The organism is Pseudomonas sp. 10C3, assembly GCF_036346185.1.
Lineage (GTDB): Bacteria > Pseudomonadota > Gammaproteobacteria > Pseudomonadales > Pseudomonadaceae > Aquipseudomonas.
Genome location: NZ_JASJVE010000007.1, coordinates 115,343 through 172,299 on the forward strand (window position 1 = coordinate 115,343; position 56,957 = coordinate 172,299).

Here is a 56,957-nt window from a genome sequence, read left to right on the forward strand (position 1 = left end):
GAACAATGGCACGAAAAAAACGGCCGCCGCCGCGCCGACAAAGGTCCCCAGCGCCCTGTAGAGCGCCTTGGAACTGGTCGGGCCAACAAAGGGACTGGAAACGATATAGACCGTGGCCATGGCCCAATAAGGCCGAGGCATTTCCATGATCAATGCGATATACAACGCGATCATTGAGGCGGCGAAGGTACGCACGCCATAGAACCAGTCACGTGCCGGCGGTACCCCGGTAAAAAAACCGCTCAAGATGCCCATACCGTGCTGTGATGGCCGGCATCTTCAAATGCCTTCAGCACCCGCAGGGTGGCTTCGAGATCCGCGACGTCGACATTTTTGAGCACGTCCCTGCGCAGACGAATCAACTCATTTTCAATCGACAACGCCAGCGCGCGGCCATTCTCGGTCAGGCTCAAGGATTTGGCGCGGCGGTCTGTGGGATCTTCGGTGCGACAGACCACGTCAGCTGCACATAATTGATCAAGCAAACGCACTAGCGATGGACTTTCCATCCCGGCGGCCTGGGCCACTGTCACTTGGCGCACGCCGTCGCCCAAGCGCAGAATCATCAACAAAGGCATCGCGCACGCTTCGGAGATGCCGTAGTCGACGAGCGTCGTGTGACAGATGCGCCGCCAGTGACGGGATGCTGCCACGATGCCGCGGCTGATGCTCATTTGGAGAATATCGAGAGTCATGGCGTTGCCAGTGATAATAGTTTGAAATCACATTATTAGCTTGCTAACTATAAATAGTTTGTAACACTGTTGCAGCGCCGTCAACCGTCATCTTGCTTGTCCAGGCAATCACACATGGCTGAAGTCCGTGAGTGCCCATCTCCATGACTCTGTGACCATTCCCTTCCACACGCAAGATGCCCGATACAGAGCTTTTCACTGGAAAAAAAAGCAGTGGAGTTTGAATAGATGACTACCGTTTGTCGGTAATAAAAAACGGTATTGGGCGCCTTTATCGCGCTTTTATTCAAAAAAATGACGCAAGGTTTCGGACCTGGCGCCTTTGTTAATGCAGTCTGTGGTGAACCTTTTATTCATCCTGATGTCGTCATCAAATGATGCCGTAATAGTGGCCTTACAGCGGATCGCCTGTTTTTTGACGTCATTAGGTCGGCGATTTAATTTCAACAATCATCGATTCAGCCGATAGCAAGGACAACACCGCTGGGTGGTTGCACACCACCTTTAACGATCCGTCCTTGCTGGTGCGCAAGCCGCACCCCTTCGAGTCTTGAATGATCGATCTCGCTACCTGGAACCTCTCCGTCCCTGTCGGTCCTCCCGCCGTCACCATTGATACGCCAACACTGGTGGGTGGTTATCAGGATGGTTACTTCCGCTCGGGGGACACCTTGTTCTTTTGGGTGCCGGTAACCGGCTCCAGAACTGAAAATGCGATATATCCCCGGACCGAACTGCGCGAGACCAAGGCCGATGGCAGCGTCAGCAACTGGAAATTTCCCCAGGCAGACAACGTCCTGCGTGCCGCGCTGTTGGTCAGTCAGGTACCCTCGACGGGCAAAATCGTGATTGGTCAGATTCATTGTTACCAAAGCGCGGAGCCGTTGCTCAAGCTCGAATACCAGTACAAGGAAAAGCTCAAGACCGGCAACATCGTTGTCAAGTTTCGACGCGCACCCGGCGTGGAGCCTGAGGTCATCATCATTGCCGAACAGGTGCCGATGAATCAGCGCTTCACCTACACCATTCACCTGACGCCCAACGGCAACCTGACCGTCAACGCATTCGACCATGTCTGGACCGCAGCTCTGGATTCATCCTGGAGCACCCGGCTTTTGTACTTCAAGGCAGGCGTCTACGTTCAGGACAATACGGGCTACACCACTGAAGGCGGGGCGGCGACGTTCTACAAGCTGACAATTACCCATGACAAGAAGGCTTGAGTGGGGTCAAGCCGGAAAGACCAGGGTAAACCGAATCGGTGCGGCAACCGGTTGCGCGACGGTGACGCGTCCGCCATGCAGATGCATGATCGCGGCGACAATGGCCAACCCCAGACCATTGGAGTCGGAGCGTTGATGGCGTGAAGCGTCGCCGCGGTAGAAACGGTCGAACAACCGGGTCAAGGCCGCAGGCGCCAGCACCGGACCCTGATTCTCCACCTGGATCAGCCATTCGCTATCGCGCCTGTCGACGCGCACCAGAATCTCGCTGTCCGCATCGGCGTAGCGAATGGCATTGGCCACCAGATTGCTCAACGCCCGCCGCAGAAGGATCGGGTCGGCGTTCAAGGTCCCGCCGCCAGAAGTCTGGATGCGCAATTGACGCTCTTCTGCCAACCCTTCGAAATAACCGGCGACGCGCTGCAGTTCGTCTTCCAGATTCAGTGGCTGACGTTCGAGCACGGCTTGTGCGTCATCAGCCCGGGCGAGGAACAGGATGCTCTCGACCAGTCGGGAAATCCGCTCCAACTCCTCAAGATTCGAGGCCAGCAACGCTTGGTATTCATCCACGCTGCGGGTCTGGCGCAACGCAACCTGACAATGCCCCATCAGTGAGCCGACAGGTGTGCGAATCTCATGGGCCAGGTCTGCGGAAAACTGCATCAGCCGCTGATAACCGTCGGCCAGGCGATCAAGCATGGCGTTGAAAGCGTCGCTGAGTTGATGCAGCTCCACGGGTGTGTCGTGGCTGTCCAGGCGGCTACCTCTGTGGCTGTCGAGCGTCGCCGGGGTGATGTCTGCCGCGTGTGCCGCCATTCGCCGCAACGGGCGTAAACCACGGCGTAACAACAGATAACCGAGCAGCGCGGCGATGACGAAAGCCAGGGTCATGGCCACGTAGATGCGCTGTCTGAAACTGGCGAGCATGGCCATTTCCTTGACCATTACATGCGCGGCCAGCAGGTGCACCTCGGTGTTGCCCGACAGCGCCTGCACGGATGCGGCGCGCAAGGGCACGCCTTCCAGGCTCATCCCACTGCGCAGGTCGGTGTCGTTGAGGGCTTGATCCTGGCCGACCACCGGTACCTGTGGCAGCGGCGCGTGCGACGGATTGACCGAAATCACCGGGGGCTTGCCCGGTTCACCGATGATGAAAATGTCTTCTTCGCTGTCGAGCATGTTTTCGAACAGTTGCGGACTGCTCTCAAGTTTGTCGAGGGTCAGGTCGTAGCGCAGCAGTTTGCGAAAATGATCGAGCCGGGCCAGCACGGCATGGTCGCTGCGCTGCATCACGGTCCGTTCTATCGATACGTAAAGATACAGGCCGGCGCCAGCCACGGTGAGCATCGCCACCAGGGCGAATGCGAGTGTGGTGCGCAGGGTCAGGGATGGCGGGCGTCGGGACCGCATGGCCGCACCTCGCAGACGTAACCGATGCCGCGCACGGTATGGATGAGTTTGACCGGGTAGGGCAGGTCGATCTTGCTGCGCAGACGTTTGATCGCGACATCGACCACATTGGTGTCGCTGTCGAAGTTCATGTCCCAGACCTCCGAGGCGATCTGTGCCCTGGACAGCACATCGCCTTCGCGGCGCAGCAGCAGATGCAACAGCGCGAATTCCTTGTTGGTCAGGACGATCACCTGTTGCTGGCGGGTCACCCTGCGTCGCAGCAGGTCCAGCTCCAAGTCGGCGATATGAAAATGATCCGGCTCGCGGACCACGCCCCGACGCAGCACGGTGCGGATGCGCAGCAGCAACTCAGTGAAGGAAAACGGTTTTACCAGATAGTCGTCGGCGCCCAGCTCCAGGCCACGAATGCGATCCTGCAATTGATCGCGCGCAGTGAGGAACAGCACGGGCACATCCTGTTTGGCGCGCAGCACTTCGATAATCTGCCAGCCATCGATGCCTGGCAGCATCACATCGAGCACGATCAAGTCATAGCGCTGTTCGAGGGCCATGTGCAGGCCATCGGTGCCGTGTTGGGTCCAGTCGACTTTATAACCCGACTCGCCAAGGCCCTTTTTCAGGTACTCGCCGGTCTTGGTGTCGTCTTCGATGAGCAGGATGTGCACCGTTGGGTCTCCATGTTCTTCACACAGGCTGGAGCGTTTCCAACGAGGAGCGTTGGGCAGGGTTGGAGTTTAACCAAGTGCCATGAGGGTGTCGGTGACATTTTTGTCATGCGCGATCTACCTGCGCCGAATGACAAAAATGTCATTCGGCGGTCATGCTGCCGTGCGGGTTCCAGGGTGATGATGGCTGCTAACTCACTCAACCAGGTATCGACATGAAGAATGCACTGTCCACAACGTTCGGCTTGCTTCTGCTCAGCGCCGCAGTCATGACCCAGGCCGCCGACATGCCAGTGGTCAAGCCCATGCGCGGCACTGTTGATAGCCTCCAGGCTGATACGTTGAATTTCACCAACCGTGCCGGTCAACATCAGAGCATCGGCTTGACCGACAAGACGACGATTCGCTTGATTTCAAAAACCAGCCTGGATTCGATCAAAACTGACAGCTTTATCGGTTCGGCGGCCACACCGCAGGCTGATGGCACGTTGAAAGCATTGGAAGTTACCGTGTTCGAAGCTAGCCTCAAAGGCAGCGGTGAAGGCCACTACGGTTGGGAAAATGCCGACGGCAGTACCGGCACCATGACCAACGGCACGGTTGGTACGCTGGCAAAAACCAATGGTCGCACCTTGACCGTGCTCTATAAGGGCGGCGAAAAACAGCTGGTCGTGCCAGAAGACGTGCCGATCGCCTACGTTCAACCTGGCGAGCGCAGCGCACTGAAAGCCGGTGCCAAGATCGTTCTGTTCCCGGCCGATGACGGTAAATCCGCGCGCGGTATTGCCGTGGGCAAGGATGGTTTCACGCCACCGATGTAACGCAGAGCGAGGGCGTCGGATTCAGACACCACAGGAGACCGCCATGAGCACTCGACATATCCATCCCTGGCCAGTGCGGCTTACGCATTGGCTCAACGCGCTGGGCATGGTTGGCATGTTCATGAGCGGCTGGGGCATCTACAACGCTTCACCTTTATTCTCTTTCCGCTTCCCCCGCGAGATAACTCTGGGCGGTTGGCTCGGTGGTTCCATCGCTTGGCATCTGGCAGTGATGTGGCTGCTGGTGATCAACGGCCTGGCATACGTGTTGTACGGCGTGTTCAGTCAGCACTTCAAACGCGATTTGTTACCGATTTCAGTGGACGCGGTGAGGCGTGATCTGGGGGATGCCCTGCGCTTGCGTCTGGCTCACCAACAGGGGCGCTACAACGCCGTGCAACGGTTGTCGTATTGGCTGGTGTTGGCGCTGGGCGTGCTGGTGGTCTTGTCCGGGCTGTCGATCTGGAAGCCGGTCCAGTTGCAGGTGCTGTGTAGCTTGCTGGGCGGGTACGACTTCGCTCGTTTCGTGCATTTTGGCGCCATGGCCGGGATCGGTGCATTCGTCGTCGTCCATTTGGTGTTGGTACTGCTGGTGCCACGTACATTTGTGCCGATGATTACCGGTGGTACTCGGGAGAATTCCAATGACTGAACCCAAACAGCGGCCACCTGGTTTGCGCCTGGAACCGGCGCAGCAGACCCAATTGATCAATATTCAACGGCGCTCGTTTCTGCGCGCCGGGCTGACGATCGGTGCAATGTCGATGCTCACGGGCTGCAACCTGGAGAGTGACGATGCTGTGGATAAAACTTTGTGGGCCATGTCGCGCTGGAACGACCGGGTTCAGGCCTGGCTGTTCAGCGGTCAACGTCTGGCGCCGACCTACGATCTGGCAAAGGTCACCAGTCCGTTCCCGTTCAATGCGTTCTACCCTGAATACAATGTGCCCGAGGTCGATCTTTCCACGTACCGTCTGGCGGTGTCCGGGTTGGTGCGTGACACGCAACCCTGGACCCTGGAAAACTTGCGCAAGCTGCCGCAACGCACCGACATCACGCGGCTGATCTGCGTCGAGGGCTGGAGCGCGATTGGCCAATGGGGCGGGGTCCCTTTGCGCACGTTTCTGGAACACATTGGCGCGGACACCACGGCAAAATTCGTCGGGTTCAAATGTGCTGACAAATACTACTCAAGCCTGGACATGCCGACCGCGCTGCATCCACAAACTTTGCTGGCGCTGGATTTCGGCCAAGTAGCACTGCCACCGGATTATGGTTATCCATTGCGTGTGCGGGTGCCGACCAAGTTGGGGTTCAAGAATCCCAAGCACATCGTCGAACTCTTCGTGACCAATGAATACCCGGGCGGGTACTGGGAAGACCAGGGCTATAACTGGTTTAGCGGGAGTTAAAGCAACCGCTGCACAGTTGATCGCAGCCTTCAGGGGAGCAGCTTCAGGATTCCTGGATACTGAAGCTGCTTTTCACTCAGTTCAGACCCAGCTTGCCACGCAAGGTGGACAGGTCTTCAGCCAGGGTGTTGACCGGGCCAATCAGTGCCTTGCGGTCATTTGCACTGACTTTGTCATACGTCTCGTAGCCACCGTCTTTGGTTTTGTATTTGGCCAGGATCTTGTTGACCGTCGCAAAGTTCTTGTCGACTTTGGCGGCAAACACCGTGTCCTGCTTTTCGATCTGCGGGCGGAACAGGTCGACGATTTTTTTGGCGCCGTCGATGTTGCCCTGGAAGTCATACAGGTCAGTGTGGCTGTAACGGTCTTCTTCACCGGAAATCTTGGTGGCAGCGACTTCTTCGAGCAGCACTGCCGCACCGCCAACCACTTTTTCAGGTGGGAAGGTCAGGCCGGCAACGCGTGTTTGCAGGTCTTTGACATCGCCGTTGAGTTTGTCGGCCAGTTCGCCCAGGCCCTGGGTGCTGTTCTCGGAGAACAGGCTGTATTCGATGCGGTGGAAACCGGTGAAGTCTTCAGCGGTCACGCCTTTTTCGTGGTCATCAACGCGTGAATCGATGGAGGCATCCAGGTCGCTGAACAACTCGGCGATGGGCTCAACGGACTCGTAATAAACGCGAGTCGGCGCATACAGTTTTTTGGCGGTGGCCAGGTCGCCTTTTTTCACGGCATCGGTGAACTGTTGGGTGTGGCTACCCAGCTCATCAAGCTGTTCGGTGACGTAGATTTTGTAGTCCGAGATCGGTCCCACCAGGTCCAGCGGCGCTGTCGCGGCGAAGGCGGCCAAGGGAGTCTGGAGCAAGCCAAAGGTAAGCATCACAACGAGAGGCGACTTTTTCATGGGACTTTTCCGGGTGAAATTAGTGTGGGTCAAAGCGTTTTCGTCGGTGTGGAGGCGGCAAGCAGCGACCGACCGAGGTAATCCTGATCGCCGACGACACCGGGCAACGTGAAGAAGTAGCCACCGCCAATGGGCTTCAGGTACTCCTCCAGAGGTTCGCCATTGAGGCGGGTTTGCACGGTGATAAAGCCTTTTTCCAGATCGGACTGGTAGCAGATGAACAACAGGCCCATGTCGAGCTGACCGTTCTTGCTCACGCCATTGGAGTAGTTGAACGGGCGGCGCAAAATCCGGTTGCGTTCAGTGTCGGCGGTGCGTGGGTTGGCCATCCTGATATGTGAGTCCAGGCGAGTCTGCTTGCCGTGGGGATCGGCAGCGTAGTTCGGCACGTCGGTCTCCTGCTTGCCATCCATCGGCGCGCCGCTGGTCTTGACCCGGCCAAAGATCGCTTGCTGTTCCTGCAGTGGCGTCCGGTCCCAGCGCTCGACGAAGTTACGGATGATCCGCACTGCCTGATAGCTACCGCTGACAGCCCATGCGGGCTCATCGCTGCGGGGTTGAACCCAGACCAGGTAGTCCATGGCTTTTTGATCGTTGGAATCGGGGTTGGCTGAACCGTCGCGGAAACCGAGGAAGTTACGTGCACTCTCTGCGGGCTGCCCGGGTTTGACGGGGGCCTGAGCCGGCACGGTGCCTTCCTGCTTCCAGCGCACCAACAACAAGTCGGGCAGATTTTTGACGATGTCACGCAGGGCGTGAATATTGCTGTCGGGGGTGTTGGAGCAGAACTGAATGCTCAAGTCACCGTGGCAGCGGTCAGGCTCCAGCGCGTCATTAGGGAAGCCAATCATCCGGATCAGGCGCGTGGGCTTGACCGACGCCAGGCCGAAACGCTCGTCGAACAGCGACTCACCGACCGACACGGTGATGGTCAGGTTGTCCGGCGTCACCACCGGACCGAGGATGCCCGAATCCACCGGTGGCAATTTCGGATCGACCTGCGGCACGACGCCTCCTGTCATCAGGAACGCAATACGCTCGTTCAGCGTGCGGAACAGACGCTCCAGATCTTCGCGGTCGGCAGCCAGTACGTCGAACGATACGAGCATGCCCGCAGCCGGGCGAGGCGTGACAATGCCCGTCTGGTGACGGCCATGGAACAGGTTACGGTCCTGGGTCTTTTCGCTGTGCGGCGCTTCGGTGACTTGCGCCTGGGACGCCGCCAAAACGTTGCTGCTCAGGCTGCTACCCGCCAATGCTGCACCCGCCGCGCCGAGTCCCAGAAGCACGCGGCGACGTTGGGCTGAAAGCGGGGCGTTGGACATATCTGAATCTTTCATAGTGATGAGGTCTTCGTTCTATTACGGGTCTGAAAGGACACTGCTTAGAGGCCCTTGAGGCCTAAGGCTGGATCGATTCCATCGAGTGCGTCGGCCAATGCTTTGGCGCTGTCTGCTATCTGTTGGCGCTGCCCATTCGCGACTTGATCGTAGGGGCGGTAGCCGCTCTCGGTTTTCAAGCTGTCGAGTTCAGCGCCAAAGGCCGTTGAAGCCGCATCGATCCTTTGCAGCAGCTCGCCAGCTGTCTTGGCCAGCAGCGGACGCAACAGGTCGATGACTTTGCGTGTACCTTCCAGATTGGCGGCAAAACCGCTCAGGTCAGCACGGCTGTAGCGCTCTTCTTCGCCGTTGCTGCGGACTTCGGCCAGGGAGCGCATGTTGTGGGTAATGATGCCAACCAGTTGCTCGGGGGCCATGGTTTGCGCCATCAATTGTTGCTTGAGGCCAGTGACGTCGGTTTGCAGACGCTGCACCGTCAGCGCCAGGCCATCGACTTTGTGCTGATCGAACAAGGCGTACTCAATGCGATGGAAGCCATTGAAGCCCGGGTCTTGTTCGCGTTTTTCGTAGTAATCAGCACGAGCGTTGATGGCGTTATCCAGATCGGCAAAGCGCTGTGCGGCAGGTGCAATCCGCTGATAGACGACTCGGGCCTGCAGGTAAGCCGCTTGTGCCTGATCCAGGTCAGCTACGTCGATGGCCTGTTGCAAGGCGGTAACGGCCTTGATCAGCGCTGAACTCTGGCTGCTCAAATAAACGCGGTATTCGGACAGTGGTCCGATAAACGCGACCATCGATGGCCGGGCCTTTGCGCTGGCGTCGGATTCAGCGGTGGGGGTCACATGCAGGGTGCCGCGTGGGTTGCTCAGCAGGCCGCAGGTGATGGTGTAGTCGCCCGGCATCAGGTTGGCATTGATCACCTGGCTCAGCCCCGGCGCGATATTTTCGCGCTCCTCGACCACCAGTACACCGTCGAGGATTTCCCACTCAACGGCACGTTCGGAGCGGTTGACGATACGAAAGGCGGTGCGTCCAGCAGGTACCGTCAACGCATTCGGCTCACAGCTGTGGGCATGAATGCTGACGAGGGTCTCGGCACTGTTATTAGCCTGGCGCTTTTGCATCGCAGCGCGGGAGGCATAGTAGAACAGCCCGCCGGCCGCGATCATGATGATCACGGAGCCGACTACGGCCAATCGCAAGACGTTATGAGACCTGGCTTTTTCAGGAAGCCCAGAGGGAAGATTCGACATGGGTACCCTTATTCGTTCGTAGCGGAAGATGATTGGCGAAGCACGGGTTTAGCCGATTGAGTCCCCGGCGCTGGCAGGAAGAACAACACCAATGCGCCGATCAGGTAGATCAGGTAGACGCTCAGGGTGCTGACGGTCGGAGAATCTTGATAACCAAACATGCCGGCCAATACCGAGCCTAATGGGCCGTCCATTGGCAGCGCTGCGCTGATGTCGAACACGACTGTTTGCAGGTGATTCCACAGTCCGGCCTCATGCAGCGCTTGCACCGACGTAGAGAGAATCCCGGCGGCGACCACCAGAATGAACAGGCCGGTCCAGCGGAAGAACATGCCCAGATTCAGGCGCATGCTGCCGCTGTAAATGGCAAACCCCACGCCGATGGCCAGGATCAGGCCGAGCAGGGCCCCCATCGGGGCTGCCGTCCCCTCACTCTGCTGGAACACCGCCAGCAGGAAAAAAACAGTCTCCAGCCCTTCACGGGCGACGGCGAAAAACACCATGGCGATCAGCGCGTAAACCTGATTTTTCGAGGTGGCAAGTGCGGCATCGAGAGAGGCGTGCAATGAGTGCTTGATGGAGCGTGCGACCTTGCGCATCCAGAACACCATCGAACTGAGAATGCCCACGGCCACCAGGCCGATCACGCCTTCGAACAACTCCTGATGTTTTTGCGGGAATTCGGCGCTGACCAATTCCAGGCCGCCCCCGACCAGGAGCGCCAAGGCTGCCGCGAGAAAAACACCGATCCACACGGCGGGCATCCATTCTCCGCGGCCGGTCTGTTTCAGGTAGCTGGCAATGATGCCAACGATGAGCGCGGCTTCAATCCCTTCGCGCAGCATGATCAAAAAAGGAACGAGCATGTGTCACCAAAATAAGAGCTGCTGGGCGTGTAACCAGATGCGCAACGGAGGCTGTTGCGCGTTTGAGAATCTGCAACATAATGATACTCATTACCGAATGAGAATATCATTTTTTTCAAGTTTCGGATTTTTTGCAGGCTCGTACAGGTTAGGTTCAGGTCGTGGGCAGTGGGTCTGATTGATCCAGCACCGACCTCATCAGCTCTACAAACCGCTGTGGCGCCGGGCTCAGGCTTTGACCTGCGCGGGTGATAAGGCCGATTTCTCGGCTGACACCAGGGTGATCGACTGGCACACGCGCCAGATCGCCACGGCCATCGTCGGCGGACTCCGGCAGCAGGGTCATCCCCAGTCCTTGGCGGACCAAGGCCAGCACTGTCGACATATAGTTGGCTTCCAGGCCTGGTATCAGGTGCAGACCCTCTTCGGCGAACAGCTGCTCCACCCGTTCGCGCACGCTGCTGTCGCGTCCGGTGAGGATCATCGGCTGACCTGTCAGCGCCGAGAGACTTACTGATTGGCGTGATGCCAGCGGATGATCGCTTGGGATAAACAGGCACAACCGATCCACCATCACCACCTCAAAGTCCAGGCCGTGTCCCAGCCGGGCTCGCACCCCAAGACCGAAATCGACTTCGCCATCACGCACAAGTGCGTCGATACGTTGCGCTACCACATCGCGCAGGCGTATCTCGACCCCGGGAAACTGTTCGCGAAACAGCTTCAGTACTGGAGGCAGTGCGCCTGAGCAGATCGAGGGCAGGGCCGCGATGGTCACCACACCTCGGCGTAGCGCCGCCAAATCCCGCGAGCCGGCAACAATGTTGTCCAGGTCCAATAGTAGTTTTTCCATCGGCCCCAAGGTCTTCTGCCCGGCCGCCGTGAGGCTGACCTGACGCGGACTGCGCTCGAGCAGTGTCACCCCCAGCCAGTCTTCGAGTTGTTGAATCTGCACGGTTAGCGCCGAAGGCGACAGATGCAAGGCGACTGCCGCCTTGGCAAAGCTGCCGCTATGGGCCACGGCGAGAAAGGCACGGATATGCTGAATTGAGTTCTTCATTCTGTTTTTCCGAACGAGATGCGGTGAACATTTCAATTTACAAAGATTACCCCGATTTTCAATACTCGTTGAAAACAACAACGGTTCATTCCACTGCCCCAGGCGGTCAGGAATGACACACAGGACCCTGCCCATGCTCGCCACGCTCGGTGTTATCACCATCCTCTGTTTGCTCACCGCTGTAATGAGCAAACGCCTCTCGCCACTGGTTGCACTTATTGCGTTGCCGATCATTGCTGCATTGATCGGCGGCTTCGGCCTGGAAACCAGTGCCTTCATCATTACCGGCATCAAGAACGTGGCCCCGGTGGTGGGCATGTTCGTGTTCGCCATCTTGTTCTTTGGGGTGATGACGGACGCCGGGATGCTTGATCCCATCATTGATCGGATCCTGCACACGGTAGGGACGCGACCGACACGGATCGTGACCGGCACCGCGTTACTGGCGTTGTTGGTGCACCTGGATGGTTCGGGGGCGGTCACTTTTCTGGTGACTATCCCGGCCATGCTCCCTCTCTATAACCGTCTCGGCATGGACCGGCGCATCCTTGCGTGCGTCACGGCGATGGCGGCCGGGGTTAACTTCCTGCCCTGGACCGGCCCGGTGCTGCGCTCCTCGGCGGCGTTGCATGTGCCGGTATCGGACCTGTTTCAACCTCTGATTCCGGTGCAGATCGTGGGTTTGGTGTTTGTCTTCACCTGCGCCTGGCTGCTTGGTCGCCGCGAAGAGCGTCGGCTTGGCCTTGGCCTTGGCGCTGGCGTCACGGTTGATGTGGTTCCCCAGCGTACCCTCAGCGCGGAAGAAGAAGGGCTGCGTCGGCCACGGTTGTTCTGGCTCAATCTGCTGCTGACCGTGTTGGTGATGGGCGTGATGATTGCTGGCTGGGTCGACCCAGTGGTGATGTTCATGCTCGGTACCGTATTGGCGCTGTGCATCAACTACCCAAACGTCGACGCCCAGCGGGAGCGCGTCGATGCGCACGCCAAAACGGCCTTGACCATGGCCAGCATCCTCCTGGCAGCCGGGGTGTTCACCGGGATCATGCAGGGCAGTGGCATGCTCAAAGCGATGGCTGAAGTGGCGGTGGCACAGATCCCGGCTGGCCACGGTCATTTGATCCCGGCGGTAGTGGGCTTTCTGTCCATGCCATTGAGCCTGCTGTTCGATCCAGACTCGTTCTATTTCGGTGTGATGCCGGTGATCGCTGAAGTCGGCAAGGCGCTGGGCGTCAACCCGCTGCAGGTGGCTCAGGCCTCGTTGCTCGGCGTACATACCACCGGGTTCCCAGTCAGCCCGCTGACGCCGGCGACCTTTCTGTTGGTCGGCCTGTGCAAGATCGAGTTGGCCGATCACCAGCGTTTCACCATCCCCTTTATGTTCGCCGCGTCGGTGTTAATGACCCTGACTGCGTTGCTCCTGGGAGTCTTCTGACATGAAAACCTTACGCATTGGCTCTGGCGCCGGTTACTCGGGTGACCGCATTGAGCCGGCTGTGGAACTGGCCGAGCAGGGCGATCTGGATTATCTGGTCTTTGAATGCCTGGCCGAACGCACTATTGCTCTGGCACAGCAGGCCCGTCTGGCTGATCCAGAGGCGGGTTACGACCCTTTGCTGAGCGAGCGTATGCGCCGGGTGCTGCCTTTTGTCGGTCGTGGCATTGATGGCAATCGCCGGCGCTTGCGCGTGATCACTAACATGGGCGCCGCCAACCCAATGGCGGCCGCTCGTGAGGTCCGGCGGATCGCTGCGGAGCTGGGGTTGAACAGCCTGAAAGTCGCCGCTCTGACCGGCGATGATGTGCTTGATGCGTTGCAGGCCGATCCTTCCTTGTTACTCGACAACGGTGCAAGCCTGGGCTCGCTGGGTGAACGACTGATCTCGGCCAATGCTTATCTGGGCGCTTCAGGCATCGTCGACGCGCTACGGGCCGACGCCGATGTGGTGATTACTGGCAGGGTTGCCGATCCATCGTTGTTCCTCGCACCGCAGTTGTTCGAGTTTGGCTGGGCTGAAGATGATTGGGCCTTGTTGGGTCGCGGCACATTGGTCGGGCATCTGCTCGAATGCGCCGGACAGATCAGCGGCGGGTACTTTGCCGATCCCGGTTACAAGGATGTTCCTGATCTGGCGCGGCTCGGCTTCCCGCTGGCCGAGGTGGATGCTTTGGGGCAGGCAGTGATCAGCAAAGTGTCGGGCACGGGCGGCCGCATTGACACCGCCACCTGCACCGAACAACTGATCTATGAAGTGCACGACCCTGCGGCGTACCTGACGCCGGATGTCAGTGCTGATTTTTCTGCGGTCAGCTTCAGCACCGAGGGCGTTGACCGGGTGCGTATTGCAGGGGCAGACGGGCACCCAAGGCCTGAAACCTTGAAGGTGTCGGTGGGCTATCTCGATGGCTGGATCGGCGAAGGGCAGATCGCGTATGGCGGGCCGGGGGCTGTGGCCCGGGCACAGTTGGCCCGTGAGGTTGTGCTCGAACGGTTGAAACTGACCGGCGTGATCTACGACGAAGTGCGCGCCGAACTGATTGGCGTCGATGCACTGCACGGGGCCGGGCTAGGTTCACGTACGAGCAGCGAACCGTGGGAAGTGCGTTTGCGGGTGGCCGCGCGCTGTACTGATCGGGCCGAAGCGGTGCGAGTCGGCAATGAAGTAGAAACGTTGTACACCAACGGTCCTTGCGGCGGTGGCGGGGCAAGCAAAAGCGTTCGTCAGGTGGTGGCAGTTGCGTCGCTGTACCTGCCCCGTGATGCAGTCACCCCACGAATCCATTTGGAGGATGCCTTATGAGTACCGTCAAGCTGCGAGAGTTGGCGCATTCCCGTACCGGCGACAAAGGCGACACCTCAAATATTTCGGTAATCGCCTACCGTGCCGAAGACTATCCACACCTGTGTCAGGCGCTAAGCGTCGAGCGCGTCACGGCCTGGTTTGCCGAGTTGCTCGACCCGGCGGCAGGCCCCGTTCGGCGCTATGAGTTGCCCAATGTCCATGCCCTGAACTTCGTCCTGCCCGGCATCCTGCGCGGGGGCGTGACCCGGTCCCTGGCACTGGATGCCCATGGAAAGGCGCTAGGGGCAGCGTTGCTGGACATGGAGGTTTAGAGCGGCGGGTTTATCTGAGTCACAGCTCCTGCAGGGGGGGATGACTTGCATTGATGTGATCATCAGAAAATATTTTGGAATTCAGTGGGATAAAACGTTTCAGTAAATCAGTAATGAGAATAAGATTCGTTACCATGTAACGAAAGCACTATTCGAGAGTTCTGGTTTATTCATGACAAAGCATCAAGCCGGTTGTTATGTGCCCGTGTCGACAGCGGTTGCGCCTCTGTCGTATCGACTGCGCAATCTGTACACGGCGACAGTCACGCTGTGCGCCTTGAGTGCGCCGATGGCCTTTGCCGAGGAGATGCAGCTTGAGGCGGTCAACATCGATGCCAAGGCTCAATCGCTCGAAGCCGAGGAGCTTGAGCGCAGCCGCACAAGCTATCAGGCACGGCGCGCCACGGTCGCTACCCGCACCGATGAGCGCCTGGTGGAGGTCCCGCAATCGGTAAATGTGGTCACCAACCGGGTCATCGAAGACCGCCAGCCGGCGAGTCTGGACGAAGCGATCAATGCCGTCAGCGGGGTCAAACAGGGCAACACCCTGGGCGGCACTCAGGACGCGATCCAGAAACGCGGTTTCGGCACCAACCGGGACAACTCGATCATGCGCGACGGCATGCAATCAGTGCAGGCGCGTAATTTCACGCCCACCGCCGAGCGTATCGAGGTACTAAAAGGCCCCGCGTCGATGTTGTATGGCGTGCAGGACCCCGGTGGGATCATCAACGTGGTGACCAAAAAGCCACAGCTGGAAGCCGCTCACTCGATCTCTGCATTCGGCTCCAGCTTTGGTGGCGGAGGCGAGCAGATAGATCTCACCGGGCCATTGGGCGATAGCGGTCTGGCCTACCGGTTGATCGCCGACAAACAGAACGTCGATTACTGGCGCAATTTCGGCAGCATCGATCAGACAGTGATTGCGCCGTCGCTGGCCTGGTATGGCGAGGACACCAAGGTCTCTATCGCCTACGAACACATGGAATATTCGGTGCCATTCGACCGAGGCACGCAGATCAATCCGAAAACCGGCAAGGTGCTCAACATCCCGCGCAATCGACGCCTGGACGAACCCTTCAACGTCACCGCCGGGCGTTCGGATTCGGTGGACCTGCGTATGGAGCATCGCCTGAACGACAGCTGGACGCTCAATACCGGTTACGGCTACAGCCGCAACTATTACAACGACAATCAATCGCGGTTCATGTCGGCCAATAACGACACCGGTCTGGTGACCCGGCGCGCCGATGCGACCCGCGATGCGGTGCAGGCGGCCCATACCGCCACCGTCAATACCTTGGGCAAGTTGTACTGGGGCGATACGCTGCACGAAGTATTGATTGGCGCCGACTACATGAATAACCAGCGGGATCTGGGTGATCTGCTGCGTAACACCGCCAGTGCCGACTTCAACTACAACGCCCCGGTGTATGGTATGGCGCCGCTGCCTAGCAAGGTCAGCGCAGCAAACAGTGACCAGAGTGACCATCTGCAAACCCATGCGTTCTTCGTGCAGGACTCGATGCACCTGGGCGAGCACTGGATTGTCCAAGGTGGCCTGCGCTACGACGCATTCGATGAAATCACCGGCAAGGGCCGACCGTTTGTGGTCGGTGCCGACGTCAAGGACAGCAACGTCGTGCCGCGTGTAGGGCTGGTGTACCTGATTCAGCCTGACTGGTCGGTGTACGGCAGCTACACCGAATCGTTTCGCCCCAACACCTCGATCGCCACGCCGATTGGTGACTTGCCACCTGAAGAAGGCAAGGCTTACGAGTTTGGCACCAAGTTTGAAAATGACGCGATCACCACTACGGTAGCGCTGTTCACGATCAACAAGAAGAACGTGCAGACCAGCGAAGCCTGCGGCACTGAAATCTGCACCCGGGTCTCCGGCGAGGTGCGGTCCCGTGGCCTTGAAGCAGACATCACCGGCCAGCTCGACGAGTTCTGGAGCATCACTGGCAGCTACGCGTACACCGACACCGAGGTGCTCAAAGACCCGATCCTGGAAGGTGCTCCCCTGGACGGTGTGTCGAAGCACACCGCGGCGGCGTACCTGACCCGAGACTTTGGCCATGTCGGTGTGGGCGACTTGCGTGCTGGAGCGGGCGCCCGTTACGCCAGCCGCTGGGGGGTGAACGATGGTGCTGGCATCGAGTATTACTTGCCGTCTTCGACCGTGGCCGATGCGTTTGTCAGCTACAAAATGAAGATTAAAGACCGTGACCTGACGCTGCAGCTCAACCTGAAAAACGTGTTCGACGAACGCTATTACGTGTCCAGCAGTGGTCTCGGTTCGCCAGCCATCGTCATTGGCGAACCTCGCCAGCTGATTGCTCGCGCCACGCTGGATTTCTGACCGAAGCAGCAGGCCGGCTATTCATGCAGACGGCCGTGGATCATGTCGTATATGAATTATTTTGAACGTTAAGACCGTATACGGGGATATAAATCATAAGCGAACGAGTGTTTTACGATAGCCATGCTATTCATATGGGTAATTGGAAGTTTTCCGCGCCAAGTTAAATGCTTTATATATCAGTGGCTTAATCAAATTAATTGAATAATGGGAATTAAAATATATTTTTAATTCATATTCGTGCTTAAAGAGCCACTAAAACACCTTTGACAGGTTTTAATATTGGATCCAATCTGTGTTTCTAAACGGTTACATTGGCTGACGGTCAACGGGGATGGACATGCACACTTCCGGTCATGCTCAAGACATCACTCCAACCCCTTGCATTATTGACGCCTTACCTATTGAAAACCTGCCTGACCTGATCATCTTTGATTGCGACGGCGTGTTGGTCCAGAGCGAAGAAATTACCCTCAGCGTATTGGCAAAGTTATTCAATGCCCACCTGCTCGATAGACGTCCCGAGTGGCCTCCGCTGGAGATCAACGACTGCATCCGACGTTTTAGAGGACGCAAGATCAATACGTGTCTTGATGAACTTCAGGATGAGTATTCGACCGTGCTGCCACTCTATTTTGAAACCGTGCTCAGGGAGCAGGCCTTAAGTCTCTATACAACCGATTTGCAGGCCACAGAAGGCATTATTGATCTGGTGTCGAGCCTCAATACTCGCCTGTGTGTGGCCTCTAGCGCACCGCGTTCGAAGATCGAACAGTGTTTGAAATTGACCCGCTTGTGGCCCTGGTTTGAAGGCAAGGTCTTCAGCTGTTACGACGTGGGTACCTGGAAGCCTGATCCGCTGGTTTTTCAGACAGCGTGTCTGAGCAACAGCGTCAATCCTGATCGGGCATTGGTCATAGAAGACAGCATTCCCGGTGTTCAGGCCGCGGTGGCTGCCGGGATACGGGTGTTGGGGTTCGGTCCTCCTGATCGACATCCCGAACTGAAAAAGGCGGGTGCCGTGACCTTTTCCAGAATGAATCAACTGCATGGCTTGATGGCGTGAATCTATTTCGATAACGAAGGAGATCATTAGCATGGACGACCGGGATTTTGTTCGCCTTCTAAAAAGTTTTAATGCCAACTCCGAAGTGTGGTGGGACTCTTCTCCAACAGGCTACTCGGCGTTCAAACAACAGTTATTGCACCGCTATCCGACTGTTAGCGATTACATCAATGAATTGTTACCTGAGCTGTTTTCCTGCAGTCCGTCTGGGGTCAGTGGCGTGACCACTAACCCCCGGCTGGTCACCGCCGCTATTATCGACGAATCGTCAATGTGGGTGCCGCGCATTCAGGCACTGAGTCAGACACTCAGCGCCGCGCACGTTCAGGACAGGCTCTATACCGAGTTGATTGCCCAAGGTGCATCTTTGTTGAACCCGTTGTGGCAACAAACCTGGCACCGCCAGGGTTGGTTCTCGGCTCAGGTCGACGTCAATGACATTCATTGCGCCGAACGTATGGTCCAGCATGGGCTGGCGCTGACGAAAATCGCCCCCAATGTAATGATTAAGGTTCCGGGTAGTCAGGCCGGTTATGGCGCCATCGAACAACTGGTCGCGCAAGGGTGCTCAATCAACAACACGTTTTGTTTCACCGTTTCGCAGTTTGCTGCCTGCCTGAGGGCCATTCGTCTGGGTCAGGCAGCTGCTTTGCACAACGGTACGGACGTGAGCGGCGCACGCTACGTGATTACATTCATGATCGGCCGGTTTGGCGCCGAGTCACTCTTGGACACGCAAGCCCGTGAGCGCGGGATTGAGCTGACGCCTGTGGATAAGCGCTGGGCAGAAATAGCGATTTATCACGCTATTCAGGCCCTTTTGTTGCGGTCCAATAGCCCGGCCCGACTGTTGATCTCCAGCATCAAGGTTGACCGTATGCCCGGCGAAATCAGTCGTTGCTGGCACCTGGAAAAAACCGGGGAGCGTGAAACCTGCTACACGCTGACGCCGGAAATTATTGAGTTTCTGGTGCAGCGCGAAAACATCGGTTGTTCGGTACAACCTTCGGCTTCGCGCGTCCCTCGCGCGGTTCTCCATAAGTTGATGAAGATCCCTTATTTCCGCGATGCTCGTTTTGAAGAGTCTATCGCTGCCCGCGATTTTGCCCGTCACCCGGCATTTATCTGCGCTCATAGTGAAGCCGTTTTTGCACATCAGCGGCTGTCGGACTTCATCCAGGGGGCAAGCCAGGCGCTGCCGATGAGCGTGCCTTTCACCGGAGCCGTGTCTCGGTCCGGACAGACCGCCGATCAGGCTGTTTTGTTGCGAGCTTCAGCATGAACAAAATGATCGCGCTCTGGGCTCACCCTCGATCACGCTCAACTGTGCTGGAGCGTGTGTTTATCGAACGCAGGGATTTTGAAGTGTTTCACGAACCCTTTGCGCATATGGCTTTCGATGACCACTCCGCGATCCCTTCGGACAACCTCGATTGCGGGCTGCCCACAACCTATGTCGCGATCAAAGCGCTATTGCGTTCGGCACGCGAGCGCAGCCACGTCTTCCATAAAGACATGTGCTACCACTGCCTCCGTGAGCTAAAGACAGACCGGGAGTTTTTGATCGAGCAAGAGAACATATTCATTATTCGCGAGCCGGGTCGTTCAATCCTTTCGCATTTCGCTATTTTTCCGGAGATGCCCCTCAGTGCCATTGGGCATAAAGCACTTTATGAAGTGTTCTGTGAGGTGACCAGACTCACCGGAAAAATCCCCTACGTCATCAATGCCGATGACCTGGCCCGCAACCCCGAGGCGACAGTACGCAGGTTGTGCGAGCACCTGAAAATTGAGTATTTGCCCCAGGCCCTCAACTGGAATAAGGCCTGCCCACCGCAATGGCTACCGTGGAGGCGCTGGCATGAGGACGCTGAAAACAGCACGGGGATAACCGCGACCCCGGCCTCGGACTTTGATGCTGACGCGCTAAAACGTATCCCTCGATTAATGGCGTATTACGACTATCACCGGCCGTTTTATGAACGCATGAATCAGTTCACCCACTGAGGTAATCCTGATGAAAAAGGTAGTGATCACCGGTGCCGCTAATGGCATTGGCAAAGCGACGGTCAAGGCATGCATTACCGAAGGTTTCTACGTGATTGCCGCAGACAAGGACCGGGGCGGGCTTGAATGCCTGGCTGCGGAAGTCGGGTGTGAGCAGCTGGAGATTCAGTTCGCGGATTTTTCCAAATTCTCCACGATCAAATCGTTCATTCCTGGTTTGTATAAGAAGCACACGTCGCTGTACGCGCTGATCAATAACGCGGGGCTGTATCACGGCAAAAGTGTTTATCACTATACCGATAGCGAAATCGACGAAATCTGGACTGTCAATCTTAAAGCTCTGGTGTACCTGTCCAAAGACTTTGCAGAAGGGGAAATGGAATCCAAAGCATTTCGCAGTATCGTCAACATCACTTCGGTGGCGGGAGAGGTCGGCAGTTGTGATGCGTTATACGGTGCTACCAAAGCAGGGGTGATCGGCTTGACCAAAGCCAACGCCTGGAACTTCGCTCCTTACATCCGGGTGAATGCCGTCTCGCCGGCCCTTGTTCGCGAAACGGCAATTCACGCCATGATTCCCGATTACCGACGAGAAGAATACGAGCGCCAAGAGGTGATCAAAGACCCGATCACTCCCGCTGGCGTGGCCGATGTGATCGTTTTTTTGCTGTCAGAAAAAAGCCGGCACCTGACCGGGAAAATCGTTGCTGTGGATAACGGCGCCTACCCTCGATAGCGAATAAAAAACAACAGGAGACGGCCATGCACAGGAAAAAATTACTCATCGTCGGGGGTGGCAATTTGTGTCTGCAGATCCTGCAGATTCTGGCCCCGCGTGACACGTTTCACGTTTACGTTGCTAGCCGGAATCTGGAGAAAACCACGGGGTTGTGCAACCTGATACGTCTCGGTGCATTGCAACTGGGCGTGGTCAGTTCAATCACTCCCATCGAGATGGATCTGTGCGATATCTCCAGGACGGCCGCATCCATCGCTCAGATCAGGCCCGATATCATCGTCAACTGCGCGACCTTGCAGTCATGGCGAATAATCACCGAGCTGCCCACGCCTTTTTTCGTTGCCTTGGATCAAGCGCAGTTTGGCCCCTGGCTACCGATGCACCTCGTGCCCGCATACGACTTGATGCGTGCGGTGAAACAGTCCTGTGTCAGGTCAGTGACCATCAATGCTGCGTTTCCCGATGCGGTCAACGTCGTGCTGGACAAGGTCGGCATGGCACCCGATGTCGGCATAGGCAATGTAGCCAATCTTGTCCCGGCGATACGTTCAGCGATCGCCAAACTCGACGAGTGCACCGCGGATCAGGTCCAGGTCAAACTCATCGCACAGCATTACTTTAGTCATTACGTGCCCCGCGGTGGTTTGCCGAGTGAGGCCAACTACACGTTGTCCTACCGCATCAAGGGTGTCGACCAGACGGGGAAATTCCAGGATGCCGAGATTTTCCGGTGTGTCCGTACGGACTTTCGGCGCTTGGGAGGGGTAGCGGGACAGTTTCTGACAGCAGCCTCGGCGGTCACGGTAATCAGCAATATTCTCTCCACTGACGAAGTGGAAGCACACGCGCCCGGCCCAAACGGCCTGCCGGGTGGTTATCCAGTGAGAATTGGCCTGGGTCGGGTGCAGCTTTCACTGCCCCGCGGTGTTTCCCGGGCTGACGCCATTGAGATCAACCGAAGCTGTCAACGCCAAGACGGTATCGAATCGATAAAAGCCGACGCCAGTGTGACGTTCGAGTCGGAACAGATGGCCGTTATGGAGACGCTGCTGGGCTTCTCCATGCCCAAAATGGAACTTCACGATGCACGCCAGTGGTCCGTCGAGCTGGCACACAAATACAAAGCCTACGCTGATAGAGCCTGGTAACCGCCCCCCTTGAAAGGAATCAAGCCATGTCCACGTTTACCGTGACAGATGATGATGCTGCCAGCACTAACGCTCCCGACGCCAAAGCCAAAGCAGGTTCCGGCGCCTATCCCGACGCCGATTATGCTCATCAATACGACGATGACTTTGTCAGTCGCTGGGACGAGTTGATCGATTGGCAAAAGCGATCCGAAGGTGAGGGCACTTTTTTCATCGATCTGCTGCGCAAGGCGGGTGCTTTCAAGGTGTTGGATGTCTCCACGGGCAGCGGTTTTCACGCGGTGCAGTTGCGCAAGGCGGGGTTTCATGTGGTGGCCTGTGACGGCAGCCCGACGATGGTCAAGCGCGCTGAAGTCAATTTTCGTCGGCATGGTTTGAGTATTCCTATTCGCCAATCCGATTGGCTGGAGCTGGACAGCGAGGTCCTGGGTAAATTCGATGCCGTGGTCTGTCTGGGTAGCTCGCTGTGTCACGTGTTCGATGACACGGCGCGACATCAGGTGCTTCAGCGTTTCAGAAGTCTATTGAACCCGGGTGGTTTGCTGATCATTGATCAGCGCAACTTTCAGGCTATACGGGCTGGTAAGTTCAAGACGTCTGGTCGGTATTACTACTGCGGTAAAACCGCTCATGTGAGCGTCGGCGAGGTGAACGACCATGTTTGCGAGTTCGTGTACACCTTCAGTGATAGCGCCACTTTCCGGTTGCGGGTTTACCCCATTCTTCCCCAGCAACTGAGCGATGAAATAGCGCAGGCAGCGTTCAGTCAGCCCCGATCCTACGGTGATTTCAAACCGATTTACGATGCCATGAACAGCGATTTCATTGTTCATACGGCCATCGCGCTGTAACAGGCATTCAATCGTCGGCAGAACATCAACTTCGAGAGGAAAGATCAATGACAACCTACGCGATAGATGCACGGGCTCCGGGCGTCAATGGGGTCGTTCTGGCAATCGTGCTGACAGGTTTTGTCGCCAGCACTTATGGTTTTGGCGTGTACCTGTTCGCCAGTCTGGTGGTCGATATGCGCCGTGACCTGGGGTTCGGCTATACCGCCGTGGGCCTGATAACCGGGGGCGCGCAGGTAGGGTTTTTGAGCTTTTCGGTTCTGACCAGCTACCTCGGGAGATTTTTCCAGGGGTGGAAAATAAGCCTCTATTCGACCCTCGTCACAGCCCTGTCGCTATTGGGTCTGGCCATGAGCAACAACATCTGGTTGTCGGGTGCGTTGTTGATACTGCTCGGCGGCTGTTCAGCATCGGCCTATATCCCGCTGGCAGAGATCGTGACCAAAAGCTTCTCGGCCAACAAGCGCGCGCGCGTCATGGGGCTGATTTCCAGTGGCACCAGTTACGGGGTGTTCATTAACGGTTTGCTGGTCAGCTCACTCACCTTGCAGGGTGGTTGGCGAAATATCTGGCTGACCGCTGGCCTGGTGTCCTTGGGGTTATGCGTCCTGGCTTACTTCTTACTGCGCAACACGCCATCACCGGCCATTCCGTCGAGTAAGGAATCGGTTGTCGAGCCGAGCGATCAGGAATGGCTGAGCGGCCCCCTCTATTTGATGTGGCTGGTTGCTTTTCTCAATGGCCTGACTCTGCTGCCCTTTCAAACCTACCTGGCCCCGTTCATGCGCGAGGAACTCGGCATCTCCGCCTCCACCGCAGGCCTGGTCTGGTCGACTATTGGAGCGGTGGGTATGGCGGCCGGCTTTCTGGTGGGCTGGATCGCTGATCGAATCGGCGCTCGTCTGGCGTTGATCCTGTGTTTCACCAGCGCCTGTGTGGCGAGCCTCTGCGTCTATCACTTCAACAGTGAGGGCTATTTTTATGTTGCCGGCTTTCTTTTTGCCCTGGCGTTCTATCCGGTTTTCGGCCTGGTGCCTACGTATATCGGCCAGATCGTGGGTGTCAGTCGTCTGACCCAAGCGTTCGGGATCGCCAATGTGCTGATTGGACTAGGCGGGGTGTGCGGCAACTTTCTGGGTGGGGTTTGCAAAGATGTACTGGGCTCGTTCGCCCCCCTTTACATGTTCATTTCAATATTTCTGTTGGTGCAACTGGTGGTGGTCGCCATGCTGCCTAACGTGCGCCAAAGCGACTGATCCATTACCAATGATTGGCCTCTAAACCAGGGACGGTGCTTCATGAAAACTCAGTGCGTGGGCTCGACTTCGACGTTTAACTTTTTTTCTTCCACCGTTAGCGAGCCTGACATTACCGACTTCAAACAGGCCTCCGTTGTCGTGTGGTTAACCGGCTTGTCGGCTTCAGGAAAGTCGACTATTGCCGGTGCGTTGTACAGCGTGCTGCAGTCCGCCGGTTGCCCCTCTTGCGTTCTCGACGGTGATTCGCTCAGGACCGGTCTGTGCAAAGATTTGGGATTTACCCTGGATGACCGCGCTGAGAATATTCGTCGTGTTGCCGAAGTTGCTGCACTCATGGTCAATGCGGGATTAATGGTGATTGTGGCGCTGATCTCACCGACCTCGGTCTCACGTCATCACGCTCGCTCGATCATTGGCAATGATCGATTCGTCGAAGTGTTTGTCGATGCGCCCTTGAGCGTGGTCGAGGCGCGGGACCCTAAAGGGCTGTATCGCAAAGCCAGGAACGGGCAACTCCGTGACTTCACAGGGATCGACTCCCCTTATGAGGCGCCGGTATGCCCTGAACTGTATATACCGTCTGATTGTGTGACCGTCGAGGAGGCAGTGGATATCATCGTGTCATGGATGTGCACGCGTCTGCGGGGCTGACCGAACCGTTCGGCATCACATTGGAACGCCCCGTCTAAAATAATTGGCAAGCCGTTTTTCTCTGTCATTATTGTTTTTTAAACAGTGACAGGAGTTCGCCATGCCTCTTCGTCTTATGAGCATACATTCGCTTCGCTTGGTGGGGGGTATGGCGGTGCTGGATTTTTTAAACAGTTGCAATGGCCGCCGACCAGGAACGTCATTGGGCGAAGTTGCCGAAAGCTTGTTGACCCTGGAGGACGTCATTTATTGGTTTCAGCATGCGAACTTGATCAGTACGGCTGAACGCGACCATCTTCTGGCATTGATCCCGGCTTCGTCTTATCAGCAGAACAATGCTTATCAGCAGATGATCGCGTTTCGCGAACAGCTATATGGGTTATTTTTCCCTATTGCCGAGGGGCACCGGATAACTCCCGCAGCCCTTGATTCCCTTAATAAAGCCTTGGTGGATGCAGCGCCTTACCGTCAATTGGCGTTGGTGGAGGGCGCTACGACATGGGTGTGGTGTCGTAGCCACACGCTGGAAGAAGTGATAGCAAGCCTGATCGGTCGCTTGGCGGTGCAGGCAGCCTCATTATTAACATCTCCAGAGTTGGCCCGGCTCAAGCTCTGTTCAACCCTTGCCTGCGACTGGCTGTTTCTCGATACCTCGAAAAATGGTCGTCGACGCTGGTGCCAGATGAGTATCTGCGGCAGTCGAGAGAAGGCGAAAAGGGCTTCGACCACGTATGAGCCTGTTGAGTAGGGCCATGTGGAGTGCTTGGTTTGCCTGTGAGGCGCGTGCAGCGGGTTGAGTTCACTCGTTGTATTTAGCCTGGAGCTGTTTCGCCATTTTCAGGTGCTCCTGCAACGTGATTAATGTCTCTTTGGCGAAGGCAGTGAGTGCTGGCGTCTGCGATGTTCTTACTTCATCTTCAAACAACTGGATGATGGCCTCATGCGCCTTCACCTGGTTGCTGACGTAGGCGTTGTCGAACGACGCACCGCGGTACTGAAGAATCATGTTCTTGGTGCGATCCATCAGCTCGGTTTCGCGCGCCAACGGTACCTTCAATGCTTTAGCGACGGTGGCCAGTTTCTGGTTGGCGTCGGTGTGGTCCTTAATCATCAGTTGAGCAAAGTTTTTCACATCCTCGGATTGGCTTTTTTCCAGCGCCAGTTGGCTGGTCTGGATTACTGCCATGCTTTTGGCCGAGGCATGGTCAACAAAGACCGCCGGGTAAGCCGCATAGGCAGGCGCGCAGGCCATACCGAACAACAGAGCAAAACCGGTCACTCGAAGGATAGAAGAATAGCGCTTCATGCTTGAGTACCTCAGACGGATAAACAACAAGGCTCGGTAAGGCTAACCGATCACGCGCTATGAATGCGTGCTGCGGCGAGGTCTTGGCACCTCACAAAGGGTTTGAAGTCATGGACCCTAAAAGGTTTAACGAATGAGATAAGCAACCGATGAGCGGAGCTGTTCAGTGGTGCTGAAGCGCTTGTTTTCAGCGCGCCACATCCTGATGAGCAAACATCCTCACCGCATCCACGGCATGGCTTGTACCGTCGCTGATTTGCACAATGACCGAGCCGGCCTGATCCGCCAGTTCCACACCTTTGGCTGCGGTGGCCCGTGTATTGTTCATGCTGTCTATGGCCAACTGGGTTTCGCTCTGGATCACCTGAATCATGTCTGATATTTCTGCGGTGGAGCGACTGGTACGCCCTGCCAGTTGCCGGACTTCGTCGGCAACCACTGCGAATCCTCGACCCTGATCTCCAGCCCGAGCGGCTTCAATGGCTGCATTGAGGGCCAGCAAATTGGTTTGGTCGGCGATGCTGCGGATGGTGTTGACGATGGCGCTGATCTGGTCCGAGCGTTCACCCAACTGGGTGATGATCCGGGAGGAATTTTCGATATTCAGGGATATCTGGCGCATCTCACTGGCGGCCTGCTGAATCACTTGTGAGCCTTGCTCGGTGACTTTTTGTGTCTCGACCGAAATGTGAAATGCCTGCGCGGCGCTACGCGCATCCTGTTCATGTTGTTCGACGCGTGCGGTGATATCGGTGGCGAATTTGACCACCTTCCACAGTTTGCCGCTGGCGTCGTATACCGGGTTGTAACTGGCCTCCATCCAGAGGGTCTGGCCGCGCCTGCCAACCCGCTTGAACTGGCCACTGAAAAACTCACCCGTGTTCAAGCATCGCCAGAAATTCGCGTACTCATCACTGTTGATCAGTTCGGGCGGGCACAGCATTCGGTGATGCTGGCCTAGCAGTTCAGTCAGGGTGTAGCCCACCAGTTTCAGAAAGTTTCCATTGGCGGCGAGAATGCGTCCATCCAGATCGAACTCGATCACTGCCATGGAGCGGTCGATGGCCTGAAGCTTGTTTCGCGCCTCAGCTTCCAATTGGACTTTCTGAGTGACGTCCAGGGCATATTTAACGACTTTCACCACCTTGCCCGTGGCGTCCTTGACCGGGTTATAACTGGCTTCGAGCCAGACAGGTTGCCCATCGCCTGCGACGCGGCGAAAAGTCGAGGACACGAAATCCCCCGCCCGCAGACGTGACCACAGCTGCGTGTATTCGTCGCTGTGACCGTACTCGTAAGTGCAGAACAATCGGTGTTCTTTACCGATCACACTCTCTCGTCGATAACGCAGGGTATTGAGAAAGTTGTCGTTGGCGCTGAGCACGGTGCCGTTCAAGTCGAACTCGATGACCGCCATGGAGCGGTCGATGGCCTGCAGCAGACTGGCTTGCTGGGCAATGATTTGCTGCAAGTCATGTATAGCTTTTTTACGTGAGGAAAATAGCATGCTGCACCTGGCTCAGGAAAAAGGCATGGGTAAAAGCGCCTGGTCCGTAGCCAATGTGGCGAACAGAAGCCCTCTTACATGGGGTTATGCTAGAAGGCCATCATACGTATTTTGGTCTAAAAAGCTGTAATTAGTTGTACGAAATTTTATTTTTGTACAGCTTGTGGTCATTTGAATTGCATGCTGTTGTTTTGGAGGGGTCGTGAATAAAGTGCGCCCTGAACCTGTCGGCCGTTGCTCGAGCCTAATCCTCAAACCCTACCTGCTCATGTATCTGATCGACTTTCAACTCCAGCCGATAAGCCACGGCGATGAACAACGCCTGGCACAAGCACAGCGTTGCGCTCAGGGAGCGAAAGGCGAAGGAGCTGCCTTCGTTGACCAGCAGTATTGCGTTGGCGCGTTTGGCCAGAGGGGAGAGGTTGCTGTCGGTGATGATCAGGGTCTTGGCTTGATTGTGCTGGGCAATACGCAGGCAGTGTTGGGTTTCTTTGCCATAGGGGGTGAAGCTGATGGCGATGACCAGGTCGTTGGCGCGCACGCTGCGCATTTGCTCGCGATAGCTGCCGCCCAGGCCTGAGATCAGGTGGATGCGCTTGTTGGTGTGCTGCAGGTTGTACACCAAGTAATCGGCGACCGCGAAGGACCGACGCACACCAACCACATAGATATTGTCGGCGTTGACCACCAGATCAACCGCTTTATCGAAGGCTTCATCATCCAGTTCTGCGCCCAGACGCTCCAGCCCGGACAGCGTGGCATTCACACAGTCACGTGCCAGGTCGCCGCCGCTGGCTTTCTGTGACTTGTTGGCGATCATGCTGCGGATGCGCTGCTGGTAGTTCTGAACCGGAGTGGTCTTGTGGGTATAGGCCTCGCGAAACAGCGCCTGCATTTCGCTGAAGCCACTGAAACCGAACCGCTGGGAAAACCGCACGATGGCCGACGGATGCACTTCGCATTCGCGGGCGATATCGCTGATGCGGTCGACCATGATTCGGTCGCTTTGCTGGCTCATGTAGGTCGCAATGCGCTTGAGCTGACGCGGCAAGTTTTCGTATTCAGTGGTGATCAGCTTGAGCAGACCTTCGGCGTTCGCTGGAGGCGTGTCGGCGCTGTTTTCGGGCAAGGCGTGCTGATCAGTGCTGGGCATACGATTCAATCCTTCTGGCTTGCTCTTATAAGGCATTGCGCGCCGAAAGAACCGGCTCTGTGCCCCTGACAATAGACTGTGCAGTTTACAGGGGTTGTGAGTTATATCCTCGTCTGTTTAGCACGAAGTGCCATTACACTAACGCATATTGGAAAAAACATTCTAAATATAAAATTTATAGAATAAATATTGATCGGCGTCGACAGACGTTCTAGTCTGCACCCACCAAGAGCGTTTCGCGCAACCTCGGCGCGCAACGCAGGCTGATAAAAATAACAGGAGCCAGCATGGGCCAGACTCGTTTTGCCAGTGGGCGTCAACTGGATCTGATTTGCCTCGGACGCCTCGGCGTCGATCTTTACGCGCAGCAGGTCGGTGCACGGTTGGAAGATGTCAGCAGTTTTGCCAAATACCTCGGTGGCTCGTCGGCGAACATCGCATTCGGTACGGCTCGTTTGGGGCTCAAATCCGCCATGCTCAGCCGGGTCGGCGACGACCATATGGGCCGCTTCCTTCTCGAGTCACTGGTCCGGGAAGGGTGTGACGTCAGCGGGGTCAAGGTCGATCCGGAACGCTTGACCGCCCTGGTTCTGCTGGGTCTCAAGGACCGCGAAACCTTTCCTTTGGTGTTCTATCGCGAAAACTGCGCAGACATGGCGCTGCGCAGCGAGGACATCAGTGAAACGCTGATTGCTTCCAGTAAAGCGCTGTTGATCACCGGCACCCATTTCTCCACCGATCAGGTATTCAAGGCCAGCAGCGAGGCACTTGATTACGCCGAAAAACACAACGTCAAACGCATCCTCGATATCGACTACCGCCCGGTGTTGTGGGGTTTGGCAAGCAAAGCCGATGGCGAAACCCGGTTCGTCGCTGATCAAAAGGTCAGCCGGCATGTGCGGCGAATTCTGCCGCGCTTCGACCTGATCGTCGGTACCGAAGAAGAGTTTTTGATGGCTGGCGGTTGCAGCGACCTGCTCAGTGCGTTGCGCACGGTGCGTGGACTGACTGCCGCGACACTGGTGGTCAAGCTCGGCCCGCAAGGCTGTACGGTGATTCACGGGGTCATTCCGGCCTGCCTCGAAGATGGCGCGATCTACCCCGGCGTGCGGGTTGAAGTACTGAACGTTCTGGGGGCTGGCGACGCTTTCATGTCGGGTTATCTGAGTGGTTGGCTGAACGATGCCAGCGACGAGCGTTGCTGCCAGTTGGCCAATGCCTGCGGTGGTCTGGTGGTGTCCCGGCATGCCTGCGCACCCGCCATGCCGACCCCGGCGGAACTTGATTATCTGTTCAACAGCCCGGTGCCGATTACTCGCCCGGACCAGGACCCGATGCTGCAGCGCCTGCATCAAGTCAGCGTGCCGCGTAAACAATGGAAGCAGCTGTTTATCTTTGCCTTCGATCATCGTGGGCAACTGGTGGAACTGGCCCAGAAGGCGGGTCGTGACCTGAGCAGCATCAGTCAGCTCAAACAGCTATTTATTCAGGCAGTGGAGCGGGTCGAAATTGATTTGAAACAGCGGGGCATCGACGCCGATGTCGGGGTGTTGGCTGATCAGCGTTTTGGGCAGGATTCACTAAACGCCGCTACCGGTCGAGGCTGGTGGGTCGCCCGCCCAGTGGAGGTGCAGGGCTCACGGCCGCTGATGTTCGAACATGGTCGCTCCATCGGCAGCAATCTGCTGAGCTGGCCTCAGGAACACATCATCAAGTGCCTGGTGCAATTTCATCCCGATGACGAGCCGCTGTTGCGTCTGGAGCAAGAGGCACAGCTCATGGGGCTGTACCAGGCCGCACACGTCAGCGGGCATGAGCTGCTACTGGAAATAATTCCGCCCAAAGATCACCCGTCCCGCCATCCCGATGTGCTCTATCGCGCGCTGAAACGCCTGTACAACCTAGGCATTTTCCCCGCCTGGTGGAAGATCGAAGCGCAGACCGCCGAGGTCTGGCAGCAACTCGATGAGTTGATCCGTGAGCGTGATCCTTATTGCCGAGGAGTGGTGTTGCTGGGCTTGAACGCGCCTGTCGAAGCATTGGCAAATGGCTTCAAGCAAGCTCGCCACAGCAGTAGTTGCCGGGGTTTTGCCGTGGGGCGGACGATCTTTCAGGCGCCGAGTCGGGCCTGGATGGCTGGCGAAATCGATGACGCGACCTTGATCAGCCGCGTGCAAAGCACCTTCGTGTTCTTAATCGAGTCCTGGCGTGAGGCTCGTACCTGACGTCGCCGCTGTGATTTGAAACCTGTCCGTTGAAAACAAAAAAGGTGCAGCCATGCCCGTTTCCGCGCTCTCTCCCACCGGCCCTTCAGCGATCCGGATTGGCATCAACCCGATCTCCTGGAGCAACGATGACCTGCCAGCCCTCGGTGGCGAAACACCTTTAAGCACGGCCCTCAGCGAAGGCAAGGAGATCGGCTACGAAGGCTTCGAACTCAACGGCAAGTTCCCCAAGGACGCCAAGGGTGTCGGCGATGTACTGCGTCCTTACGATCTGGCACTGGTGTCCGGTTGGTATTCCAGCCGTCTGGCCCGACGTTCTGTTGCGGAGGAAATCGAGGCCATTGCCGGTCATGTTCAGTTGCTCGCCGAAAACGGCGCCAACGTTTTAGTGTACGGCGAGGTCGCCGACTCGATTCAAGGCCAGCGCATCCCGCTGGTTGAACGGCCGCGCTTTCACAGCGATCAGGCCTGGCAGGAATACGCCGACAAACTCACCGAGTTGGCACGTTTCACCCTGTCCCAAGGTGTACGCCTGGCCTATCACCACCACATGGGTGCCTACGTCGAATCGCCGCAGGACATCGATAAATTGATGGCCTTGACCGGCAATGAAGTCGGGCTGTTGTTCGATTCGGGTCATTGCTATATGGGCGGAGGCGAGCCGTTGCAGGTGCTGACAACACACCTCCAGCGCATCTGCCATGTGCACTTCAAGGACGTGCGCAAGCCGGTCGTGCAACTGGCGCGCAACAACCTGTGGAGCTTCCCCGACTGCATCATCAACGGCACATTCACCGTGCCGGGGGATGGCGATATCGACTTCGCAGCGTTGCTCGACGTGCTGTTGGCTGCGGACTACAGCGGCTGGCTGGTGGTCGAGGCGGAGCAGGATCCGGCTGTCGCGCCGAGTTACGCCTACGCAAAAAAAGGCTACGAAACGTTGCGCGGTCTGCTGACCCATGCTCAGAAAAGGAGCGCCGGACAATGAGCCTGTTGGTCAAAAGCAAGCCTGAAGGCCGCACCCTGGTCGAACTCGGTGCTGGAGTTTTGGAGTACGTGGGCTTCGCCGCCTATCGTCTGACGGTCGGCGAAAGTCTGCCAGTCAGTGCCGGGGACAAAGAACTGTGTCTGGTCCTGCTCAGCGGGCGGGTTAGCATCAAGGGTGAGGCGCCGGGGCAGGGTGGTTTTCAGTGGGAAAACATCGGAGATCGCAAGTCGGTCTTCGAAGATAAATCGCCGTTCGCGGTGTACCTGCCGCCCCATAGCCAAGCCCAAATAACCGCGCTCAGCGCTGTGCAGGTCGCGGTCTGCGCAGCCCCTGGCGATGTCACGAAAAATCTGTCTGCGCGCTTGATCACTCCCGGCAGCATGAAACGCAGCACGCGGGGCAAGGCGGCCAATACCCGTTATGTCTGCGACATCCTTCCCGATACTGAGCCAGCGCATTCATTGCTGGTGGTGGAAGTGCGCACACCGTCCGGGCATTCGTCGAGTTATCCACCGCACAAACACGATCAGGACGACCTGCCGCACGAAAGTTTTCTGGAAGAAACCTATTACCACCAGATCAACCCACCTCAGGGTTTCGTGTTCCAGCGCGTGTACACCGATGATCGCAGCCTTGATCAGTCGATGGCCGTGGAAAACAACGATCTGGTGACCGTGCCCAAGGGCTATCACCCGGTCAGTGTGCCGTATGGCTACGAGTCCTATTACCTGAACGTAATGGCCGGGCCGAAGCGCGCCTGGCAATTTCATAACGATCCCCAGCACAGCTGGCTGCTGGATCTTTGATTCTGTTTTTTTAGTGTTTGAATTGAGTGCGAGGAGCAGCGGCATGAGCGAGTCCCCGGTTATCGGCCATTACATCAATGGCAAGGTGCAAGAAGGCGCCAGCGAGCGCTACAGCAACGTGTTCAATCCGGCGACCGGCAGCGTGCAGGCACGGGTCGCGCTGGCAACCTTGAAAACCGTAGACGAGGCCGTCGCTGCTGCGCTGGCGGCGTTCCCGGCCTGGGCCGATCAGTCGTCCCTGCGCCGTGCGCGGGTGATGTTCAAGTTCAAGGAGCTGCTCGATCAGCACCACGACGAGCTGGCGGAAATCATTAGCCGCGAACATGGCAAGGTGTTCTCCGACGCCAAGGGCGAAGTGACGCGCGGGATCGAAATCGTCGAGTTCGCCTGCGGTGCGCCGAGCCTGTTGAAAACCGACTTCAGTGACAACATCGGTGGCGGCATCGACAACTGGAACCTGCGTCAGCCACTCGGCGTTTGTGCCGGGGTCACACCGTTCAACTTTCCGGTGATGGTGCCGCTGTGGATGATTCCCATGGCGCTGGTTACCGGCAACGCTTTCATTCTAAAACCTTCCGAACGCGATCCGTCGGCCAGCCTGTTGATGGCGCGATTGCTCACCGAAGCGGGTCTGCCTGATGGTGTGTTCAACGTGGTGCAGGGCGACAAGGTGGCGGTTGACGGCTTGCTGCAACACCCGGACATCGAGGCGATTTCTTTCGTCGGCTCGACGCCGATTGCCGAGTACATCTACCAACAAGGGACTTCCCGGGGCAAGCGTGTACAAGCCTTGGGCGGGGCCAAGAACCACATGATCGTTATGCCTGACGCCGACCTGGACCAAGCGGCCGACGCACTGATCGGCGCGGCTTACGGTTCGGCGGGCGAGCGCTGCATGGCGATTTCCATTGCGGTGGCGGTGGGTGATGTGGGTGATCGTCTGATTGAAAAGCTGCTGCCACGTATTGATCAGCTCAAGGTCGGCAACGGCATGCAGAGCGACATCGACATGGGCCCGCTGGTGACCGACGTGCACAAGGCCAAGGTCGAGGACTTCATTGATCAGGGTGTGGCGCAGGGCGCGCAACTGCTCGTCGATGGACGCCACTTCACGGTGCCGGGCGCCGAACAGGGCTTTTTTGTCGGCGCCACACTGTTCGATAACGTCACGCCTGAAATGAGCATCTATAAAGAAGAAATTTTCGGTCCGGTGCTCGGCATCGTCCGCGTAGCAGATTTCGCCAGCGCGGTGGCGCTGATCAATGCCCATGAATTTGGCAACGGCGTGTCGTGCTTCACCCGTGACGGCGGCATTGCTCGCGCATTCGCCCGCACGATCAAGGTTGGCATGGTCGGTATCAATGTGCCTATCCCCGTGCCCATGGCCTGGCATTCGTTTGGCGGCTGGAAGCGCTCGCTGTTCGGCGATCACCACGCCTATGGCGAAGAAGGCATGCGTTTCTATAGCCGCTACAAAAGCGTAATGCAGCGCTGGCCCGACAGCATCGCCAACGGCCCCGAATTCAGTATGCCGACCGCTAAATAAATCGTGTGCGCGTGGACATTTTGGAGAACAAGAACAATGAACCATCCCCTGCGTTTTGCCTTGAACCGTATGGTTGCCCCACGCTTGTCACTGGCGGATTTCGTTGCGCTGGCAGTGACCTTGAAAGCCGATGCCATTGAAATTCGCAATGACCTTAAAGGCATCGAGATCGAGGACGGAACTGCTCCACAGACCGTCCGCGATCTGTGCGCCGCACAGGGTATTCGCGTGTTGTCGATCAATGCCCTTTACCCCTTCGATGTGTGGAATGACCAACGCCGTGCCCAGGCACTGAAGCTGGCGGCCTATGCCCGTGAGTGTGGGGCCGAAGCAGTGGTGCTCTGCCCGTCGAACGACCGCGCCGATCAGCGCAACGCTGCTGAGCGCGCTGCGGGTTTGCGCACGGCGTTGAGCGCACTGGCGCCGATCCTGCGCGAGTACGGCATTCTTGGGTTCGTCGAACCGCTGGGTTTTGAAGAGTGTTCGTTGCGCCGCAAGCGTCAAGCGGTGGATGCGATCAAGGCGGTCGGCGGGCTGGATGTGTTTCGTCTGGTACACGACACCTTTCACCACCATCTGGCGGGTGAACAAGAATTTTTTGCCGACTTGACCGGACTGGTGCACATCTCAGGGGTCGAAGATGACGCAGTGCCGCTGGCGAGCATTCGTGACGGGCATCGGGTGCTGGTCGGCGAGGCGGACATTCTCGGCAACGCCGCCCAGATCGAGCGTTTGCTCGGAGACGGTTATGCCGGGCATTTGTCCTTCGAACCGTTCGCCAACAGCGTGCATGAACTGACCGACATCCAGCAGGCGGTCTCGGCGAGCATGGCTTACTTGCAGCGGTGATTGTGCTGACCTCATCGCAGGCAAGCCTGCTCCCACAGTAGATCGCGAGGGAATCAAGCATGAAGACCACACGTTTAACCATGGCCCAGGCGCTGGTGAAGTTTCTTGATAACCAGTACGTCGAAGTCGACGGGGTTCAGAGTAAATTCGTCGCCGGGATTTTCACCATCTTTGGGCACGGCAATGTGCTGGGCATCGGCCAGGCGTTAGAGCAGGATAGCGGCCAGTTGATCGTCCATCAGGGCCGCAATGAACAGGGCATGTGCCACGCAGCCATTGGTTTCGCCAAACAGAACCTGCGGCGCAAGATCTACGCGTGTTCGTCATCGGTGGGGCCGGGGGCAGCGAACATGCTGACTGCGGCCGCCACGGCTACCGCCAATCGCATCCCGCTGCTGCTGTTGCCGGGCGATGTCTACGCCAGCCGTCAGCCAGACCCGGTGCTGCAACAGATTGAGCAGTTTCACGATCTGAGCATCAGCACCAATGATGCGTTCAAGGCAGTGAGCAAATATTGGGACCGGATCAACCGTCCCGAGCAATTGATGAGCGCGGCGCTCAATGCTATGCGCGTGCTGACTGATCCTGCTGAAACCGGCGCCGTCACCCTCGCGCTGCCTCAGGATGTACAGGCCGAAGCCTATGACTACCCTGACAGCTTCCTGCAAAAGCGTGTGCACCGCATCGACCGTCGCCCGGCCAGCGATGCCATGCTCGGCGATGCATTGGCGTTGCTCAAAGGCAAACGTAAACCGTTGCTGGTGTGCGGCGGCGGGGTGCGTTACTCCGGTGCGGCCGAGGCGTTGCAGGCGTTTGCCGAACGCTTTGATATTCCGTTCGCCGAAACCCAGGCCGGCAAAAGCGCCATCGTCTCGGCGCATAGGCTGAACCTCGGTGGCTTGGGCGAGACCGGTTCGTTGGCCGCCAACCTGTTGGCCAAGGAGGCTGACGTGATCATCGGCGTGGGCACCCGTTACAGCGATTTCACCACCGCATCCAAATGGTTGTTCCAGAATCCCGAGGTGCAGTTCCTCAACCTCAACGTCAGTGCGTTTGATGCGCAGAAACTGGATGGGGTGCAGGTGCTGGCCGACGCCAAAGTGGCACTGGAGGCGCTGACCGAAGCGCTGGAACAAAGCGGCTATCGCTCGGCCTGGGGTGACCAGCCACAACAGGCGCGGGCGCAGTTGGAGGCCGAAGTGAACCGTCTCTACGCGGTCGAATACCAGACTCAAGATTTCGTCCCGGAAATCAACGACCATCTCGACCCTGCGGTGTTGCGCGAATTTATCGAGCTGACCGGGTCTTGCCTGACCCAAAGTCGGGTGCTGGGCGTGCTGAATCAGAACCTGCCCAGCGACGCGGTGATCGTTGCTGCGGCGGGCAGTTTGCCAGGGGATCTGCAACGGGCGTGGCGCAGCACCGGGGTTAACACCTACCACGTCGAATACGGCTATTCGTGCATGGGCTACGAGGTCAATGCCGCGTTGGGGGTCAAGCTGGCCGAGCCCCAGCGAGAGGTCTATGCACTGGTCGGCGACGGCTCTTACATGATGCTGCACTCCGAGCTGGCCACGTCGATTCAGGAGCGACGCAAGGTCAACGTCATCCTGCTCGACAATATGACCTTCGGCTGCATCAACAACCTGCAAATGGAACACGGGATGGACAGCTTTGGCACCGAATTCCGTTTCCGTAACCCGGAAACCGGCAAGCTCGATGGCGAATTCGTGCCTGTGGATTTCGCCATGAGCGCTGCGGCCTACGGCTGCAAGACCTACAAGGTGAATACCCTTTCTGAGCTGGAAGCGGCACTGATCGATGCGCAGAAACAAACCGTGTCGACGCTGATTGATATCAAGGTCCTGCCCAAGACCATGATCCACAAATACCTGTCCTGGTGGCGGGTGGGGGTGGCCGAAGTGTCGACCAAAGGCTCGACGGCCCAGGTCTTCGAAAAGCTGAATAAAGAGTTGGCGAAAGCCCGCAAATACTGAGAACCCCTCCAGCGACCTGAAACACATCCAAGAGAGTACTGACATGGCATTGAAATTAGGCGTAATCGGCACCGGGGCAATCGGCCAGGACCATATCCGGCGCTGCAGCCAGACCCTGCTGGGCAGTCAGGTCGTGGCCCTGACCGATATCAATCTGGAACAGGCCGCCAAGGTCGCCCGCGACCTGAACCTGACTGCCGAGGTATATGCCGACGGGCACACACTGATCCAGTCGCCGGAAGTCGAAGCGGTGCTGGTCACCTCCTGGGGGCCGAGCCATGAAGCGTTTGTGCTGGCAGCGATTGCCGCTGGCAAGCCGGTATTCTGCGAGAAGCCACTGGCGGTGACCGCTGAGGGCTGTCGGCGGATCGTCGAGGCCGAAATCGCCCACGGCAAACGACTGGTTCAGGTTGGCTTCATGCGCCCTTACGATGAAGGCTATCGCGCCCTCAAAGCAGTGATCGACAGTGGCCAGATCGGCGAACCCTTGATGCTGCACTGTGCTCACCGCAACCCGACTGTCGGCGAGAATTACAAGACGGACATGGCAATCACCGACACCTTGATCCATGAGATCGACGTGCTGCGCTGGTTGCTCAATGATGACTATGTGTCAGTGCAGGTGGTGTTCCCACGCAAGTCTGGCAAGGCCTTCGCTCACCTTAAGGACCCGCAGATCGTTCTGCTGGAAACCGCCAAAGGCACACGCATTGATGTCGAAGTGTTCGTTAATTGCCAATACGGTTATGACATCCAGTGCGAAGTCGTGGGTGAAACCGGGATCGCCCGATTGCCGGAGCCTTCGCAAGTGCAACTGCGTAGCGGGGCGAAGCTCTCCACCTCGATCTTGATGGACTGGAAGGACCGCTTCATCGCCGCCTATGACGTCGAATTGCAGGCGTTTATCGATGGCGTACAGGCAGGCCAGGTCGGGGGGCCGTCAGCTTGGGATGGCTATGCGGCGGCGGTCACCGCTGATGCGTGCATCGAAGCGCAGAGCAGCGGTGCTATCGTCCCGGTGAGCTTGCCGGAGCGCCCTGCTTTTTATGCCTGATAGAAGGCTTTCGCGAATGAATCGGCACGCACGGAAGGAAATTCAATCTTCTGTAGGAGCAATCGGGACGCGCAGTCTTATCCGCGAAGACGTTGGTACAAACCCCCAGAAATTTGAATTTGAAACACCAGACAACAGGAGTGCCCGATGCGCATTGGATTAGTGGGATATGGCAAGGGTGGGCGCTATTTTCACGCGCCTTTGATCGCCAGTTTGCCCGGTGCGACGTTTGTCGGCGTGGTTACCCGTTCGCCAGGGCGTCGTCGGGAACTGACGCAGGATCACCCAAAAGTGGTGGCGTTCGACAGCCTCGCCGATCTGGTCTCCGCGGGGGTCGATGCCGTGGTGATTTCCACGCCATTGGCATCGCGCAAGGCGCTGATCCTTGAGGCTATTGAACTGGGCGTGGCGGTGGTCAGCGACAAACCCTTTGTCAGCGATGCCACGCAGGCTTGCGAATTGGTCCTGGCCGCCGAGGAGAAAGGCGTGTTGCTTAGCGTTTATCAGAACCGACGTTGGGATTCCGACTTCCTTACGGTGCGCAAACTGATCGACAACGGCGTGTTGGGCGAAATCAGCCGATTCGAATCCAGGGTCGAACGTTACTCGCCTAAATCGGTGGGCAAGGTGAGTGGTGGTGGGATGCTGCGTGATCTGGGTAGCCATCTGGTGGACCAGGCGCTGTTGTTGTTTGGGCCGGTATCACGGGTCTATGCCGAGCTGGATTTCGCCACCCGGGACACACCGCTCGATCATGCTTTTTTTGTTTCTCTAACCCATGCCAGTGGTGTGGTTTCGCACCTGTGGGGCAGCTGTTTGCAGAACTGCCCTGGGCCGCGCTTCCGGGTCAGTGGATCAGCAGGCTGTTACAGCGTCGAAGGTCTGGACGGGCAGGAAGCGGCCTTGCTGGCCGGTCTGTCACCCAAAAGTGAAGGCGACAGCTGGGGCGTCGAGGAGCATCGACGCTGGGGGTGGTTCGAGCAAGGCGAGCAGCGCGAGCGCATCCCCTCCGAGCGCGGTTGCTGGGACGCGTTTTATCGCCAGCTACAGGACGCAGTTGGGGGCAGGGGGGCAAACCCGGTCGATCCGCGTGATGCGGTGGCGTCGGCAGTAGTGCTGGATGCAGCCCGTTTAAGTGCTGAACAGGGGAGGGTGGTGGATCTATCGGTTTGATAGTCCGGTTACTTCTGCAGTTAAAATAAAAATAGAAAAATATTCTAAAATTAATTGATATAGAAATTATTTTCCAATAGAGTCGTTTCCAGGTTATCCATAAAACAAAAGCAACAGTTGGAGACAGACCGATCATGAAGACCAGGATTCGCTTCACCTCTCTTGCCTTGGCGCTGATGCTCAGTAGCGGGGCCGCTTTGGCCGATCTGAAAATTGGCGTGAGCATGTCGCAGTTCGACGATACCTGGCTAACCTACTTGCGCGAGTCAATGGACAAGAAAGCCAGGTCCATGCCAGGCGGCGTCAACTTGCAATTCGAAGACGCCCGCAGCGATGTGGTCAAGCAGTTGAGTCAGGTCGAGAACTTCATCAGCCAAAAAGTCGACGCGATTGTGGTCAACCCGGTGGACACCGCCGCCACCCAAAAAATTACCGCCGCCGCGGTCAAGGCCGGTATCCCGCTGGTTTATGTCAACCGCAGACCCGATGATCTGAACCTGCCCAAGGGCGTGGTCACGGTTGCCTCCAATGACCAAGAGGCCGGTCAGATGCAGATGCAGTACCTGGCCGACAAGATGGGGGGCAAAGGCAATATTGTGATCCTGCTGGGGGATCTGGCGAACAACTCTACTCAGAACCGCACCAAAGGCGTTAAAGAAGTGCTCGCCAACTACCCGGACATCAAAATTACCCAAGAGCAGACCGGCACGTGGCTGCGCCAGAAGGGCATGGACCTGACCAACGACTGGATTACTCAGGGCAAAAAGTTCGATGCGGTTGTCGCCAACAATGACGAAATGGCGATTGGCGCTTCCATGGCACTCAAACAGGCTGGCGTTGAACAGGGTTCGGTCTTGATCGCAGGTATCGACGGCGCGCCTGATGGCTTGCACGCGGTGAAGAAAGGGACGCTGACCATGTCGGTGTTCCAGGATGCCAAGGGCCAGGCCGATGGCTCGATCGACACCGCGGTGAAAATGGCCAGGCACGAACCCGTGGAACACGCTGTCTGGGTACCCTATCGCTTGATCACCCCGGAAAATGTCGATTCGTTCAAATAGCAGCTCTTTTTCTTCTTCCCAAAAATAATAATGTCGCTTGAGGAGCCTGTCACATGTTCGCTTCAGCTACTGCTTCGAGTACCGCCAGGACCGATCGATCGGCTGGCGCTGCTGCGACCGATACTGCCGATGTGCCCTATCTGTTGGAAATCATCAACGTCAGCAAAAGCTTCCCCGGCGTGTTGGCCCTGTCCAATGTGCAACTGCGTGTGCGCCCCGGTTCGGTGTTGGCGTTGATGGGCGAGAACGGAGCCGGTAAATCCACCTTGATGAAGATCATCGCCGGGATCTACCAGCCCGACGACGGCGAGCTGCGCCTGCGTGGCAACCCCGTCAGTTTCGACACACCGCTGGCCGCGTTGCAGGCCGGGATCGCGATGATCCATCAGGAACTCAACTTGATGCCGCACATGAGCATCGCCGAAAACATCTGGATCGGCCGTGAGCAGCTCAATGGCCTGCGCATGATCGATCACCGGGAGATGTTCCGCTGTACCGCCGTATTGCTAGAGCGTTTGCGCATCAACCTCGATCCGGAGGAGTTGGTGGGCAATCTGTGCATCGCCGAGAGGCAGATGGTGGAGATCGCCAAGGCGGTGTCCTACGACTCCGACATTCTGATAATGGACGAGCCGACGTCGGCTATTACCGACAAGGAAGTCGCCCACCTGTTCTCGATCATTGCCGACCTCAAGGCGCAGGGTAAGGGCATCATCTATATCACCCATAAAATGAACGAGGTCTTCAGCATTGCCGATGAAGTGGCGGTGTTTCGCGATGGCGCCTATATCGGCCTGCAGCGTGCTGACAGCATGGATGGTGACAGCCTGATTTCCATGATGGTCGGTCGTGAACTGACCCAGTTGTTTCCGGTACGTGAAAAACCGATTGGCGACCTGCTGATGTCAGTGCGCGATCTGCGTCTGGATGGGGTATTCCAGGGTGTTTCGTTTGATCTGCACGCGGGCGAAATTATGGGAATCGCCGGGCTGATGGGGTCCGGGCGGACCAATATCGCAGAAACCATTTTTGGTATTACCCCCAGTGACGGTGGTGATATTCAGCTTGACGGGGTCAGCGTACGTATCAGTGATCCGCACCTGGCCATCGAAAAAGGCTTCGGCCTGTTGACCGAGGATCGCAAGCTCAGCGGCCTGTTCCCCTGTCTGTCAGTGCTGGAAAACATGGAAATGGCGGTGTTGCCGCACTATGCCGGCGGGGGGTTTATCCAGCAAAAAGCCCTGCGCACCTTGTGCGAAGACATGTGCAAGAAACTGCGGGTGAAAACTCCGTCGCTGGAGCAGTGCATCGACACCTTATCGGGTGGCAACCAGCAAAAGGCCCTGCTTGCACGCTGGCTGATGACCAATCCACGGGTGCTGATCCTTGATGAGCCGACCCGTGGCATCGATGTCGGCGCCAAGGTGGAGATCTATCGATTGATTTCCTATCTGGCCAGCGAAGGCATGGCGGTGATCATGATTTCCTCGGAGTTGCCCGAAGTTCTGGGTATGAGTGACCGGGTCATGGTCATGCATGAGGGCGAGATGATGGGCGTACTCGACCGCAGCGAGGCGACCCAGGAGCGAGTGATGCACCTCGCCTCTGGCCATTCTGTTCACTAGCGGGCCGGTCAGCACACAGCAGAACATGAGGATTAACCGCAATGAACGCGATTCTGGACAATAAACCCACCGTAGCGGCGGTCAAATCGAAGCGGCGCTTGCCCACCGAATTGAGCATTTTTCTGGTGCTGATCGGTATCGGCCTGGTCTTTGAGGTGTTTGGCTGGATCGTTCGCGATCAGAGTTTTCTCTTTAACTCTCAGCGTCTGGTGTTGATGATCCTGCAAGTGTCGATCATTGGCTTGCTGGCCATCGGCGTGACTCAGGTCATCATTACCACTGGTATCGATTTGTCCTCGGGTTCGGTTCTGGCGCTGTCGGCAATGATCGCCGCCAGTCTGGCGCAAACCTCGGACTTTGCCCGAGCCGTGTTTCCATCGCTCACCGATTTGCCGGTGTGGATCCCGGTGATAGCGGGTCTGGGGGTGGGGCTGCTGGCTGGGGCGATCAACGGCAGTATCATTGCCCTCAGCGGGATTCCGCCGTTCATTGCGACCCTGGGCATGATGGTGTCGGCTCGCGGTGTGGCGCGCTTCTACACGTCAGGCCAGCCGGTGAGCATGCTGTCAGATCCGTACACCTCCATCGGTCAGGGGGCGATGCCGGTCATCATTTTCCTGGTAGTCGCGGTGATTTTCCACATCGCCCTGCGCTATACCAAATACGGCAAATATACCTACGCTATCGGCGGCAACATGCAGGCGGCGCGAACGTCGGGGATCAACGTCAAACGGCACTTGATCATCGTCTACAGCATCGCGGGCTTGTTGGCTGGGCTGGCGGGGGTGGTGGCTTCGGCGCGTGCGGCAACGGGGCAGGCCGGTATGGGCATGTCTTACGAGCTGGACGCAATCGCTGCTGCGGTGATCGGCGGCACCAGCCTGGCCGGTGGCGTGGGGCGCATCACCGGGACCGTGATCGGTGCCTTGATCCTGGGGGTCATGGCCAGCGGATTCACGTTCGTCGGCGTCGACGCTTACATCCAAGACATCATCAAGGGAATGATCATCGTGGTCGCCGTGGTGATCGACCAATACCGCAACAAACGCAAAATAAAGCGCTGAGTCAGTACTGGCGAACGGGGCGCAGTGGTGTGTCAGGTACAGTGCTTTCGCCGACGAACGGGCCCTTCTGGGCCCTTTTCTGTTGCCTTACGCGACTAGTTGAGCAAATCCGCGTCAATTATGTTGCTGAGTCAACACGCCGGCCTTAGACTGCCGCCCCTCATAAATTGAGTGTCAGGTGGCCCTTGGAGACGATGGCGCTTTTTCGGCAACGCTGAACCGCTCCTTAATTCGCCTTAATGCACGTATTTTTTATAGAGAAATCAATGACAAAGGACAAGTTGCTGGCGATGCCGGCCGATGACTACATGAATGCCGAGCAGCATGCTTTCTTCGTCGAGCTGCTGCAAGGCATGAAAGTCGAGATCCACGCGCGAATCGAGCAGAGTCGTATTGCTATCGAAAGCCTGGACACGCCTTCCGATCCTGCTGATGCGGCGTCGGTCGAAGAAGAGCGTCACTGGTTGGTCAACGTGATCGATCGTGATCAGCGCATGCTTCCGCAGCTGGAAATGGCCCTTGAACGAATTGGCAACGACAGCTTTGGCTGGTGCGAAGACAGCGGCGAGGCGATTGGCCTCAAGCGCCTGCTGATTAGCCCTACCACTAAGTACTGCATCGAAGCTCAAGAACGTCACGAGCAAATCGACAAGCACCAACGTCAGGCCTGATCGATTCTGGCGTTTGCTTTATAGGGGCATTCAAATGCCCCGGTAGAGTTGCGCCTGTTGTTCTATCCGTCTGAGCACGTCTTCATCCGTTCAATATTACCTGTCGATCTAGCACTAACGACTCATGGCTAATGGTTGTTGTCTGGCGTTTAATGCAGACAAATAACGATAAGTACAGGTGGGTGATAAGCATGGCTGGAGACGGATTTCTCGTAGGGACGCTTGCGTCGCAGGCTCAGTCCCCTGAACTGACCCCCCTCAAAAAAACACGCTGGCTCGCACCGTTATTGCAGAGTCTGGCGCTGTGCCTGTTGTTGCTGGCGATGGCCTTCAGCGGTTTGTCGGTCTACGTGTGCTTGCCAGTGGCAGTATTACTGATCTGGCTGCCGCGCTTGCTGACCCGTGAGCCTACTTCGGTCGTGGCTCAGAACAGCGGCACTGATATCGCCCAATTGACCCGCGACTTGTCCCGCACCACCAGCCATAACGCGCTCTCTGCGGCAGGCGTGGCCTTTTCCGTACGCCAGTTGGCGGCCAGGATTCAGTCGCAGCTCGATGCCGCTGAGCAGATCGTCAGCAGCGCCGATGTGATGATCACTACCGAGCAGGCGACCTCCCAGCTCAGCCAGCAAGCGCTCACGGCGGCCAGCGAGGCCAGACAGAGCAGTGATGCCGGGCGCACCGTACTGGCGGAATCCATCACCCGCATGCACCAACTGAGCAAACGTGCCATTGGCAGCCGTGAACTGATTGAAGCCCTCAGCCAGCGCAGCGAAGAAATTCAGCGTGTCACTCTGGTTATTCAGTCGATTGCCAGTCAGACCAACCTGCTGGCGCTCAATGCTGCCATCGAAGCTGCCCGTGCCGGCGAGCACGGGCGTGGCTTTGCCGTGGTCGCTGACGAGGTGCGCGGTCTGGCCGGTCGCACCGCCAGTGCCACCGAGGAAGTCGGGCAGATGGTGGCTGATATTCAGCAGCGCACCGGACAAGTGGTGGAGCAAATCCGACAGCTGTCCACTGATCTGGACAGCGGCGTGGAGCAGGTCGAACACACCGGCAAGCATTTGGAAAACATCGCTCGCCTGGCGGCCGGGGTAGAAGCGCAAGTCAACGGGATTGCTGCGGGTGCACAGAACAATCAGGAGCAGCTGAGCGGTTTGTTTACCGCGGTCGAGCAAATGCGCAGTGATTTGGCGATCAGTGATGAGCAGACTCGACAACTGGCCAGCGCCGCGGTGCAGATGGAGGGGCAGGCAGAGAGCATCAGTGAGCGCCTGGCCCAGGTAGGGCTGGACGATTATCACCAGCGTATCTATGACCTTGCCCGCGAAGGTGCCCGCCAGATTTCTGCGCAATTCGAAGCGGATATCGAGCAGAACCGCATCAGCCTCGAGGACCTGTTCGATCGCAGTTATCAATTGATTCCCAAGACGTCGCCGAGCAAGTTCCAGACGCGATTTGATCGTTACACCGATCAGGTGCTGCCGTCGATCCTGGAGCCGATCTTGCCGAGCCATGAGGGCCTGGTCTTCGCCATTGCCTGTACGCAGCAAGGCTACGTGCCGACGCATAACAAGGTCTTCAGTCAGCCGTTGACCGGCGACATCAAGCTCGACACGGTGCAGAACCGCACCAAGCGCAAGTTCGATGACCGCACGGGTATTCGTTGTGGCAGCCATCAACAGCCGGTACTGCTGCAAACTTACACCCGCGATACCGGCGAACTGATGCACGACCTGTCAGTGCCGATCATGGTCAAGGGGCGCCATTGGGGTGGCCTGCGCCTGGGCTACAAACCCGAAGGTCTACCGCAACCCAAACGCGGGTAAAACCTTTCCGAGTACTCCGGCGATTCCACCTCCCAAAGGCCAGGAATCGCCTTCGAAATACGTCTGCCGTTGATGACGGGTCTTTGATGGTTTCATTCAAGTGAATGCAGTCGTTTATGTCGCTTAATGGGCTCTATTAGTCTTCGTTGTAAGACTTATTAGTTAATAGACTCTCTAACTTCTCTGTGGTGTGTGGGACGATTCTGAAATCGTCCTGAGTGCCTTGACGTCTGTGTATGGCTGAGCAAGCTGTTTTAAATCAGAAGTATTTATTGATTTAAGCAGGCTGGCTTCCAGTTGTGCCATACAGGGCGAAAATACCATGAGCGGGATAGAGACAACCCAGCAGGCTGCGGCCAGCGCTGCCCCGGAAATGCACCGTGTTACGCTGCGTATCGGTCTATTTTTCGACGGGACAGGCAACAATCGGGTCAATAGCTACATCGCGGCTCGTTGCCGTGCGCAGGTCGTGATAAATAACTCACACATTAGAGAGTGCGCGGGGCGCCATACCCAGCCTGCCAGTAGTTACAGCAATGATTTAAGTAATGTGGCCAGGTTGTATGAACTGTATTGTCAGCAGTTCAAGGTAAGCGCGACGAAGAATGGAGGGGCTGCGTGCTGGCCGATTTATATAAGCGGTATCGGCACAACGTCCGGTAAGTGCGATTCAGTATGGGCGGGCCAAAGTTTCGGGCGTGGCAGCACGGGTGTCATCGCCAAGGTTGCCAAGGGCGTTAAAAAGCTTGGTGCCGTCCTTGACGCTTTCAAGGCCGAGAACCCAGGGTGCGTTATCGATGGGCTGGAACTCGATCTTTTCGGCTTCAGTCGCGGTGCCGCAGCCGCCCGGCACTTTGCCAATGAAGTATTGAAGCAGGCAAAAGGCGCCCTTGGCCCCTTACTCGATCAGAGGCAAATCCCATGGAGTGAAGATTTCGCCTGGCATAACGCAAGCGTGAAATTGAAAGTGATCGGCTTGTTCGACACCGTCGCGGCCATAGGTAGTATCGAAGATTGGGGTAATGTGCGGGACGCCGCGAACCGTGGGGTCAATCTCTACCTGCCTCCCGGGTCGGCACAGCAGGTGTTGCACCTGGTCGCCGGCGACGAGTTGCGGCGTAACTTCGCCTTGAACAGCGTTGCCCCGGATTGGTCGAAGGAGGTCGTGGTGCCTGGGGCGCACTCGGACGTTGGCGGTGGCTATCATCCGCAGGTGCGGGAAAAGCTATTTCTGACCCGGCCGCGCCGAAGCATCGTAAGCCTCGATACGCACTGCCACGCCAGCGGTGCCTGGCTGGAAAGCGATTTGGATCTGCAGGCGATTGATGCCAGTCAATGGCTCGATCCTCTGGATGTAGGCGCTTCGTTGCGCGTCGAGTGTTGTGAAAGCTATCCCGGCGCAGGCAGTAACAAGGTCGGCGTTAAAACGATCCTGGCCGCTGTGAGTCTGGAACGTCGCGTATTCGGTCATCTTTCCAGGGTCTATTTACGCGTGATGCACGCGCTGGCCTGTGCCGAAGGGGTGCCTCTGGGGCCGATACCTGACACCCCCGAGTTGAGGCTTGTACCCGAGTTGCAAGTGGTTGCGCAAAAGCTGATTGCCTACGCCAAGGGCGGCCCCGACACGCTCGATGAAAGTGAACGGCGCATGTTGCGTCAGCGCTATATCCATCGCTCCGCTCACTGGAACGCCGCAGTCGGTAGTGGTGGCAGTCTGAGTGGCGCTGTTTTCGTCCATGCACCACAGCCTGGCGGGCGTGTTCATCACCCCCACGTCAGTCAGCCCGGTTATCCCCGATGAGGTATCAGCGAGGGCGCTGGGCGAAGGGTCCGTGCTGGGATTTTGTTACCGGTTATGTAACGAAGCTATGCGGGCGATAGCTTTTTCCCGGCGGGGCAAGTCTCTATGATGGCGACATCGTTAGGTTGCTTGTTAAATCCGGGGAGAATGCTCATGCACAGCAAAGTCGATGTCGCCGTGATGATAGGTACAGGGGTTCCGCCTTCAATGCGTGCTCAGGGGCGTCGCGTTTGTTGGGTGGTGCTGCTCAATGGGGAGCGGCGCGGAACCGCTTTTTCCTCCCGCAGCGAAGCAGAAGAGTGCCGCGCGGCATGGGCCGCTCAATTGTCGATAGCGGCCTGATCATGGTGTGGATGCGGTATGGGTGCTACTTGGTCAAATGCAGCCGCTCATTGAGTTCATCTACAACGAGCGACCATTCGGCGTCTTCGCGCAATTCTTCTTTCAGGAATCGCGCCTGTTGCGGTGTCCAGAATTCGGCCTCGGAGAGCTTGATGTTTTCTGGCAGAAAGTGGCTGGAGACGAATGCATCGATACTGGCCGGGTCGGACTCAAGGCCCAGTTGTTCGAAGAGGGTGGCCAGCGTAGGCGTAGTCAATTCCATGTGATCTCCTTGACGGGAAAAACCCGTGCAGTGGTGGAAGCCGTTAATAAAGCGGTGGCAACGTATCTGAGGCCCGCGCTCGGCAAGAGTTCGACGGGATAAGCGGGCAGTGACAGATTCTTTTTACACTCGATCCTGAGCGCCGATGGCCAGCAAAGGTAACCGGCGAGTACTGGCCCTCCCGACTGCAGTGAGCTAGAGGCTCAAAGCACCCGCATCGACCGCTTCTTTCAAGGCTTTGGCAGCGTCTTTTGCGGCAGTCGCAGCAACATCTGCTGTTTTAAACCACCGGTCTTTTTCGACTTGGTGGTAGCTGATTGCGTTTTTTGCTTCTTTGGCGCGCATCACGATTACAGCCTGGAACTCGCCGTCGACTTCTTTGGCTTCGCCCCAGATGAAGAACTCGCCAATATCAAATTCAATCACTATTACCTTCCCATGGATGACGAGTGACTACGCTACGGCACGCAGGCGTATCGTCTGTTTTTTTGATGTTGGCGAGTATGGCAGTTGTTGAGGTGGACAGGCGGGGTTTAGTTCTCACGATGACGAATGACAGGTTATCGGGAGTCGGACGTTAACGAGTGGATTTCTGCTCTCCGCGTCGTCGCCGGACGAAAGGTATATACCCTGTAGGGGGGGCTAACCGGTAGAATCGTATTTTTATTCCTGAATACGTTGCCTGCTATTCTCTGGCAACCGAAAGCGCGATTTCCTGCAAGGCTGGACGCCCAGGTGGCGAGACGCCGAGTCGGTTATCCATTAATATTCTGTGCCGGGTTGTTGGCAGACGCCTGGGCTCCAAGTTGACAATCTTTCTCGAAACGTCAGGGAGACTGGATCAAGGTCAGTCAATATTTTTTGTGCGACGAACAGGGGCGGAAAATAGCTATATCCAACCCGTTTTGTGTGGTGCTCGAACGTTGTCGGGCAAGATAATTTTCAAGTTAGAGGACTCGTCATTGGCAGTAAGTAATCTGGATATGCACGCATTATTCGTGCTTGGCGATCTTCGTGCCAAGCTAGTCAAGCAATTCCAATCCCGTTTTGTCTATGTCACCGAGCAAACCGCCGAAGGCATCTACATCGCTGAAATTGATACCGAAACCGCGTTGGTGGTAGACGACAAGCAGCGTCTGGAACTCAAAGTAGGCGATCACTTTCGTGCGGCAGTATTGCCCAGCCGTGAAGGCGGTAAGTTAGAACTGAAGTTTCGAGATATCAAGTTGACCGTCTATGGTCTGGGTGATTACGCCTACGTTAATACGCCTGATGGCCACGGTATTGTGTTCAAGGAAGGCCGTGCCGTGGTTACGGTCTTTGCCGCCAACGAGCAGTTGCAAGGTACGTTGAGCAAGACCCTGAAAGCCGTTACCGGCAAAGCCGCGAAATGGCGCAAGGGTGAGCTGACATTCAAGGCCAGTGAATAATACGAGAACAAGACGCTGCGTTTTGCTCGCGAATGAACGAGTGTGCACCGTATAAGGCAACCCCTCGAAGCCGGGCTCCGTCGAAAAGGAACCTCTGCGCCGATCTGCTGACAGAGTATTTTGAAACCATGGGAACCGAATACGTCATCACGGGCGACGCTGAGCGCGGTATCAAGCCGATGGCGCCCTAGCTGCGTAGTGTGTCGGATTTGCCTCGGTACAAAGATGTGTTCAAAGCCCCCGAGTTACCGGGCAAAGGGCGAATTTTGAACAGCCCAATGGGTTGGACTTCTGGCGTGGTCAACGGCTAGAAGCTCAAGGCGTATGGGCTCGAGAAAAGCTATGTGAATTTTCAAAGCGGGTCGGGCGCAGCACGGGATGCCGAAATCTCCTCGTCCATGAAACGAGTCCGGCCGGTATTGTTCTATTACTGGTCGCCGACGCCGCTGTTGGGCCGCTACAAATTGATTCAACTTCAGGAGCCGGCCTTTGATGCATCCGCTTGGGAAACCCTGACCGATGCGAAAAATCTCAATCCGCAGCCGACGTTCTTCGGTCTACGCTGAGCATCGGGGTTTCCAGACCGTTTAAGCGGCACTATCCGCAACCGGTAGCGTTCTTCGAGAAGGTTGATCTGCCAATGGGTCCGCTGAACAAGGCGTTGGCGGACATGAGCGAAAAACACCTGGCCCCACGGGATGTTACCCAAGTGTTCCTCAAGGAACACCCGGATGTCTGGAAGGCCTGGCTGCCCGAAGACATTGCGACCAAGGTCAGCGCCAGCTTGAAATGAGGCGGCATAGCTGAAATGCCGCCCATCAGTTACCGCCCGGATCACCTTCGTTGCGATCGCCACTGACCTCTGGCGGTACGTCATCCCCCGCCATGCGTTTGCGGAACAGTCCGGTGCGGGCCAGCAACAGGGTCGTGACCGGCACAGTGATAGACAGCAGTACCGGGATCAACCAGGCGTGAATCACCGGTTCGGATTTCAGCGCCGAAAAATAGATGATCGACGCCAGCGCTACACACCATGCGCCCAAGGTGGACGCTAGTGCGGGTGGGTGCATTCGCTGAAAGAAATCTTTCATGCGCAGCAGACCGAGAGCGCCGGTCAGGGCGAACAGGCTGCTGGCGACTAATAGCGCCGCAGTGATGATCTCGACCCAGAATGGCAGCACGCTGAGCGAATTCACTCGATCACCTCGCCGCGCAGCAGGAACTTCGCCAGCGCGAAGGAGGCGACGAAGCCGAACAGCGCAATCAACAGCGCGGCCTCGAAGTACATGTCGCTGGCGTAGCGGATGCCCAGCACCAGCATCATCAACATGGCAATGATGTACAGGTAGTCCAGAGCGAGGACCCGATCCTGCGCAGACGGGCCCTTGAACAGCCTAATAAAGGTCAGCACCATCGCCATCACAAAGATGAACAGGCTGAGCAAAATGGCGTTGGAGAGCAGGGCACTCATTGGAAAATCTCCATCAGCGGGCGTTCGTAACAGTGCTTGAAGTGTTCGATGAACTGCGCCTCATCGTTCAGATCGAACACATGCATCAGCAACACGCTACGGTCCAGGGCCAGTTCGGACCACACCGTGCCCGGAATGACCGTGGTGATCATCGACAGGGCCGCCAGGCCATTGGCATCACGCAGGTCAAGCGGCACTTTGACGAACGCTGAGCGGGGTGGTCGTCGTTTAGCGTTCCACACCGTCCAGCTCACGGCAATGTTCGATGACACCACGTCGCATCCCACCCGCAGGAACAATTTCAGCATCACGCCAGGCCTGCGAATCCGTACCGGCAGAGGGCGCAACGGCTTCATCAGCAAGGGGGCGACAACCCCAAGCAATGCGCCGAGCAACAGATTGCCGGGGCTGAGAGACAGGTTCAGTACCAGCCAGAGCAACCAGAGCGCCAGCGATAGCAACGGGGCAGGGAACAGGCGCTTCATGGCTGCACCTGCTGGGCAGCAGCCGTGGTCGGGCCGGGCAGTGGGCGGGTGGCCATGACTGACAGCACGTATTGCTGCGGATCATGCAGGGCCGCCGCAGTGTCCTGGGTGTAGCGCAGCAGCGGCTCGGCTTTGAACGTGAGCGCAATGCACAAACCCAACAGGATCAGGATGGGCAGGCACTCATTGCGGCGCAGCTTAGGCGAAGGTCGCTCCCTCGGAGCCCAGAAACGCTGAATGCCGACGCGAGAAAAGGCGATCAGCGAGGCCAGTCCGGAGAAGATCAACAGGCTGATCAGGACCCAACTGGCACCTGAAATCGATTCGTCCTTGGCCACATCCAGCCCGAGTGGATTGAGCAAAGCGCTGAGCAACGTCAGCTTGCCAATAAAGCCGGACAGAGGCGGCATGCCAATGATCAATAAGGCGCAAGCGATGAAGCTCAGCCCAAGGAAGGCCATGGTCCTCGGGATCACCTGACCCACCACGGCTTTCTGTTCCTCGTCGAGGTTTATACCCGGCAGTGGCTGCAACGATTCCAGCGGACGAGGCCGCTCCGCGTCTTCAAAGAGGGGGATTTCGTTCTCTGAGCGCGAGCGCTCTATCAGTTCGGCCAGCAGAAACAGGGCGCTGAGAGTCAGGGTCGAGCTGACCAGATAGAACAGTGCGCCAGCGGTCAGGCTGGGTTGGGCAAAGCCGATGGCCGACAGCAGGATACCTGCCGACACCAGAATGCTCAGACTGCCCAGGCGTTCTAGGCGTTGCGCGGCCAGAATCGTTACGGCTGCCGTGAAAATCGTCGCCATGCCGCCGTAGATCAGCCAGTCGCCGCCAAAAAAAGCTGAGGCGCCTGCTTGCCCCGAGAATAGCAGGGTCCAGAGCCGCAACAGGGTATAGACACCGACTTTGGTCATGATCGCGAACATCGCTGCCACAGGGGCGCTGGCTGCCGAGTAGGCCGGCACCAGCCAGAAATTCAGCGGCCACATGCCTGCCTTGGCGAGGAACGCCGTGGCAAGAATCGCGGCGCCAGCATGCAACAGGCCGCGATCGGATTCGGGCACTAACGGGATCTTTATTGCCAGATCGGCCATATTCAAGGTGCCGGTCACGCCATAAATCAGTGCCGCTCCAATCAGGAACAACGACGAGGCCACCAGGTTGATGGTGATGTAATGCAGGCCCGCTGAGACCCGTGCGCGTCCCGAACCGTGGAGCATCAGGCCATAAGACGCGGCCAACAGCACTTCGAAGAATACGAACAGGTTGAACAGGTCAGCGGTCAGGAAGGCCCCGTAAAGGCCCAACAGCTGGATCTGGAACAAGGCGTGAAAGCTGGCGCCGGCCCGGTCCCAGCGGGCCAGGGCGAAGAGCAGCGCACAGACACCGATGATCCCGGTCAGCACCAGCATCAGCGCGGAAAGATGATCGACCACCAGCACGATGCCAAAGGGCGCTTCCCAGTTACCCGGCAGGTATACGCCGATAGAGCCCGTGGTACCTGCCTGCTGGACCCATATCAATAAACTGATCGAGATCGCCAGCCCAAGTAAGGTGGAGAGCAGGTTGATTCGGGCTTTCAACGGACGATGCTTTTCGCCGAGCATCAACATCAGGGCGGCGGTCAGCAGGGGGAGCAGAATGGGGGCGACGATCAGTTGATTCATCAACGTCATTCTTTAGGCTCCCGACCATCCACATGGTCGGTGCCGGTCAGGCCCCGCGAGGCCAGTAGCAGTACCAGAAACAGAGCGGTCATGGCGAAGCTGATGACAATCGCCGTCAAGACCAGGGCTTGCGGCAGGGGGTCGGTGTAATTGAGCAAGTCTTGCGGCACTCCGTCCTTGATGATCGGTTCCTTGCCAATAAACAGGCTGCCCATGCTGAAGATGAACAGGTTGACCCCGTAGGACAGCAAGCACAGCCCCATCACCACTTGAAAGGTTCGAGGTCGCAGGATCAGCCAGACGCCCGAGGCAACCAGTACACCGATGGCGATTGCGATGACTTCTTCCATCAGACGGCTCCTTGCGTTGCTATGGGCTTGGGCAGCGAGGTCGGACGATGGCTTCGCACCGATTGGTGAGCCAAAGCAGTGAGGATCAGCAGCGTCGAGCCGACCACCACGGCGTACACGCCGATATCGAAGAACAGCGCACTGGCGAAGTGGATATCGCCCAGCAGCGGCAACTGCAGGTGCGCGGTATGGGTGGTCATGAACGGGTAGCCGAGTGCCATCGAACCCAGCCCGGTGAACATCGCAAACAACATTCCGATGCCCATCCAGCGCAGTGGACGCAGGCTCATTTGCGCTTCGACCCACTGCGTTCCCGCCACCATGTATTGAAGAATGAAGGCCACGGACATCACCAGCCCAGCGACGAATCCGCCGCCTGGCAGATTATGCCCGCGCATGAACAGATACATTGAAATCACCAAGGCAATCGGCAACAGCAAGCGTACCAACACCGCTGGCACCATCATGAAGCCCAGTGCGGTGTCACTGGCGCTGCGCGGATTAACCAGGTCGGTGACCACGTCACGCGCCAGCAAGCGTTGCTGAGCGGGCAGCGGAATGCTTTCTTTAGGGGGGCGGAAGCGCCTCAGTAGCGCAAATATCGTCAGGGCGACGGCCGCCAATACAGTGATTTCGCCCAAGGTATCGAAGCCACGGAAGTCCACCAGCATCACGTTCACCACGTTGCTGCCGCCGCCTTGAGGGAGGGCGCGGCTGAGATAGAACGAGGAAATCGTATTGGGCGTTGGCCGAGTCAGCATCGCATAAGACAGCAGCGCCATGCCGCCACCGACCATCACCGCCAGTAGCAAGTCACGCAGACGACGTGCCCGAGCCTGGCTGAGGGTGCTCGGCAGTGGCGCGACGTTTTCGTTGCGTCGTGGCAGCCAGCGCAGGCCCAGCAGAATCAGCACGGTGGTGACCACCTCCACCACCAACTGGGTCAGAGCCAGGTCCGGGGCAGAGAACCAGACGAAGGTGATGCAGATCATCAATCCGCAGACGCTGACCATGGTCAGTGCCGCGAGACGGTGATATTTGGCCTGCCACGCGGCGCCGAGTGCGCAGGCAATCGCAATCAGCCACAGCGTTACGAACACCGCTGAGCCTGGAATCTTTGGTCTATCACCCCAGGTCAGGCCACTGTGGTAGAGCGGAATCAGTCCGCCAACGAATGCGACCAGGACCAGCAGAAATAGCTGGGCCTGCAGGCGGCGGGTGCTGATCTTTCGCGCGAAACGCCGTGCGCAACGCACCATCAATACCAGGCTGCGCTCGAACAGATGCTTGCCATTGAGGCGGGAGACCAGGGGCGCACCGGTAAATCGCTCCTGTTTGAAGGCCGGGCGCAACAATAGGTACAGCACGATTCCGCCGACCATGGCCAGCAGGCTCATGATCATCGGCGTATTCCAGCCATGCCAGATCGCCAGGTTGTATTCGGGCAGCGTGCCCCCCACGACCGGCCGTGCTGCAGTGGCCAACAGCGGGCCCACGGACTGTGCGGGGAAGATGCCGACGATCAGGCAGACCAGCACCAGTAGCTCCACCGGTGCGCGCATCCAGCGTGGCGGTTCGTGAGGTGCATGGGGCAGGTCGGTGGCTTTCGGACCGAAAAATACATCCACGGTAAAGCGCAGCGCATAGACGACGCTGAAGCTCCCGGCAATGGTCGCGATGACAGGCAGAGCCATCTCGACCCACGCGGTAGAAGAGATGAACACGGTCTCGGCGAAGAACATTTCCTTGGAAAGAAAGCCGTTCAGCAGCGGAATCCCGGCCATTGACGCACTGGCGACCATGGCCAGGGTGGCGGTATACGGCATCATCTTGATCAGGCCGCTGAGCCGCCGAATATCGCGGGTACCGCTTTCATGGTCGATGATCCCGGCGGCCATGAACAGCGAGGCCTTGAAGGTGGCGTGATTGAGAATATGGAACACCGCCGCCACGGCGGCCAATGGACTGTTCAGGCCAAGTAGCAGGGTGATCAGCCCCAGATGGCTGATGGTCGAATAGGCCAGCAGGCCCTTGAGGTCGGTCTGGAAAATCGCTGTGTAGGCACCCAACAGCAACGTGCAGGCGCCGGCCCCGCCGACGATCCAGAACCATTCTTCAGTGCCCGACAATACCGGCCAGAAACGCGCCAGTAAAAATACCCCGGCCTTGACCATGGTCGCTGAGTGCAGGTAGGCCGAAACCGGGGTTGGGGCGGCCATGGCGTGGGGCAGCCAGAAGTGAAAAGGGAACTGCGCGCTCTTGCTCAAGGCGCCAATCAGTATCAACGGCAGCAACACCGGGTACAGGGCGTGGGCGCGAATTACGTCACCCGCCGCCAGTACCTTGTCCAGGTCGTAACTGCCGACCACATGGCCGAGCAGCATGACCCCCACCAATAAGGCGAGGCCGCCAGCCCCGGTGACCACCAGCGCCATGTAGGCGCCTCGGCGGGCATCGGCGCGATGGTGCCAGTAGCCGATTAGCAAGAAGGAGAAAAGACTGGTCAGCTCCCAGAAAAATACGATCTGGATCAGATTGCCGGAGATCACCAGGCCCAGCATGGCACCCATGAACGCTAGGAAAAAGGCGAAAAAGCGCGGTACCGGGTCGTCGGGTGACATGTAATAACGTGCATACAATGACACCAGCGCACCGATGCCCAACACCAGCATGGAAAACAACCAGGCAAAACCATCCATTCGCAGAACGAAATTCAGGCCCAGGCTTGGTAACCAGAAGAATTCCTGGCGAATCACACCGCCGTCAGCGATCTGCGGGTACCACAGGGCGACCTGGACCGCGCCTATCAGACTCACCAGACCTGCGAGGATGGACTCGGTATTACGCGCGTTGTGCGGCAAAAGGGCCGCGAGACAGCTGCCGATAAAAGGCAAAAGCAGTAGAACTATCAGGGACATAGGTTTCTAATCTGCTGGGAATTATCTGGAATCATACGTGTCAGGTCCCAGATCACCAACTCGCAAGCTGTGGCAGAATCCTACAAAGGCTAAAGGCAAGGGTAGTTGGGGGCCCGGTTTTACGAGGGATTTATTGTGACGGGGCTGTCGCTTTCGCGAATGAAGGCACTCGGTGTTGCTGGGCTCAATCGGCCTCGCTCAACACCTCACCTCGATCTTTTTCGTCTTTCACTGCCGCCTTGGCCCGCACTTTAAGTTCGCTGACAATGACCCCTGCAACGATTAATGCCGCACCGAGCAAGGCGATGGCGGGTAAGCGTTCACCGGCCAGACGCCCGGCAATTCCGGCCCATACCGGCTCACCGGCATAGATCACGGTGGCACGGGTCGGCGAAACGGTTTTCTGCGCCCAGTTCATTGCGACTTGAATCGCCGCGCTGGCGGCCCCGAGGCCCACCGCGCTGATCACCAGCAACCATGAGAACGGTGGAAGTGGCTCTCCGGTCGGGACGACCATCAGAAACGACAAT

General features: G+C 57.4%; 54 protein-coding genes and 1 pseudogene (2 of these 55 running past the window's edge). 34 read left to right on the forward strand and 21 right to left on the reverse strand.

Features of this window, described 5'->3' with window-relative positions:
• Nucleotides 1–246, reverse strand: partial view of an FUSC family protein gene (locus QN399_RS08575; RefSeq protein ID WP_322178300.1) — the 5' end (the start) only. The gene continues 1,839 nt to the left of window position 1, outside the view; only the first 246 of its 2,085 coding nucleotides appear in the window; its start codon is at nucleotides 244–246; the stop codon falls past the left edge of the window.
• On the reverse strand, nucleotides 243–695 hold the full coding sequence (locus tag QN399_RS08580) for a MarR family winged helix-turn-helix transcriptional regulator (protein WP_322178301.1): 453 nt from the start codon (nucleotides 693–695) through the stop codon (nucleotides 243–245). The genes QN399_RS08575 and QN399_RS08580 overlap by 4 nt, the downstream gene beginning before the upstream one ends.
• Nucleotides 696–1,249: 554 nt before the next feature.
• Between QN399_RS08580 and QN399_RS08585 the strand changes: the two genes are divergently transcribed.
• Entirely contained in the window at nucleotides 1,250–1,918 is a 669-nt protein-coding gene (locus tag QN399_RS08585) for a polysaccharide lyase family 7 protein (RefSeq protein WP_322178302.1), read from the forward strand.
• A gap of 6 nt (nucleotides 1,919–1,924) precedes the next feature.
• Here QN399_RS08585 and QN399_RS08590 read toward each other — a convergent pair whose 3' ends face one another.
• Both QN399_RS08590 and QN399_RS08595 read right to left on the reverse strand, forming a co-directional pair.
• The gene (locus tag QN399_RS08590; RefSeq protein ID WP_330200827.1) at nucleotides 1,925–3,328 is read right to left on the reverse strand and encodes a heavy metal sensor histidine kinase; all 1,404 of its coding nucleotides are present in this window, start codon (nucleotides 3,326–3,328) and stop codon (nucleotides 1,925–1,927) included.
• Entirely contained in the window at nucleotides 3,301–3,996 is a 696-nt protein-coding gene (locus tag QN399_RS08595) for a heavy metal response regulator transcription factor (protein ID WP_322178304.1), read from the reverse strand. The genes QN399_RS08590 and QN399_RS08595 overlap by 28 nt, the downstream gene beginning before the upstream one ends.
• A 215-nt stretch (nucleotides 3,997–4,211) precedes the next feature.
• Between QN399_RS08595 and QN399_RS08600 the strand changes: the two genes are divergently transcribed.
• Genes QN399_RS08600 through QN399_RS08610 form a run of 3 tightly spaced genes read left to right on the forward strand, consistent with a single transcriptional unit; the run spans nucleotide 4,212 to nucleotide 6,229 of the window.
• A complete protein-coding gene (locus tag QN399_RS08600) occupies nucleotides 4,212–4,817 on the forward strand; it encodes a hypothetical protein (protein ID WP_322178305.1) in 606 nt (201 codons plus the stop codon).
• 43 nt (nucleotides 4,818–4,860) lie between these two features.
• Nucleotides 4,861–5,469 (forward strand): cytochrome b/b6 domain-containing protein, encoded by a 609-nt coding sequence (locus QN399_RS08605; RefSeq protein ID WP_322178306.1) that lies wholly within the window; start codon nucleotides 4,861–4,863, stop codon nucleotides 5,467–5,469.
• Nucleotides 5,462–6,229: a molybdopterin-dependent oxidoreductase gene (locus QN399_RS08610; RefSeq protein ID WP_322178307.1), complete on the forward strand. Its 768-nt coding sequence runs from the start codon at nucleotides 5,462–5,464 to the stop codon at nucleotides 6,227–6,229. Before QN399_RS08605 ends, QN399_RS08610 begins: the two co-directional genes overlap by 8 nt.
• A 76-nt stretch (nucleotides 6,230–6,305) precedes the next feature.
• Here QN399_RS08610 and efeO (QN399_RS08615) read toward each other — a convergent pair whose 3' ends face one another.
• The 5 genes from efeO (QN399_RS08615) to QN399_RS08635 form a co-directional block, all read right to left on the reverse strand.
• Nucleotides 6,306–7,130 (reverse strand): iron uptake system protein EfeO, encoded by an 825-nt coding sequence (gene efeO / locus QN399_RS08615; RefSeq protein WP_322178308.1) that lies wholly within the window; start codon nucleotides 7,128–7,130, stop codon nucleotides 6,306–6,308.
• Nucleotides 7,131–7,159: 29 nt separating this feature from the next.
• A complete protein-coding gene (efeB, locus tag QN399_RS08620) occupies nucleotides 7,160–8,470 on the reverse strand; it encodes an iron uptake transporter deferrochelatase/peroxidase subunit (protein ID WP_330200828.1) in 1,311 nt (436 codons plus the stop codon).
• A gap of 44 nt (nucleotides 8,471–8,514) precedes the next feature.
• A complete protein-coding gene (efeO, locus tag QN399_RS08625) occupies nucleotides 8,515–9,723 on the reverse strand; it encodes an iron uptake system protein EfeO (RefSeq protein ID WP_322178310.1) in 1,209 nt (402 codons plus the stop codon).
• An 8-nt stretch (nucleotides 9,724–9,731) separates the two neighbouring features.
• Entirely contained in the window at nucleotides 9,732–10,589 is an 858-nt protein-coding gene (efeU, locus tag QN399_RS08630) for an iron uptake transporter permease EfeU (protein ID WP_330200829.1), read from the reverse strand.
• 154 nt (nucleotides 10,590–10,743) lie between these two features.
• Nucleotides 10,744–11,649, reverse strand: a complete 906-nt coding sequence (locus tag QN399_RS08635; protein ID WP_322178312.1) for a LysR family transcriptional regulator — start codon at nucleotides 11,647–11,649, stop codon at nucleotides 10,744–10,746.
• A 133-nt stretch (nucleotides 11,650–11,782) separates the two neighbouring features.
• On the opposite strand from QN399_RS08635, the gene QN399_RS08640 reads away from it, so the two are divergent.
• The 13 genes from QN399_RS08640 (at nucleotide 11,783) to QN399_RS08700 (ending at nucleotide 25,595) form a co-directional block, all read left to right on the forward strand.
• Entirely contained in the window at nucleotides 11,783–13,081 is a 1,299-nt protein-coding gene (locus QN399_RS08640; RefSeq protein ID WP_322183067.1) for a citrate:proton symporter, read from the forward strand.
• Nucleotide 13,082: 1 nt separating this feature from the next.
• Complete coding sequence (locus QN399_RS08645) at nucleotides 13,083–14,447, forward strand: acyclic terpene utilization AtuA family protein (protein ID WP_322217153.1); 1,365 nt, start codon at nucleotides 13,083–13,085, stop codon at nucleotides 14,445–14,447.
• Nucleotides 14,444–14,761 (forward strand): hypothetical protein, encoded by a 318-nt coding sequence (locus QN399_RS08650; protein ID WP_322178314.1) that lies wholly within the window; start codon nucleotides 14,444–14,446, stop codon nucleotides 14,759–14,761. Before QN399_RS08645 ends, QN399_RS08650 begins: the two co-directional genes overlap by 4 nt.
• Nucleotides 14,762–15,050: 289 nt before the next feature.
• On the forward strand, nucleotides 15,051–17,126 hold the full coding sequence (locus QN399_RS08655) for a TonB-dependent siderophore receptor (RefSeq protein WP_330200856.1): 2,076 nt from the start codon (nucleotides 15,051–15,053) through the stop codon (nucleotides 17,124–17,126).
• Nucleotides 17,127–17,466: 340 nt separating this feature from the next.
• Complete coding sequence (locus QN399_RS08660; protein WP_330200830.1) at nucleotides 17,467–18,192, forward strand: HAD-IA family hydrolase; 726 nt, start codon at nucleotides 17,467–17,469, stop codon at nucleotides 18,190–18,192.
• Nucleotides 18,193–18,223: 31 nt separating this feature from the next.
• A complete protein-coding gene (locus tag QN399_RS08665; RefSeq protein ID WP_330200831.1) occupies nucleotides 18,224–19,474 on the forward strand; it encodes a transaldolase family protein in 1,251 nt (416 codons plus the stop codon).
• Nucleotides 19,471–20,199 (forward strand): sulfotransferase family protein, encoded by a 729-nt coding sequence (locus QN399_RS08670; RefSeq protein WP_322178317.1) that lies wholly within the window; start codon nucleotides 19,471–19,473, stop codon nucleotides 20,197–20,199. The genes QN399_RS08665 and QN399_RS08670 overlap by 4 nt, the downstream gene beginning before the upstream one ends.
• Nucleotides 20,200–20,209: 10 nt before the next feature.
• Nucleotides 20,210–20,935 (forward strand): SDR family oxidoreductase, encoded by a 726-nt coding sequence (locus QN399_RS08675; protein ID WP_330200832.1) that lies wholly within the window; start codon nucleotides 20,210–20,212, stop codon nucleotides 20,933–20,935.
• A 26-nt stretch (nucleotides 20,936–20,961) separates the two neighbouring features.
• Nucleotides 20,962–22,086: a hypothetical protein gene (locus QN399_RS08680; RefSeq protein WP_322178319.1), complete on the forward strand. Its 1,125-nt coding sequence runs from the start codon at nucleotides 20,962–20,964 to the stop codon at nucleotides 22,084–22,086.
• A 26-nt stretch (nucleotides 22,087–22,112) separates the two neighbouring features.
• Complete coding sequence (locus QN399_RS08685) at nucleotides 22,113–22,937, forward strand: class I SAM-dependent methyltransferase (RefSeq protein ID WP_322178320.1); 825 nt, start codon at nucleotides 22,113–22,115, stop codon at nucleotides 22,935–22,937.
• Between the two features lie 47 nt (nucleotides 22,938–22,984).
• Entirely contained in the window at nucleotides 22,985–24,193 is a 1,209-nt protein-coding gene (locus tag QN399_RS08690) for an MFS transporter (protein WP_322178321.1), read from the forward strand.
• A gap of 42 nt (nucleotides 24,194–24,235) precedes the next feature.
• On the forward strand, nucleotides 24,236–24,847 hold the full coding sequence (gene cysC / locus QN399_RS08695) for an adenylyl-sulfate kinase (RefSeq protein WP_322178322.1): 612 nt from the start codon (nucleotides 24,236–24,238) through the stop codon (nucleotides 24,845–24,847).
• A gap of 100 nt (nucleotides 24,848–24,947) precedes the next feature.
• Nucleotides 24,948–25,595 (forward strand): ABATE domain-containing protein, encoded by a 648-nt coding sequence (locus QN399_RS08700; RefSeq protein WP_330200833.1) that lies wholly within the window; start codon nucleotides 24,948–24,950, stop codon nucleotides 25,593–25,595.
• A gap of 51 nt (nucleotides 25,596–25,646) precedes the next feature.
• On the opposite strand, the gene QN399_RS08705 is transcribed toward QN399_RS08700, so the two are convergent.
• The 3 genes from QN399_RS08705 to QN399_RS08715 form a co-directional block, all read right to left on the reverse strand.
• The gene (locus QN399_RS08705; RefSeq protein ID WP_322178324.1) at nucleotides 25,647–26,153 is read right to left on the reverse strand and encodes a DUF4142 domain-containing protein; all 507 of its coding nucleotides are present in this window, start codon (nucleotides 26,151–26,153) and stop codon (nucleotides 25,647–25,649) included.
• A gap of 187 nt (nucleotides 26,154–26,340) precedes the next feature.
• The gene (locus QN399_RS08710; RefSeq protein WP_322217145.1) at nucleotides 26,341–27,660 is read right to left on the reverse strand and encodes a PAS domain-containing methyl-accepting chemotaxis protein; all 1,320 of its coding nucleotides are present in this window, start codon (nucleotides 27,658–27,660) and stop codon (nucleotides 26,341–26,343) included.
• Nucleotides 27,661–27,904: 244 nt separating this feature from the next.
• Nucleotides 27,905–28,813, reverse strand: a complete 909-nt coding sequence (locus QN399_RS08715) for a MurR/RpiR family transcriptional regulator (protein ID WP_322217142.1) — start codon at nucleotides 28,811–28,813, stop codon at nucleotides 27,905–27,907.
• Between the two features lie 287 nt (nucleotides 28,814–29,100).
• Here QN399_RS08715 and iolC point away from each other — a divergent pair, with 287 nt between their 5' ends.
• From iolC to QN399_RS08790, 15 genes are all read left to right on the forward strand, one after another.
• Nucleotides 29,101–31,038, forward strand: a complete 1,938-nt coding sequence (gene iolC / locus QN399_RS08720) for a 5-dehydro-2-deoxygluconokinase (protein WP_330200834.1) — start codon at nucleotides 29,101–29,103, stop codon at nucleotides 31,036–31,038.
• A gap of 52 nt (nucleotides 31,039–31,090) precedes the next feature.
• Nucleotides 31,091–32,026 carry a myo-inosose-2 dehydratase gene (iolE, locus tag QN399_RS08725; protein WP_322178328.1) on the forward strand — a complete coding sequence of 312 codons (936 nt, stop codon included), beginning with the start codon at nucleotides 31,091–31,093 and terminating at the stop codon, nucleotides 32,024–32,026.
• The gene (gene iolB / locus QN399_RS08730) at nucleotides 32,023–32,832 is read left to right on the forward strand and encodes a 5-deoxy-glucuronate isomerase (protein WP_322178329.1); all 810 of its coding nucleotides are present in this window, start codon (nucleotides 32,023–32,025) and stop codon (nucleotides 32,830–32,832) included. The genes iolE and iolB overlap by 4 nt, the downstream gene beginning before the upstream one ends.
• Before the next feature lie 43 nt (nucleotides 32,833–32,875).
• Nucleotides 32,876–34,378, forward strand: coding sequence for a CoA-acylating methylmalonate-semialdehyde dehydrogenase (locus tag QN399_RS08735; protein WP_330200835.1), 1,503 nt, complete (start codon nucleotides 32,876–32,878; stop codon nucleotides 34,376–34,378).
• A gap of 36 nt (nucleotides 34,379–34,414) precedes the next feature.
• Complete coding sequence (locus QN399_RS08740) at nucleotides 34,415–35,227, forward strand: TIM barrel protein (RefSeq protein WP_322217136.1); 813 nt, start codon at nucleotides 34,415–34,417, stop codon at nucleotides 35,225–35,227.
• A 59-nt stretch (nucleotides 35,228–35,286) separates the two neighbouring features.
• Nucleotides 35,287–37,224 carry a 3D-(3,5/4)-trihydroxycyclohexane-1,2-dione acylhydrolase (decyclizing) gene (gene iolD, locus QN399_RS08745; protein ID WP_322178332.1) on the forward strand — a complete coding sequence of 646 codons (1,938 nt, stop codon included), beginning with the start codon at nucleotides 35,287–35,289 and terminating at the stop codon, nucleotides 37,222–37,224.
• A gap of 43 nt (nucleotides 37,225–37,267) precedes the next feature.
• Entirely contained in the window at nucleotides 37,268–38,278 is a 1,011-nt protein-coding gene (locus QN399_RS08750; RefSeq protein WP_322178333.1) for a Gfo/Idh/MocA family oxidoreductase, read from the forward strand.
• 147 nt (nucleotides 38,279–38,425) lie between these two features.
• Nucleotides 38,426–39,451, forward strand: coding sequence for a Gfo/Idh/MocA family oxidoreductase (locus QN399_RS08755; protein WP_330200836.1), 1,026 nt, complete (start codon nucleotides 38,426–38,428; stop codon nucleotides 39,449–39,451).
• A 134-nt stretch (nucleotides 39,452–39,585) separates the two neighbouring features.
• The gene (locus QN399_RS08760; RefSeq protein ID WP_322178335.1) at nucleotides 39,586–40,512 is read left to right on the forward strand and encodes a sugar ABC transporter substrate-binding protein; all 927 of its coding nucleotides are present in this window, start codon (nucleotides 39,586–39,588) and stop codon (nucleotides 40,510–40,512) included.
• 53 nt (nucleotides 40,513–40,565) lie between these two features.
• Nucleotides 40,566–42,137, forward strand: a complete 1,572-nt coding sequence (locus tag QN399_RS08765) for a sugar ABC transporter ATP-binding protein (RefSeq protein WP_330200837.1) — start codon at nucleotides 40,566–40,568, stop codon at nucleotides 42,135–42,137.
• Between the two features lie 41 nt (nucleotides 42,138–42,178).
• Entirely contained in the window at nucleotides 42,179–43,201 is a 1,023-nt protein-coding gene (locus QN399_RS08770; protein ID WP_322178337.1) for an ABC transporter permease, read from the forward strand.
• A gap of 266 nt (nucleotides 43,202–43,467) precedes the next feature.
• The gene (locus QN399_RS08775; protein WP_219061387.1) at nucleotides 43,468–43,872 is read left to right on the forward strand and encodes a TraR/DksA C4-type zinc finger protein; all 405 of its coding nucleotides are present in this window, start codon (nucleotides 43,468–43,470) and stop codon (nucleotides 43,870–43,872) included.
• A 191-nt stretch (nucleotides 43,873–44,063) separates the two neighbouring features.
• A complete protein-coding gene (locus QN399_RS08780) occupies nucleotides 44,064–45,701 on the forward strand; it encodes a methyl-accepting chemotaxis protein (RefSeq protein WP_322178338.1) in 1,638 nt (545 codons plus the stop codon).
• Nucleotides 45,702–46,023: 322 nt separating this feature from the next.
• On the forward strand, nucleotides 46,024–47,502 hold the full coding sequence (locus tag QN399_RS08785) for a DUF2235 domain-containing protein (RefSeq protein ID WP_322217127.1): 1,479 nt from the start codon (nucleotides 46,024–46,026) through the stop codon (nucleotides 47,500–47,502).
• Between the two features lie 153 nt (nucleotides 47,503–47,655).
• Nucleotides 47,656–47,844 (forward strand): hypothetical protein, encoded by a 189-nt coding sequence (locus tag QN399_RS08790; protein ID WP_322178340.1) that lies wholly within the window; start codon nucleotides 47,656–47,658, stop codon nucleotides 47,842–47,844.
• A gap of 25 nt (nucleotides 47,845–47,869) precedes the next feature.
• Here QN399_RS08790 and QN399_RS08795 read toward each other — a convergent pair whose 3' ends face one another.
• Both QN399_RS08795 and QN399_RS08800 read right to left on the reverse strand, forming a co-directional pair.
• Nucleotides 47,870–48,106, reverse strand: a complete 237-nt coding sequence (locus QN399_RS08795) for a DUF2789 domain-containing protein (protein WP_322178341.1) — start codon at nucleotides 48,104–48,106, stop codon at nucleotides 47,870–47,872.
• A 195-nt stretch (nucleotides 48,107–48,301) separates the two neighbouring features.
• Nucleotides 48,302–48,532 (reverse strand): hypothetical protein, encoded by a 231-nt coding sequence (locus QN399_RS08800; RefSeq protein ID WP_322178342.1) that lies wholly within the window; start codon nucleotides 48,530–48,532, stop codon nucleotides 48,302–48,304.
• A 536-nt stretch (nucleotides 48,533–49,068) separates the two neighbouring features.
• Between QN399_RS08800 and QN399_RS08805 the strand changes: the two genes are divergently transcribed.
• Together QN399_RS08805 and QN399_RS08810 are read left to right on the forward strand one after the other, a co-directional pair.
• Nucleotides 49,069–49,536 (forward strand): hypothetical protein, encoded by a 468-nt coding sequence (locus QN399_RS08805; protein ID WP_322178343.1) that lies wholly within the window; start codon nucleotides 49,069–49,071, stop codon nucleotides 49,534–49,536.
• Between the two features lie 137 nt (nucleotides 49,537–49,673).
• Nucleotides 49,674–50,329: pseudogene (locus tag QN399_RS08810) on the forward strand (glycine betaine ABC transporter substrate-binding protein); the annotation flags it as partial.
• A 25-nt stretch (nucleotides 50,330–50,354) separates the two neighbouring features.
• On the opposite strand, the gene QN399_RS08815 reads toward QN399_RS08810, so the two are convergent.
• The 7 genes from QN399_RS08815 to QN399_RS08845 form a co-directional block, all read right to left on the reverse strand.
• Nucleotides 50,355–50,732 (reverse strand): Na+/H+ antiporter subunit G, encoded by a 378-nt coding sequence (locus tag QN399_RS08815; protein WP_322178344.1) that lies wholly within the window; start codon nucleotides 50,730–50,732, stop codon nucleotides 50,355–50,357.
• Complete coding sequence (locus QN399_RS08820) at nucleotides 50,729–51,007, reverse strand: K+/H+ antiporter subunit F (protein ID WP_322178345.1); 279 nt, start codon at nucleotides 51,005–51,007, stop codon at nucleotides 50,729–50,731. The genes QN399_RS08815 and QN399_RS08820 overlap by 4 nt, the downstream gene beginning before the upstream one ends.
• Entirely contained in the window at nucleotides 51,004–51,492 is a 489-nt protein-coding gene (locus tag QN399_RS08825; protein ID WP_330200838.1) for a Na+/H+ antiporter subunit E, read from the reverse strand. Before QN399_RS08825 ends, QN399_RS08820 begins: the two co-directional genes overlap by 4 nt.
• Nucleotides 51,489–53,168, reverse strand: a complete 1,680-nt coding sequence (locus QN399_RS08830; RefSeq protein ID WP_322217123.1) for a monovalent cation/H+ antiporter subunit D — start codon at nucleotides 53,166–53,168, stop codon at nucleotides 51,489–51,491. Before QN399_RS08830 ends, QN399_RS08825 begins: the two co-directional genes overlap by 4 nt.
• On the reverse strand, nucleotides 53,165–53,509 hold the full coding sequence (locus QN399_RS08835; protein WP_219061377.1) for a Na+/H+ antiporter subunit C: 345 nt from the start codon (nucleotides 53,507–53,509) through the stop codon (nucleotides 53,165–53,167). The genes QN399_RS08830 and QN399_RS08835 overlap by 4 nt, the downstream gene beginning before the upstream one ends.
• Entirely contained in the window at nucleotides 53,509–56,427 is a 2,919-nt protein-coding gene (locus QN399_RS08840) for a monovalent cation/H+ antiporter subunit A (protein ID WP_330200839.1), read from the reverse strand. Before QN399_RS08840 ends, QN399_RS08835 begins: the two co-directional genes overlap by 1 nt.
• A gap of 184 nt (nucleotides 56,428–56,611) precedes the next feature.
• Nucleotides 56,612–56,957, reverse strand: partial view of a DMT family transporter gene (locus tag QN399_RS08845; RefSeq protein ID WP_330200840.1) — the 3' end only. 581 nt of this gene lie beyond the right edge of the window; 346 of the gene's 927 nt are visible here — the last part of the coding sequence; the start codon falls outside the window, past its right edge; it ends in the stop codon at nucleotides 56,612–56,614.

Coding starts and splice junctions, on each gene's coding strand:
- QN399_RS08770 (WP_322178337.1), top strand. CDS start 42,179: ATGAACGCGATTCTGGACAATAAACCCACCGTAGCGGCGGTCAAATCG.
- iolC (WP_330200834.1), top strand. CDS start 29,101: ATGGGCCAGACTCGTTTTGCCAGTGGGCGTCAACTGGATCTGATTTGC.
- QN399_RS08775 (WP_219061387.1), top strand. CDS start 43,468: ATGACAAAGGACAAGTTGCTGGCGATGCCGGCCGATGACTACATGAAT.
- QN399_RS08685 (WP_322178320.1), top strand. CDS start 22,113: ATGTCCACGTTTACCGTGACAGATGATGATGCTGCCAGCACTAACGCT.
- QN399_RS08665 (WP_330200831.1), top strand. CDS start 18,224: ATGGACGACCGGGATTTTGTTCGCCTTCTAAAAAGTTTTAATGCCAAC.
- QN399_RS08715 (WP_322217142.1), bottom strand. CDS start 28,813: ATGCCCAGCACTGATCAGCACGCCTTGCCCGAAAACAGCGCCGACACG.
- QN399_RS08675 (WP_330200832.1), top strand. CDS start 20,210: ATGAAAAAGGTAGTGATCACCGGTGCCGCTAATGGCATTGGCAAAGCG.
- QN399_RS08655 (WP_330200856.1), top strand. CDS start 15,051: ATGGCCTTTGCCGAGGAGATGCAGCTTGAGGCGGTCAACATCGATGCC.
- QN399_RS08710 (WP_322217145.1), bottom strand. CDS start 27,660: ATGCTATTTTCCTCACGTAAAAAAGCTATACATGACTTGCAGCAAATC.
- QN399_RS08600 (WP_322178305.1), top strand. CDS start 4,212: ATGAAGAATGCACTGTCCACAACGTTCGGCTTGCTTCTGCTCAGCGCC.
- QN399_RS08640 (WP_322183067.1), top strand. CDS start 11,783: ATGCTCGCCACGCTCGGTGTTATCACCATCCTCTGTTTGCTCACCGCT.
- efeO (WP_322178308.1), bottom strand. CDS start 7,130: ATGAAAAAGTCGCCTCTCGTTGTGATGCTTACCTTTGGCTTGCTCCAG.
- QN399_RS08735 (WP_330200835.1), top strand. CDS start 32,876: ATGAGCGAGTCCCCGGTTATCGGCCATTACATCAATGGCAAGGTGCAA.
- QN399_RS08780 (WP_322178338.1), top strand. CDS start 44,064: ATGGCTGGAGACGGATTTCTCGTAGGGACGCTTGCGTCGCAGGCTCAG.
- QN399_RS08795 (WP_322178341.1), bottom strand. CDS start 48,106: ATGGAATTGACTACGCCTACGCTGGCCACCCTCTTCGAACAACTGGGC.
- QN399_RS08690 (WP_322178321.1), top strand. CDS start 22,985: ATGACAACCTACGCGATAGATGCACGGGCTCCGGGCGTCAATGGGGTC.
- QN399_RS08825 (WP_330200838.1), bottom strand. CDS start 51,492: ATGAAGCGCCTGTTCCCTGCCCCGTTGCTATCGCTGGCGCTCTGGTTG.
- QN399_RS08670 (WP_322178317.1), top strand. CDS start 19,471: ATGAACAAAATGATCGCGCTCTGGGCTCACCCTCGATCACGCTCAACT.
- QN399_RS08790 (WP_322178340.1), top strand. CDS start 47,656: ATGCACAGCAAAGTCGATGTCGCCGTGATGATAGGTACAGGGGTTCCG.
- QN399_RS08705 (WP_322178324.1), bottom strand. CDS start 26,153: ATGAAGCGCTATTCTTCTATCCTTCGAGTGACCGGTTTTGCTCTGTTG.
- QN399_RS08785 (WP_322217127.1), top strand. CDS start 46,024: ATGAGCGGGATAGAGACAACCCAGCAGGCTGCGGCCAGCGCTGCCCCG.
- QN399_RS08820 (WP_322178345.1), bottom strand. CDS start 51,007: ATGAGTGCCCTGCTCTCCAACGCCATTTTGCTCAGCCTGTTCATCTTT.
- QN399_RS08835 (WP_219061377.1), bottom strand. CDS start 53,509: ATGGAAGAAGTCATCGCAATCGCCATCGGTGTACTGGTTGCCTCGGGC.
- QN399_RS08840 (WP_330200839.1), bottom strand. CDS start 56,427: ATGTCCCTGATAGTTCTACTGCTTTTGCCTTTTATCGGCAGCTGTCTC.
- QN399_RS08605 (WP_322178306.1), top strand. CDS start 4,861: ATGAGCACTCGACATATCCATCCCTGGCCAGTGCGGCTTACGCATTGG.
- cysC (WP_322178322.1), top strand. CDS start 24,236: ATGAAAACTCAGTGCGTGGGCTCGACTTCGACGTTTAACTTTTTTTCT.
- QN399_RS08580 (WP_322178301.1), bottom strand. CDS start 695: ATGACTCTCGATATTCTCCAAATGAGCATCAGCCGCGGCATCGTGGCA.
- QN399_RS08585 (WP_322178302.1), top strand. CDS start 1,250: ATGATCGATCTCGCTACCTGGAACCTCTCCGTCCCTGTCGGTCCTCCC.
- QN399_RS08650 (WP_322178314.1), top strand. CDS start 14,444: ATGAGTACCGTCAAGCTGCGAGAGTTGGCGCATTCCCGTACCGGCGAC.
- QN399_RS08645 (WP_322217153.1), top strand. CDS start 13,083: ATGAAAACCTTACGCATTGGCTCTGGCGCCGGTTACTCGGGTGACCGC.
- QN399_RS08755 (WP_330200836.1), top strand. CDS start 38,426: ATGCGCATTGGATTAGTGGGATATGGCAAGGGTGGGCGCTATTTTCAC.
- iolE (WP_322178328.1), top strand. CDS start 31,091: ATGCCCGTTTCCGCGCTCTCTCCCACCGGCCCTTCAGCGATCCGGATT.
- QN399_RS08700 (WP_330200833.1), top strand. CDS start 24,948: ATGCCTCTTCGTCTTATGAGCATACATTCGCTTCGCTTGGTGGGGGGT.
- efeU (WP_330200829.1), bottom strand. CDS start 10,589: ATGCTCGTTCCTTTTTTGATCATGCTGCGCGAAGGGATTGAAGCCGCG.
- QN399_RS08740 (WP_322217136.1), top strand. CDS start 34,415: ATGAACCATCCCCTGCGTTTTGCCTTGAACCGTATGGTTGCCCCACGC.
- QN399_RS08765 (WP_330200837.1), top strand. CDS start 40,566: ATGTTCGCTTCAGCTACTGCTTCGAGTACCGCCAGGACCGATCGATCG.
- QN399_RS08830 (WP_322217123.1), bottom strand. CDS start 53,168: ATGACGTTGATGAATCAACTGATCGTCGCCCCCATTCTGCTCCCCCTG.
- iolD (WP_322178332.1), top strand. CDS start 35,287: ATGAAGACCACACGTTTAACCATGGCCCAGGCGCTGGTGAAGTTTCTT.
- QN399_RS08610 (WP_322178307.1), top strand. CDS start 5,462: ATGACTGAACCCAAACAGCGGCCACCTGGTTTGCGCCTGGAACCGGCG.
- QN399_RS08590 (WP_330200827.1), bottom strand. CDS start 3,328: ATGCGGTCCCGACGCCCGCCATCCCTGACCCTGCGCACCACACTCGCA.
- QN399_RS08760 (WP_322178335.1), top strand. CDS start 39,586: ATGAAGACCAGGATTCGCTTCACCTCTCTTGCCTTGGCGCTGATGCTC.
- QN399_RS08660 (WP_330200830.1), top strand. CDS start 17,467: ATGCACACTTCCGGTCATGCTCAAGACATCACTCCAACCCCTTGCATT.
- iolB (WP_322178329.1), top strand. CDS start 32,023: ATGAGCCTGTTGGTCAAAAGCAAGCCTGAAGGCCGCACCCTGGTCGAA.
- QN399_RS08635 (WP_322178312.1), bottom strand. CDS start 11,649: ATGAAGAACTCAATTCAGCATATCCGTGCCTTTCTCGCCGTGGCCCAT.
- QN399_RS08750 (WP_322178333.1), top strand. CDS start 37,268: ATGGCATTGAAATTAGGCGTAATCGGCACCGGGGCAATCGGCCAGGAC.
- QN399_RS08680 (WP_322178319.1), top strand. CDS start 20,962: ATGCACAGGAAAAAATTACTCATCGTCGGGGGTGGCAATTTGTGTCTG.
- efeO (WP_322178310.1), bottom strand. CDS start 9,723: ATGTCGAATCTTCCCTCTGGGCTTCCTGAAAAAGCCAGGTCTCATAAC.
- efeB (WP_330200828.1), bottom strand. CDS start 8,470: ATGAAAGATTCAGATATGTCCAACGCCCCGCTTTCAGCCCAACGTCGC.